The organism is Streptomyces sp. NPDC005878, from assembly GCF_040629815.1.
Taxonomy (GTDB): Bacteria; Actinomycetota; Actinomycetes; order Streptomycetales; family Streptomycetaceae; genus Streptomyces.
On sequence record NZ_JBEXWK010000001.1, the window covers coordinates 561985 to 617718 of the forward strand.

General features: G+C 63.1%; 62 protein-coding genes, 1 tRNA gene and 3 pseudogenes (1 of these 66 only partly in view). 35 read left to right on the plus strand and 31 right to left on the minus strand.

All coding sequences use genetic code 11. From position 1 onward, the window contains the following. From nrdJ to ABZ404_RS02690, 12 genes and pseudogenes are all read right to left on the minus strand, one after another. Positions 1–1337 carry the 5' portion of a ribonucleoside-triphosphate reductase, adenosylcobalamin-dependent gene (nrdJ, locus tag ABZ404_RS02635; protein WP_358831774.1) on the minus strand. 670 nt of this gene lie to the left of the window's left edge, so the window shows 1337 of its 2007 coding nt (coding positions 1–1337); its start codon is at positions 1335–1337; the stop codon falls past the left edge of the window. An 8-nt stretch (positions 1338–1345) separates the two neighbouring features. Beyond that, positions 1346–1534: a hypothetical protein gene (locus ABZ404_RS02640; RefSeq protein WP_358829504.1), complete on the minus strand. Its 189-nt coding sequence runs from the start codon at positions 1532–1534 to the stop codon at positions 1346–1348. After that, on the minus strand, positions 1531–2097 hold the full coding sequence (locus ABZ404_RS02645) for a hypothetical protein (RefSeq protein WP_358829503.1): 567 nt from the start codon (positions 2095–2097) through the stop codon (positions 1531–1533). The genes ABZ404_RS02640 and ABZ404_RS02645 overlap by 4 nt, the downstream gene beginning before the upstream one ends. Further along, positions 2094–2876, minus strand: a complete 783-nt coding sequence (locus ABZ404_RS02650) for a metallophosphoesterase (RefSeq protein ID WP_358829502.1) — start codon at positions 2874–2876, stop codon at positions 2094–2096. The genes ABZ404_RS02645 and ABZ404_RS02650 overlap by 4 nt, the downstream gene beginning before the upstream one ends. 208 nt (positions 2877–3084) lie before the next feature. Next, positions 3085–3345 carry a DUF3310 domain-containing protein gene (locus ABZ404_RS02655; RefSeq protein ID WP_358831775.1) on the minus strand — a complete coding sequence of 87 codons (261 nt, stop codon included), beginning with the start codon at positions 3343–3345 and terminating at the stop codon, positions 3085–3087. Then, positions 3342–4037: a toprim domain-containing protein gene (locus tag ABZ404_RS02660; protein ID WP_358829524.1), complete on the minus strand. Its 696-nt coding sequence runs from the start codon at positions 4035–4037 to the stop codon at positions 3342–3344. Before ABZ404_RS02660 ends, ABZ404_RS02655 begins: the two co-directional genes overlap by 4 nt. Positions 4038–4080: 43 nt before the next feature. Next, positions 4081–4245: pseudogene (locus ABZ404_RS02665) on the minus strand (CHC2 zinc finger domain-containing protein); the annotation flags it as partial. Between the two features lies 1 nt (position 4246). Further along, complete coding sequence (locus ABZ404_RS02670) at positions 4247–4495, minus strand: hypothetical protein (protein WP_358829500.1); 249 nt, start codon at positions 4493–4495, stop codon at positions 4247–4249. After that, complete coding sequence (locus ABZ404_RS02675; RefSeq protein ID WP_358831785.1) at positions 4492–4836, minus strand: endonuclease VII domain-containing protein; 345 nt, start codon at positions 4834–4836, stop codon at positions 4492–4494. The genes ABZ404_RS02670 and ABZ404_RS02675 overlap by 4 nt, the downstream gene beginning before the upstream one ends. 152 nt (positions 4837–4988) lie before the next feature. After that, complete coding sequence (locus ABZ404_RS02680) at positions 4989–5813, minus strand: AAA family ATPase (RefSeq protein WP_358829498.1); 825 nt, start codon at positions 5811–5813, stop codon at positions 4989–4991. Between the two features lie 16 nt (positions 5814–5829). Continuing rightward, entirely contained in the window at positions 5830–6633 is an 804-nt protein-coding gene (locus tag ABZ404_RS02685) for a PD-(D/E)XK nuclease family protein (protein WP_358831776.1), read from the minus strand. Then, positions 6630–6974 (minus strand): hypothetical protein, encoded by a 345-nt coding sequence (locus ABZ404_RS02690; RefSeq protein ID WP_358829496.1) that lies wholly within the window; start codon positions 6972–6974, stop codon positions 6630–6632. The genes ABZ404_RS02685 and ABZ404_RS02690 overlap by 4 nt, the downstream gene beginning before the upstream one ends. Before the next feature lie 477 nt (positions 6975–7451). Between ABZ404_RS02690 and ABZ404_RS02695 the strand changes: the two genes are divergently transcribed. Together ABZ404_RS02695 and ABZ404_RS02700 are read left to right on the plus strand one after the other, a co-directional pair. Further along, positions 7452–8294: an XRE family transcriptional regulator gene (locus tag ABZ404_RS02695; RefSeq protein WP_358831777.1), complete on the plus strand. Its 843-nt coding sequence runs from the start codon at positions 7452–7454 to the stop codon at positions 8292–8294. Then, positions 8294–8698 (plus strand): thioesterase family protein, encoded by a 405-nt coding sequence (locus ABZ404_RS02700; protein WP_358829494.1) that lies wholly within the window; start codon positions 8294–8296, stop codon positions 8696–8698. The genes ABZ404_RS02695 and ABZ404_RS02700 overlap by 1 nt, the downstream gene beginning before the upstream one ends. 66 nt (positions 8699–8764) lie before the next feature. On the opposite strand, the gene ABZ404_RS02705 is transcribed toward ABZ404_RS02700, so the two are convergent. Continuing rightward, positions 8765–9262, minus strand: coding sequence for a hypothetical protein (locus tag ABZ404_RS02705; RefSeq protein WP_358829493.1), 498 nt, complete (start codon positions 9260–9262; stop codon positions 8765–8767). 432 nt (positions 9263–9694) lie between these two features. On the opposite strand from ABZ404_RS02705, the gene ABZ404_RS02710 reads away from it, so the two are divergent. The 28 genes from ABZ404_RS02710 (at position 9695) to ABZ404_RS02845 (ending at position 34089) form a co-directional block, all read left to right on the plus strand. After that, positions 9695–9779 (plus strand) — tRNA-Thr (locus ABZ404_RS02710). A 105-nt stretch (positions 9780–9884) separates the two neighbouring features. Beyond that, on the plus strand, positions 9885–10211 hold the full coding sequence (locus ABZ404_RS02715) for an HNH endonuclease signature motif containing protein (protein ID WP_358829492.1): 327 nt from the start codon (positions 9885–9887) through the stop codon (positions 10209–10211). A 25-nt stretch (positions 10212–10236) separates the two neighbouring features. Continuing rightward, on the plus strand, positions 10237–10425 hold the full coding sequence (locus tag ABZ404_RS02720) for a hypothetical protein (protein WP_358829491.1): 189 nt from the start codon (positions 10237–10239) through the stop codon (positions 10423–10425). Next, complete coding sequence (locus tag ABZ404_RS02725) at positions 10425–10574, plus strand: hypothetical protein (RefSeq protein WP_358829490.1); 150 nt, start codon at positions 10425–10427, stop codon at positions 10572–10574. The genes ABZ404_RS02720 and ABZ404_RS02725 overlap by 1 nt, the downstream gene beginning before the upstream one ends. Beyond that, entirely contained in the window at positions 10574–11008 is a 435-nt protein-coding gene (locus ABZ404_RS02730) for a hypothetical protein (protein ID WP_358829489.1), read from the plus strand. The genes ABZ404_RS02725 and ABZ404_RS02730 overlap by 1 nt, the downstream gene beginning before the upstream one ends. A 35-nt stretch (positions 11009–11043) precedes the next feature. Beyond that, positions 11044–11625 carry a hypothetical protein gene (locus ABZ404_RS02735; RefSeq protein WP_358829488.1) on the plus strand — a complete coding sequence of 194 codons (582 nt, stop codon included), beginning with the start codon at positions 11044–11046 and terminating at the stop codon, positions 11623–11625. Between the two features lie 16 nt (positions 11626–11641). Next, entirely contained in the window at positions 11642–12661 is a 1020-nt protein-coding gene (locus ABZ404_RS02740; RefSeq protein ID WP_358829487.1) for a hypothetical protein, read from the plus strand. Positions 12662–12683: 22 nt separating this feature from the next. Next, positions 12684–14183 (plus strand): phage portal protein, encoded by a 1500-nt coding sequence (locus ABZ404_RS02745; protein ID WP_358829486.1) that lies wholly within the window; start codon positions 12684–12686, stop codon positions 14181–14183. 67 nt (positions 14184–14250) lie between these two features. Beyond that, positions 14251–14814 (plus strand): hypothetical protein, encoded by a 564-nt coding sequence (locus tag ABZ404_RS02750; RefSeq protein WP_358829485.1) that lies wholly within the window; start codon positions 14251–14253, stop codon positions 14812–14814. Between the two features lie 75 nt (positions 14815–14889). Further along, a complete protein-coding gene (locus ABZ404_RS02755; RefSeq protein ID WP_358829484.1) occupies positions 14890–16002 on the plus strand; it encodes a hypothetical protein in 1113 nt (370 codons plus the stop codon). 40 nt (positions 16003–16042) lie between these two features. Continuing rightward, positions 16043–16426, plus strand: coding sequence for a hypothetical protein (locus tag ABZ404_RS02760; RefSeq protein WP_358829483.1), 384 nt, complete (start codon positions 16043–16045; stop codon positions 16424–16426). Further along, entirely contained in the window at positions 16404–16736 is a 333-nt protein-coding gene (locus ABZ404_RS02765; RefSeq protein ID WP_358829482.1) for a hypothetical protein, read from the plus strand. Before ABZ404_RS02760 ends, ABZ404_RS02765 begins: the two co-directional genes overlap by 23 nt. After that, positions 16736–17065: a hypothetical protein gene (locus tag ABZ404_RS02770; protein ID WP_358829481.1), complete on the plus strand. Its 330-nt coding sequence runs from the start codon at positions 16736–16738 to the stop codon at positions 17063–17065. The genes ABZ404_RS02765 and ABZ404_RS02770 overlap by 1 nt, the downstream gene beginning before the upstream one ends. Next, on the plus strand, positions 17062–17445 hold the full coding sequence (locus ABZ404_RS02775; RefSeq protein WP_358829480.1) for a hypothetical protein: 384 nt from the start codon (positions 17062–17064) through the stop codon (positions 17443–17445). Before ABZ404_RS02770 ends, ABZ404_RS02775 begins: the two co-directional genes overlap by 4 nt. Positions 17446–17556: 111 nt before the next feature. Further along, on the plus strand, positions 17557–18483 hold the full coding sequence (locus ABZ404_RS02780) for a hypothetical protein (RefSeq protein WP_358829479.1): 927 nt from the start codon (positions 17557–17559) through the stop codon (positions 18481–18483). Between the two features lie 75 nt (positions 18484–18558). Further along, complete coding sequence (locus ABZ404_RS02785; RefSeq protein ID WP_358829478.1) at positions 18559–18843, plus strand: hypothetical protein; 285 nt, start codon at positions 18559–18561, stop codon at positions 18841–18843. A gap of 173 nt (positions 18844–19016) precedes the next feature. Further along, entirely contained in the window at positions 19017–19250 is a 234-nt protein-coding gene (locus tag ABZ404_RS02790; RefSeq protein ID WP_358829477.1) for a hypothetical protein, read from the plus strand. Between the two features lie 8 nt (positions 19251–19258). Beyond that, complete coding sequence (locus ABZ404_RS02795; protein ID WP_358831778.1) at positions 19259–25045, plus strand: transglycosylase SLT domain-containing protein; 5787 nt, start codon at positions 19259–19261, stop codon at positions 25043–25045. A gap of 69 nt (positions 25046–25114) precedes the next feature. Continuing rightward, positions 25115–26113 (plus strand): phage tail family protein, encoded by a 999-nt coding sequence (locus tag ABZ404_RS02800; protein ID WP_358831779.1) that lies wholly within the window; start codon positions 25115–25117, stop codon positions 26111–26113. 56 nt (positions 26114–26169) lie between these two features. After that, positions 26170–27624: a hypothetical protein gene (locus ABZ404_RS02805; RefSeq protein ID WP_358829474.1), complete on the plus strand. Its 1455-nt coding sequence runs from the start codon at positions 26170–26172 to the stop codon at positions 27622–27624. Then, positions 27624–28718, plus strand: a complete 1095-nt coding sequence (locus ABZ404_RS02810; RefSeq protein WP_358829473.1) for a hypothetical protein — start codon at positions 27624–27626, stop codon at positions 28716–28718. Before ABZ404_RS02805 ends, ABZ404_RS02810 begins: the two co-directional genes overlap by 1 nt. Before the next feature lie 12 nt (positions 28719–28730). Then, positions 28731–29540 (plus strand): hypothetical protein, encoded by an 810-nt coding sequence (locus tag ABZ404_RS02815; protein WP_358829472.1) that lies wholly within the window; start codon positions 28731–28733, stop codon positions 29538–29540. A 118-nt stretch (positions 29541–29658) separates the two neighbouring features. Further along, complete coding sequence (locus ABZ404_RS02820) at positions 29659–30378, plus strand: hypothetical protein (protein ID WP_358829471.1); 720 nt, start codon at positions 29659–29661, stop codon at positions 30376–30378. Positions 30379–30385: 7 nt separating this feature from the next. After that, positions 30386–31564, plus strand: coding sequence for a hypothetical protein (locus ABZ404_RS02825; RefSeq protein WP_358831780.1), 1179 nt, complete (start codon positions 30386–30388; stop codon positions 31562–31564). A gap of 124 nt (positions 31565–31688) precedes the next feature. Continuing rightward, positions 31689–32123, plus strand: a complete 435-nt coding sequence (locus ABZ404_RS02830; protein ID WP_358829469.1) for a hypothetical protein — start codon at positions 31689–31691, stop codon at positions 32121–32123. 9 nt (positions 32124–32132) lie between these two features. Then, positions 32133–32411 carry a hypothetical protein gene (locus ABZ404_RS02835; RefSeq protein ID WP_358829468.1) on the plus strand — a complete coding sequence of 93 codons (279 nt, stop codon included), beginning with the start codon at positions 32133–32135 and terminating at the stop codon, positions 32409–32411. Positions 32412–32495: 84 nt separating this feature from the next. Next, positions 32496–33827, plus strand: a complete 1332-nt coding sequence (locus ABZ404_RS02840; RefSeq protein ID WP_358829467.1) for a LysM peptidoglycan-binding domain-containing protein — start codon at positions 32496–32498, stop codon at positions 33825–33827. Beyond that, positions 33817–34089 carry a hypothetical protein gene (locus tag ABZ404_RS02845; RefSeq protein WP_358829466.1) on the plus strand — a complete coding sequence of 91 codons (273 nt, stop codon included), beginning with the start codon at positions 33817–33819 and terminating at the stop codon, positions 34087–34089. The genes ABZ404_RS02840 and ABZ404_RS02845 overlap by 11 nt, the downstream gene beginning before the upstream one ends. A gap of 110 nt (positions 34090–34199) precedes the next feature. Here the strand turns inward: ABZ404_RS02845 and ABZ404_RS02850 are convergent, their stop codons facing one another. From ABZ404_RS02850 to ABZ404_RS02925, 16 genes and pseudogenes are all read right to left on the minus strand, one after another. Further along, on the minus strand, positions 34200–34604 hold the full coding sequence (locus ABZ404_RS02850; RefSeq protein WP_358829465.1) for a hypothetical protein: 405 nt from the start codon (positions 34602–34604) through the stop codon (positions 34200–34202). Positions 34605–34704: 100 nt separating this feature from the next. After that, positions 34705–35013: a hypothetical protein gene (locus tag ABZ404_RS02855; protein WP_358829464.1), complete on the minus strand. Its 309-nt coding sequence runs from the start codon at positions 35011–35013 to the stop codon at positions 34705–34707. A gap of 142 nt (positions 35014–35155) precedes the next feature. Continuing rightward, on the minus strand, positions 35156–36598 hold the full coding sequence (locus tag ABZ404_RS02860) for a hypothetical protein (protein WP_358831781.1): 1443 nt from the start codon (positions 36596–36598) through the stop codon (positions 35156–35158). A gap of 21 nt (positions 36599–36619) precedes the next feature. After that, entirely contained in the window at positions 36620–36823 is a 204-nt protein-coding gene (locus tag ABZ404_RS02865) for a hypothetical protein (protein WP_358831782.1), read from the minus strand. 460 nt (positions 36824–37283) lie between these two features. Continuing rightward, positions 37284–37616 (minus strand): annotated as a pseudogene (locus ABZ404_RS02870) (Lsr2 family protein); the annotation flags it as partial. Between the two features lie 92 nt (positions 37617–37708). Beyond that, on the minus strand, positions 37709–37978 hold the full coding sequence (locus ABZ404_RS02875) for a hypothetical protein (RefSeq protein WP_358830218.1): 270 nt from the start codon (positions 37976–37978) through the stop codon (positions 37709–37711). A gap of 187 nt (positions 37979–38165) precedes the next feature. Next, complete coding sequence (locus ABZ404_RS02880; protein WP_358830217.1) at positions 38166–38369, minus strand: hypothetical protein; 204 nt, start codon at positions 38367–38369, stop codon at positions 38166–38168. Continuing rightward, entirely contained in the window at positions 38366–38809 is a 444-nt protein-coding gene (locus tag ABZ404_RS02885; protein WP_358830216.1) for a hypothetical protein, read from the minus strand. The genes ABZ404_RS02880 and ABZ404_RS02885 overlap by 4 nt, the downstream gene beginning before the upstream one ends. After that, positions 38806–38949: a hypothetical protein gene (locus tag ABZ404_RS02890; RefSeq protein WP_358831783.1), complete on the minus strand. Its 144-nt coding sequence runs from the start codon at positions 38947–38949 to the stop codon at positions 38806–38808. Before ABZ404_RS02890 ends, ABZ404_RS02885 begins: the two co-directional genes overlap by 4 nt. A gap of 334 nt (positions 38950–39283) precedes the next feature. Further along, entirely contained in the window at positions 39284–39817 is a 534-nt protein-coding gene (locus ABZ404_RS02895) for an antirestriction protein ArdA (RefSeq protein ID WP_358990053.1), read from the minus strand. A 237-nt stretch (positions 39818–40054) separates the two neighbouring features. Beyond that, positions 40055–40372 carry a hypothetical protein gene (locus ABZ404_RS02900; protein ID WP_358830213.1) on the minus strand — a complete coding sequence of 106 codons (318 nt, stop codon included), beginning with the start codon at positions 40370–40372 and terminating at the stop codon, positions 40055–40057. 5 nt (positions 40373–40377) lie between these two features. Beyond that, on the minus strand, positions 40378–40794 hold the full coding sequence (locus tag ABZ404_RS02905; protein ID WP_358830212.1) for a hypothetical protein: 417 nt from the start codon (positions 40792–40794) through the stop codon (positions 40378–40380). A 336-nt stretch (positions 40795–41130) separates the two neighbouring features. Beyond that, positions 41131–41484 (minus strand): hypothetical protein, encoded by a 354-nt coding sequence (locus tag ABZ404_RS02910; protein WP_358830211.1) that lies wholly within the window; start codon positions 41482–41484, stop codon positions 41131–41133. A 1-nt stretch (position 41485) separates the two neighbouring features. Next, on the minus strand, positions 41486–42265 hold the full coding sequence (locus ABZ404_RS02915) for a hypothetical protein (RefSeq protein ID WP_358830210.1): 780 nt from the start codon (positions 42263–42265) through the stop codon (positions 41486–41488). 194 nt (positions 42266–42459) lie between these two features. Continuing rightward, positions 42460–42738, minus strand: coding sequence for a hypothetical protein (locus tag ABZ404_RS02920; RefSeq protein WP_358831784.1), 279 nt, complete (start codon positions 42736–42738; stop codon positions 42460–42462). A 1534-nt stretch (positions 42739–44272) separates the two neighbouring features. Further along, positions 44273–45922 (minus strand): recombinase family protein, encoded by a 1650-nt coding sequence (locus tag ABZ404_RS02925; protein ID WP_358830426.1) that lies wholly within the window; start codon positions 45920–45922, stop codon positions 44273–44275. 107 nt (positions 45923–46029) lie between these two features. On the opposite strand from ABZ404_RS02925, the pseudogene ABZ404_RS02930 reads away from it, so the two are divergent. Both ABZ404_RS02930 and ABZ404_RS02935 read left to right on the plus strand, forming a co-directional pair. Continuing rightward, positions 46030–47562 (plus strand): annotated as a pseudogene (locus ABZ404_RS02930) (ABC transporter ATP-binding protein); the annotation flags it as partial. Further along, positions 47559–49340, plus strand: coding sequence for an ABC transporter ATP-binding protein (locus tag ABZ404_RS02935; RefSeq protein WP_358836413.1), 1782 nt, complete (start codon positions 47559–47561; stop codon positions 49338–49340). The pseudogene ABZ404_RS02930 and the gene ABZ404_RS02935, both read left to right, overlap by 4 nt. Before the next feature lie 51 nt (positions 49341–49391). Here ABZ404_RS02935 and ABZ404_RS02940 read toward each other — a convergent pair whose 3' ends face one another. Continuing rightward, positions 49392–50183 carry a metal-dependent hydrolase gene (locus ABZ404_RS02940; RefSeq protein ID WP_358836414.1) on the minus strand — a complete coding sequence of 264 codons (792 nt, stop codon included), beginning with the start codon at positions 50181–50183 and terminating at the stop codon, positions 49392–49394. A gap of 123 nt (positions 50184–50306) precedes the next feature. On the opposite strand from ABZ404_RS02940, the gene ABZ404_RS02945 reads away from it, so the two are divergent. The 3 genes from ABZ404_RS02945 to ABZ404_RS02955 are packed head-to-tail and all read left to right on the plus strand — an operon-like array spanning position 50307 to position 54245. Further along, positions 50307–52820: a DUF3516 domain-containing protein gene (locus ABZ404_RS02945; RefSeq protein WP_358836415.1), complete on the plus strand. Its 2514-nt coding sequence runs from the start codon at positions 50307–50309 to the stop codon at positions 52818–52820. A 30-nt stretch (positions 52821–52850) separates the two neighbouring features. After that, entirely contained in the window at positions 52851–53729 is an 879-nt protein-coding gene (locus ABZ404_RS02950) for an acyl-CoA thioesterase II (protein WP_358836416.1), read from the plus strand. 27 nt (positions 53730–53756) lie between these two features. Next, a complete protein-coding gene (locus ABZ404_RS02955) occupies positions 53757–54245 on the plus strand; it encodes a glutathione peroxidase (protein WP_358836417.1) in 489 nt (162 codons plus the stop codon). A gap of 81 nt (positions 54246–54326) precedes the next feature. Here the strand turns inward: ABZ404_RS02955 and ABZ404_RS02960 are convergent, their stop codons facing one another. Beyond that, complete coding sequence (locus ABZ404_RS02960) at positions 54327–55556, minus strand: acyl-CoA dehydrogenase family protein (protein ID WP_358836418.1); 1230 nt, start codon at positions 55554–55556, stop codon at positions 54327–54329. Between the last annotated feature and the right edge of the window lie 178 nt (positions 55557–55734).

Genomic DNA, 55734 nt, shown 5'->3' on the forward strand with positions numbered 1-55734 from the left:
TCGTGGTTGTACGGGGCCCGGCTGTACTTGATGCCCTGCTTCACCAGGTAGTCAGCGAAGCCCAGGTGGCCTAGCCCGATGCGCCGGTACTTCTGGATGGCTTCGTACGACTTCGGGTCAGCGACCTTGGCGAACGTCGCCCTGATCAGGTACCGGGTAGCCAGGCGGTGTGCCTCCTCCAGGCCCTCGAAGTCAGGCTCCCCGTCGGTCACGAACTGGCCGAGGTTCAACGACCCCAGATTGCACGGCTCCCAGGGGGTCAACGTGGCCTCGCCGCAAGGGTTCGTGGTGAAGGTCCCGTCCACCTCCCCGACAGCAGTCAGGGAGCTGTTCCAGAAGCCGGGCTCGCCTGAGCCAAGGGCACCCTCCGCAAGCCTCAGCATGACGCTCCGCGCATGGGGGTTCTCGTCGTGCAGTGCCCGGATGAACGAGTCATCGATCTCTACCGAAATGTTCGTCGTCCACATCGCGGTCTGGTCGCTGCTCTTGCACTTCAAGAACTCCTCGATCAGTGAGTCATTCCAGTGCATGATGCTCATTCGAGCCGACCTGCGGACACCGCCGGCCACGATCGCCATTGCGATCTGATGGTCAATGGCCATGGCGTCCATGCCGGTCATTGGCCAACCGGCAGCGTCCGTGAGGACCTTGCCGACCTCGATCATCATGCGCGCGAAAGGCTCTGGCCCGGACGCCGTACCACCGAAGCTCCGCAGGGGAGCCCCCTTGGCCCGGACGCGGCTCACGTCGTAGACCCGGTTCTCGTGCTTGGTGGTGGGGTCGTGGGCGGTTCGGATGAGGTCGCCCAGGGCGCCAGCCCATCCTTCGCGGCTGTCTTCCGTGGAGTAGGCCCCGGCCCACTCGTAGTCGTACTCGGTGCTGATCAGCCCGGCCTGGGCCAGATCCGCGTAGTCCGGGTGCTGCGGGTCGCAGACGATGTGCACGCGCACGCGGTTCTGGATGACGGGGAAGTCGTGGAGGTAGCGGGAGCTGTAGTTGGAGCCGACTCCGCCGCCTTCGGCCAGGCGCAGGAGCGCGAAGGTGAAGTGCTCCTCCGGCTTGTCAGCTGTCCATCCGGCGGCCCAGCAGTTGTTCAGCGCAAAGTCGTTGACGCCCGAACTCTTGAGGTGCCGGCCTGCGGGCAGGAAGCGGAAGTTCTCGATGAGGTAGGTAAGCCGCTCTCGCTCGTCCTCCTCGATGTAGCGGTCCTGGACCAGGGCGAGGTTGCCGTCTACGACTCGCTGTACGGTCTCGGGCCAGGTTTCCATCTCGCCGTTGGGCTTCTTGCGGGAGTAGGTTCGCCGGTAGACGGTCTCTGCGGTTTCGGTCTTGAACAAGTGGGCTCCTAGGGGTTGGTCTTGAATGCGTCGTTGAGCATGTCAAGCAGAGCGGGGTAGTCCTGGCGGTCGATGTTGACTTCGAAGGACTCGCCCTTGGTGTGGATTCCGAGGTAGACGGAAGTGGTTACGCCGCTGTCGTAGACCACCTCAATTGCTACGTCTTCTCGGTGGTATTGGTGGCGGGTCTCGATCATGCGATCTGGGCCTCTCGTCGCAGGTTTCGGTTCATCTCGTAGGAGAGAGCGACCACGGCTCGGGAGAGTGCGATCTCATCGGCGTGGTTCTCCATAGACAGGCCGTAGACGAAGCGCTTGAGGAGGAGCTTGCGGTATCGCTCGTTGACCTTCTTCAGTCCGGCCTTGGCGTCCTGACGCGCCACGAACAGGTTGTCGGTCACCTTGCAAGAAGTTAGGTCGTCTTTCTTCCCGATCAGCTCACCGAACTCCTCATCGGTGTAGAGGAACGTCCTCAACGCCGTCTTGGCGTCGTCCGGGGTGTAGTAGTACTCGCCGTCCATGAGGTCTCGATAGTTCCGTTCCCTGGCCGCGTATCGCTGGCCGGCCTTCCAGAAAATCTTGCGAAGGAAGTCCTCGTCGGTGTAATGCTCCGCGATGATGTGGCGCTCGTTTAGCGCGTGCATCATGATTTCCTGCTTCACGTCGTCGGGCTCAACGATCTGCCAGCGCTCGGCAATGGCGTAGGCGATTCGGCCCGCCAGATTCGCGAGGTAACCCCAGTCCATCTCGTCCTTGTTCATGCTGCCGCCCCCGGCGAGTATCGGTAACCGCCGAAGTCGAATTCGTTGGCCCGGTTCATGTAGACCACTTCGGGCTTGAAGTGGCCGCTCTTGCTGTACTGGAGGACACCGAATGCCTTTTGCCAGTCCCCTGGTGTGCCCTTGAGGTAGTCCGCGCAGGACTCGTCCATGACGTGGCCGACCTCCACTCCCCAGATGGTCTGGGGCTCTCCGATTCCGAGTGTGTGTGGGATCGCCGCGGCTCGGTGGGTGTGTCCCATGACGATCGACTTCGTGAAGCGCTTCGCCGCGTTGAGTGCGGTCATGCCGGCGACCTGCGTGAGCCGGATACGTCCGAGGTGGCCGTGAGTAGTGACGACGTTCGGGAAGACCTCATAGAAGTCGGGGAGTCGCTTCACGCCGAAGTCCTCGAACCGGCACAGGTTCTCCAGGTGGAAGAACTTGGAGTCGGCTAGGGCCGGGGCGTACTTCTCCAGGTACTGACGGGGGCGAAGGTCGTGGTTGCCCTCATGGATTCCGAAGAATCCATCGTGCACCTCACGGACGGGATCTATGAACTCCTTGATGAAGTCTTCGGCTTCTTGCTCGACGTTGCCCGCGTATTCCTTGCGGGTGTCCTTGGTCCAGCGGGCCGGCCCTTCGAAGTCGAGCGCGTCACCGATGTGAATCACGCCGTCAGGCTGGATGTCGGAAATGAAGTCAACAACCTGCTTCAAAGCCTGTGGGTCGTGCTTCGGATTCTGTGAGTCCGGGCAGACGACTACGATCTGATCCTTCATGCACTTCCACCCTTGTAACCGTTGATTTTGGTTAGAAACTTGTGAGCAGCGACCCATCTGAGATAGTGGGCTCGGGTGCGTTCCTCTGAGGTCACTCGCTTGCATTGCTCGCCCCGCGTGGCCTTACAGGTGGGGCACCCCACGACCGCGACGACTCGCCCTCTATTCAGCGTCTCGGGAAACCCCTGCGCCGACTTCCAGGTATCTTTCACGTAACACTGCTTCGCTTCTCGATGTACTTGTTGGCGTACCAGACGAGTTTCTTGAGGTCCTGAACCCCGCCGTCCTCGTGCTTGTGTTGGCATCGGAGGAGGTACTTGGTCGCATTTCCGAGGAGGTATCCGAGGAACGCCTCCTCGGTCAGGGAGTCCTCGATGATCTCGATGACCTCGAACTGTCCTTGTGTGTAGTGACTTGGGCTGTTCACCAAGTCTGCCTCACACTCCAACTTCGGAACCTGACTTGTCATGCGATTCCGCACTTCTCTCTGAGGGCTTTGGGGCCGTTGTCGTTCACGAACTTGTTCACGTCGCATTTCTTGCCGAAGCCGATTGGCACGACGTTGGGCAGGCGCTCTGCCAGCTTCTCTACGAATTGCTCGCCGGGTCCGTCGCCGTCGGTGAAGGCGAACACGGCCTCGAACCCGAGGAAGGCCGGGTCGAAGTGATCACGCCAGGCGGAGACTCCGGGGACACCTACGGTGGGGATGCCGGCCAGCTCGGCACTCGCAGCGTCGAACTCCCCCTCACTCAGGCCGACGTAGGGCGAGGCCGTGATGAGGGCCTGGGTGTTGTACAGCATGGGCCTGGAGCCGGTAAGACTTTGGTACTTGCCGTGGCCTTCGTGCCACTCGTCCTCGCGCCAGGCCCCGTCCGGATTCTTGACGCACGCCTCGTTGATGCACCTGAAGCGCACGGTCGCTACGGCGTATTCACCCGCCGCTGGCCGAAGGTAGGGGATGGCGAGGCGGCCTAGGTGCTTCTCATGTCCCGTAGCGGGGGAAGCGACGTACCCCAGCCCCAGACGAGTCGCCAAGCCGTCCAAACCGCGGTGCTTGATGTACTCCTCCGCGGGGCTCCCCCGGAAGTCCAGGCTGTACCCCTGGGCTACCTCCACCAGAGAAGCGGCCTTCGGCGAACGATTGAGCAGCGCGGAAACCACAGTTTTCCTTCCTCATGATCAGGTCCCACGAGTCCTCGTGGATGTCGCAGGCGAAGCACGTCCACCGGTTCTTGAATGAACTAACTGACGCACTCGGGTTGGACTCGACGTGTTCGGGGCAGTGGATCTTCTGCCAGCCGTCCCGCGCCGTCAGCCCCACCTCGGGGTAGTAGTGCCGGAAAACCTCGGTGATGTCCGGCTTCGACATCTCACACTCCAACCTTGAGCGCCGCCTCAAGAAGGAGGTTCCGACGGTTGCCCTCCTCGATCTTGACCAGCTCGGCCAGCTCGGTCACGGGCATGGCCCTCCGGTAAGTGCCCCGGCGGTTCTTGTACGTCACGTTGGCCGTCTCGTGCAGACCCAAGGCGGCCTCGGCCTCCAGGAGGCGGAGGAGCTTAGCCAGGCCGGTCTTACGGGTCAGGGTGACGTAGATCTGGCCGCCGTCATGGGTGATCACTTCTTGCCGTCCTCTCGGTGGTACCGCTTGCCCAGGATTCGGATCGCTGGGGGGTTCTCTAGATAGTCAGCCGCACTGCGGAGGATGGTCGGATTGTCCCTCGCACCCTTCGCCAACAGATGGTTGTTGCAGCGGCGGCATAGCAGGCCCCGACAGAGGCCAGTCTTGTGGTCGTGATCGACGCTCAGTCGTTGCTGTCGGGGTTGCCGGCAGATGGCGCACTTTCCGTCCTGTTGACGGAAGAGTTCGCTGTACTCGCCTGGCCCGAGCCCATAGGTCAATTGCACTCGCGTCTCGTGCGAACTCGCGCTCCTGGTCTTCTTCCGACAGGAGGCACACACCCGACCACGAGTGGATGTGTAGAACTTCTCTGCGCGGTTCCTCTGGCACTTGGTGCACTTCCGGAACCCCTTCTTTGGAGGGTTCAACCCTCCCCCCTTCTGCCTCTATAGTCTCACACTCCAACTTGGGGACCAAATTGAATCGACGTGATTCAGAACACTTCTTCTTCTACGTCGGTGATGTGGAGGTTGGATGTGTTGACTTCATAGGAGGAGTACGTTTCTCCGCTCGGGTCCGTGAAGCCCTCACGATTCTTGACGGGGCTGATGTGCAGCGTCCTCCCGTCCATTCCATCCACTTCGGCGTGGATGGTCAGAACGAGGCTCGGAACGCGCCCAATCTTGCCCTTCATACCCGAGAGAGGGATGGGCTTGTTCCCCGACGAGAACTCACCGACCACGTGATGCATGGCCATAACGTGAGCATGAGTCTCCCGCGCCATCTCGTTGAAGTAATCGCACAACCCTTCCAGGCCGAAGGTGTATTCCTCGGCGGTGCCGGCGCCTCCCCCGTCAACGTTGGTGATGTTGTCGATCACCACCAGATGAGGGTAGATCCCGAACACCTCTCGGTAGCACTCAAGGTGCGTTTCGATCTCTTTCGGGTTCGGGCGGGCCGAGTAGTTGAAGCGGAGCCACCAGCGCTTCATGAGGGCATCGGTGTACTCCTCGAAGTCGTCGCTTTCGGAGACGAGCTTCTTCTTGATGTCCTTGGCGGAGTCCCCGGTGATCATGGCCGTGGCTCGGCTGAGCTGTGTGGCAGCGGTGCTGTCGGCCGAGAAGTACAGGGTGGGCACGTTGGATGACACGGCCAGCCAGAGGGCTGTCAGCGACTTGCCCGTGCCACCCCCAGCGCAGACGACGGAGAAGTCTCCTCGCCTGAACTCCACATCGAGCTTGCGGAGGCCCCTGAACGGGCTGGGAATGGGCTCGCCGGCCGCGCCCCGCATTCGTACGGACTGATTGAGACTGAACAACTCTCACACTCCAACTTCACGAGCGAAAAAAAGGGCACGCGTAGGACACATCACAGAAGCGACAGAGGAAGCCTGGACGGGCGGGGAAGTCGCCGCCCTTCACGGCCTCGTCCATGCTTACGATCCGCTGAGTGATCTCGTCCTGGTTGGCGTCGCCCAGCTTGACCGGCCGGGTAGGTCGGTGCTCCTTGGCCAGGTACCAGTCGCCGTTGGTGGTCTCCTGGTCGGGGTAGAGCTGGTTGAGTGCCATCTCGTACACCCAGAGCTGGAACTTGCTCTTGGTGCTGCCCGTCTTGAGGTCGCGGACCCGGTTGGTGTCGTCCTTGTTCTTGAGGACCTGGTCGATGTAACCGCGCACCTTCACGCCTCCGAAGTCGGCCATGAAGTACAGCTCGATTGCAGGCTGGCCGTCCACGTACCACAGGACGGGGGCCTGGTCCTGTACGTACTCGACGTACCGTCGCGTCTGTTCAGTGCCCTTATGGAACCGCTCCTCGATGTCGTCGGCCCCATCTCCGCGGTTGGCCCGCATCCACTGATCGGGGTCGTTGACCTCGCCCAGGTCGCGGTTGATGCCCTTGCTGTACTCGTCCTGGAAAACCTCTACGGCCTGCTCGGCTGTCATGGCGCGGCCGGACTTCTCGAAGGCTTCGGCTGCGCTGTGGAAGGCAGTTCCGTGGGTGGACCAGGCGGCCGGCCTGGGCACGACTCGCTTCACGCGCTTGAGGAACGCCTTATAGGGGCAGTCCTCGAACTCGGTGACCTGGGAAACCGATCGGGGCATCGTGGCCCAGCGGCTGTAGTGATCACTGTCACTCATGCCGTGACACCCTCCGAGTAGATCTCTACCTGAACAAACCCGGTGGACCCGTCCATGTGCGGGTGGGGCTCCTCGATCCAGTCATGGAAGACGATCGATCCGTCAGCCAACTCGTAGCCCATCTCTTTCTCCAAGTCCTTGAGGGATTCGACTTCTTCTTCTGCCATGGTGTTTCCGATCACGATGTGGGTGTAGAAACCTTTCCCCTCGCTGGGGATGACAGCGATCGACATGGCCCCCGTGACGACGCGCCTGATGCACTTCGATCCGGGAACTGCCGCCTTCAGAATCTCGCTTGCACGCTCATTGACGACCAGATCCTTGAAGGCTTCAAACAACACGATTCCAACTCTTTCGGTCGTGCCACTCGTACCTTGAATGACCCTACCGGACGAGTGAGGCAAACTCTCACACTCCAACTGCGACGCTCGCCACACTTCGCTGTCGCCAACTGTGGCCACTGACCGAATCCCATCCCCCACAAGCCCCCGGGCGCTCGCCGCGCCCGCGCCTGCTTTGACCCCCACTACGGCCACCCTCGTTCATCCCCTTTGTCATGCGCATGCTCAATGACGGGGGGCTCCGCAACCCAAGCTCCCCCGCCTGGCGTGATGCCTGCTTCTGCGGACATCGATCTTGTCACTCAGACATGGGCAGGTATAGCAAGATTTCGCCGGTACTTTCTTACCGGTAAGTAGGGACGGGTCTTTAGTCCCCCACGCTAGGGACTAAAGTCCCTGAACGTGCGTTCGATTGCGCGCGTCAATGTAGGTAGCAGCCGTTATGGTTCCGCTAAGCAAACGAAGGGAAGGTGCCGGGTGAACGAGGGTCAGGTCTCCCGCTATGACGTGTCAGATCTCGTGGCAGCATCCAATCTGACGCGATACCTCAAGTCGTGGCGTGCGGCACGAGGGCAAGAGCTGGGGCTGAATGGCCCGCTCCCCCAGGCCAAGGTCCAGCAGGCAAGCGGTAAGAGCGACAAGTGGTATCGGATGTTCGAGTCAGGCTTGCCCGTCAAGTACGATGCGGATGTTCTCCAACGCATCGCAGACTGCCTGGGACTTGATCACTCGGAACGGATGACGCTGTTCCTGATGACGATGGGGGTCCCATCGCCCATCGGCGTTACTTCGCATCGGGATGATCCCGAACTGCTGCCCATCTCTTGGGTACTTGACCAGCAAGGCCGGCGACCCGCCTACGTCTCCGACGAGGACTGGGGAATCGTGGCGTTCAATGAGGCCATGGGAAAGTGGTTCCCGTGGGTCGCAGAACCGAATGCCAACCTCATGCGCTGGACGCTCCTCTACCCCGATGCTCGGGTGCAGCTTGAGAGCTGGGAGAAGCACTGTCGGGTCTATCTCGGCATGATTCGCCTGGAGATTGCCCGCCGCGGAACCGACACCGCCATTGCGCGTATCCTGCTCGCTGCCCTGGAGGACCCACTGATCAGTGGCTTCTGGGAGGAAGAGACCACGGTCGTCTCCAACCGGGATGGTCATCATTTTCGCGTTCGCGTCCCGTACAACGACAACAAGCCCACTGATGTGATCAGCCAGGTGTGCACGCCTGCCAAGTTCCCGGGCCTTCGGCTTGTGTTCCTCACGTGGGGAGACGGCATGGACGACTTCGAAATTCTCGGAACGACTGAAGGACAGTAGTGCCTCGCTACACACACTTGTGTCCACTGCGGTGGGCCGACATGGATGCTAACGGCCACATGAACAATGCCGTCTACGCGACCTACCTGGAAGACACCCGCTTCCGGATGTTCTCGGACCTCGTTCCGAACGACCCGGCTGAACGTCTCGCCTCGAACTTCGTTGTCCACGAGCAAACACTTAAGTTCGTTCGCCCCCTTGTGTACCGGGACGAGCCAGTCACGGTAGAGGCGTGGGTCGAGGACGTGAAGGGCGTCTCCTTCACGATCTGCTGTGAGATCAAGGACGGCCAGGACGTCTACGTCTCTTCTCGCTCAGTGCTGGTCGGCTACGACTCGACCGCTAACCGGCCTCGCCGCTTCTCCGAGCGCGAGCGGACCGTCATCTCCTCTTTCGCTGCCTGAGCACACAACTAGGCCCCCTGCGCTTCATCAAGCGCGGGGGGCCTTTTTGCGTCCCGTGACCTTTGCTCAGCCGAGGTCGTCCAGGCTGACGGCACGGAGGTGCGTCTCGTCCTCCGGCAGCGGCACGTCAGCCGGCCACCGAAGGGCGAGGTTGCCGTCCTTCGGGGTGCGTGGCACATAAGAGAACCCCTTCTCGCGGTCATAGTCGAGGACTACGTTCTCACGCCTTAGCCGCCCCGCGAAGCGGTCCGCGTCCGTGATGTTGGCCTTGGTGATCGTCTCGTCCCCCAAGCGGGTGCGCATGTAGGCACGGAGGAGCTTGCACGGATAGGTGTTGTGGTGACTGGTCTCCCCGGCCTGGGCCACACCCTTGGTCGTCTTCACATCCCACGGGATCAGTTCATTCACGAGCTTGACCGTGGTCGTCCTGCGGTAACCACCGAGGACGAGAGCCTTGTTCACCGCCTGACCGGTGGTGCCGTACTCCTTCCCGATAGCGTCGTCTGATAGCCCTCTCTGCGACAGACGGACCAGGGTGTTGAAGTCTGGCAGACGCTTTTCCACCGGGTCATCCCCTCTCGTGAGGCTCTGGAGTTCTTGATCACACGGTACCAGCGCTAGACACTCGAACCCAGCGCAAGGTTGTATCGCACCCCAACTTGAGGGGCATGTCACACTCCAACCCTACCACGTATGTCCTCGGTCACACTTTGGAGTGTGACCGAGAGGAACTGGGCCCACTCTCACCGACGCATAGAGTGAAGAGTTAAAGAGCTAAGAGTTCTTAACTTTCTACATTCTTGTAGAAGTTTGAATCTAGATTAGAAAGCTACTCCATGACCTCTTTTGACGGTCATGGATTGATTCCTTCTTGTTGATCTCCTGTTGATTCATTCCAGTAGAGGTCCAGGAAGGCAACGGCCCCGGAGCCAGATCAGAATCCTCCGGGGCCTTCATTCGACCGGCCAGGGCTGATCACCCATGTCCGGTGAAGGCGAGGTAGCTCCTCGCTGGAGTCGCGGTGTAGGCGTGCACTCCCCCGGTGAGGGGGCAGAGCAGGGTTCGATTCCCTGCCGACTCACTATCCCGCTCGTGAAGCAGCGCATCACACACATTCGATCCGCACCGCGGAAACCCCGGGTGGACAGGACTTCACGGCGGGATTCAATCTCATGGAGGTGTACGTATGCCCAGGGCCAAATCAATCTGCCTGGTGAACGGATGCACCTCTGTAACTGTCCTCAACGGACGCTGCGAATCACACAAGATCGTCCGCAAGGGCTGGGACAGGCAGTCCGCTAGGAATCGCAGCCGTCCCGGCGATTGGTCGTCACGCAGAGCCAAAGTTCTGACGCGGGATCGCTTCACCTGTCAGAAGTGCGGAACCCGAGAGAACCTGCAAGTCGATCACATCGTCCCGGTGAGCCGTGGCGGCTCCTGGGATCTCGACAACTTGTGGGTGCTGTGCGGCACGTGCCACGCCCTCAAGACCTACTACGAAGACCGTCCTTGAGGGCGGTTAGTTCATTCATGGAGTGATGATGCGCGACCCCGACGAGTGGGCTGCCTGGGCTGACGAGTACGACCAGGTCCAAGACCTCAAGCGCCAACTGCGCCCGACGAAGGCCGCTATGAAGCGCGACTGGCACAGGTCCGCGGTGGTCGAGCTGGAGGAGCTTGGCGAGCTGTACGGCGTCTCCCCCGAGGTGCTGAGGGGGGCGATCTGATGCTCCGCCACCTGGAAGGCAAGCGCTACCAGGAGATTCAGCAGGTCTGGTGGGACCTGGTCCGGCACCGCCGCGATCCCGAAGCGGTCATGACCATCGTCCGTAACGCTTCGGTCGTCCCCTGGGAGAGCACGAGGGGGGATTCGTGATGGCGACTCGACGCGGGCCGGCCCCGAATCCCAACGCCGTCCGTCGCAACACCTCTCACGCCCTGGGGGAGAAGAAGCTCACCGGGCAGGCCGGGGCTGGCAGGGAGCTGCCGAAGGCCCTCGGGATCGAGACCACCGCAGCCAAGCGCTTTTGGAAGACGTGGAGTCACGCTCCCCAGACCGAGGACTGGATGGAGACTGACTGGTCCGAGCTGGAGGTCACCACGAAGTTGGTGGACGCCTTCTACCAGGGCGACACCAAGTTGGCCGGCGAGATCCGACAGCGCGTCGGTAAATGGGGTGCCACAACGGAGGACAGAGCGAGGCTCCGAATGTCCTTCGACAAGCAGGCTGATGAGGCCGAGAAGGATGACAAACCCGCTTCTGAATCAGACATCGATACGGAGCTTTACAGGCTCTTGAGCGAGGGTTGAGAGCGCTTCTCCCCTACACCTAGGAGGTGTTGCCGATGCAGACCGGCAACCTCCCGAAGGGTGTTCCCGCTCCGAACGAAACGCTTGGCTACGGCATTATTCGCTGGGCTCAGAAGTACATTGTGCAGCCCGACGGCGATGACGCCGGCGAGCCCTGGAAGTTCACTCCTGAACAGCTCAGGTTCGTCTTGTGGTTTTATGCCATCAATCCGGATGGATCTTGGAAGTACTCAGCCGGCACCCTCCGTCGTGCAAAAGGCTGGGGAAAGACTCCGCTGTTGGCTGCGTTGGCAATTGTCGAATTCATTGGACCTTGCCGGTTCTCCCACTGGGATGAGAACGGAATGCCTGTCGGCAAACGGGTCCCGCTTCCTGTTGTGCAGCTCGGCGCCACTGCGTTGGATCAGACACAGCAGACACTTGACATGATCCGTGGAATGCTCTCCGAGTCTGCGGCCGAGAAGGAATACGGCCTTGAGATCTCGAAGTCCATGGTCCAGTTCAAGTCAGGTAAGCCCGGCTCGATCTCTCCGAAGGCGACTAGCGGTCGTACCAACGAGGGGAATCGCCCAACCTTTGTCCGGGCCCCGGCAGATTATCTGCTGGGGCCCGGATGATGACTGATTCATTGTCATGGACGAGGTCCACCACTGGGTGGGCTCGAATGGCGGACCTGACTTCTATCAGGTATTGAAGCGCAACGTCGAGAAGACGACGAAGGCCGGCTCCCGGTGGGTGACCACCACAAACGCCTTCAATCCCAACGAAGACTCTGTCGCTCAGATCATTTTCGAATCGGACATGGTGGCTCAGGGCTACTGGCTCTATGACTGCCTTGAGGGTTCGATCGAGGTCGAGGACATCCGGGACGAGGCGAAGGTCCGGGCCGCGCTCATCGAGGCGTACGGCGACGCTCACTGGGCGGACATCGACGGCCTGACCAAGACCATCCTGTACGACCGCACGACTCCGGATTCAACGTACTGCCGGTTCTTCTTCAACCAGATCGCTGAATCCAGCGACGGTTGGATGAGCAAGGCCGAGTGGGACGCCTGCGAGACCGACCCGGCGGACGACCCGATCAAGCCCGGCGAACAGATCGCAATCGGATTCGATGGCAGCGTCCGAGGAGACGGCACAGCTTTGGTGGGCATCAGATTGCGTGATGCCAAGCTCTTCGTTCTCGGCAAGTGGCTGCGTCCCGAGCATGCTCGTGATGACTGGGAAGTCGATGTTTTGAGCGTCGAGGCCGCAGTGAAGCGAGCTTTCGAAACATACCGCGTGGAATGGATGTACGCCGATCCCCCGTGGTGGCAAGAGAACATCGGCCGCTGGGCGGTCGAATGGGGCGATGACTACGTATTCGAGTACTGGACGAACAAACCAACTCGAATGGTTCAGGCCGTGGAGAGATTCCGCACGGCCGTGCTCGTTGGGGATCTCTCCCACGTCGGTGACGCCGAGCTGACTCGCCACGTCATGAACGCCGTTGTCAAGGAAGTTCCTCAAGGCGATCTCATCACTAAGGACTCGCCACGATCCAAACGAAAGATTGACCTCGCGGTGGCTGCCGTACTTGCACTTGAAGCACGCGCTGACGCGATTGCGGATGGACGCCTCCAGATCAAACGGAGGCGAGTAGTCGGTTTCTGAGCCCCGCTCGAAAGGGGCTTTGATGGTTGCTGCTCTGGATAAGGCGATAGGCCAGGAAGGCGTCATGTCGCCTCCGTCCACTCCGCAGATGTGGATGGACTATCTGTCTTCGAAGCTCGCTTCCCGGTCTGGTCGATACAAGCGCTTCGGTGAGTACTACGACGGCAAGCACCAGAAGATGCTGTTCTCCCAGTCGAAATATCGAACAGAGTTTGCCCACGTCTTCGATCGATGGAACGACAACTTCTGCGGGTTGATCATCGACTCGGTGAACGAGCGCATGTTCATCGACGGATTCCGTCTCTCGAAGGAACCAACCGAAGACGAGCTTGCTCGTGAGATCTGGCAGCGGAACCGGATGGATTCGGAATCCAACTCGGCTCACTTGGATGCGATGATCCAGGGTGCGGCGTACGCCGTCGTATGGGGCTCCGAGGACGGGAAGGCCGTCATCTCCGTGGAGTCTGCCGAACATGTGGTGGTGCAGTACAAGCCCGGATCTCGTCATGAGATCGAGGCCGCGGCGAAGTTCTACGTGGATGACTGGGGACGGCAGTTCTGTACGTTGTGGATGGCCGACGCCGTCTACGTCGGAAACTGGAAGATCGGCGGCTACACGATCGACGGGCCGGCCCAGCGGAATCCGTTGGGCGTGGTGCCTGTCGTACCGATCCAGAATCGGACTCGGCTCGTCGGTGACCCGATGTCCGACCTCGCCACTGTGATCCCCATCCAGGACGCGATCAATAAGACGGTCGCGGATTCTCTCGTGGCAAGTGAGTATGCGGCGTGGCCGCAAAGGTATGTCACAGGTTTGGAGATTCAGGAGGATGAGAACGGCAATCCGATTGAGCCGTTCAAGGTCGCTGTAGACAAGCTCCTCCAGGCCGAAGACCCGGCTGCAACGTTCGGCCAGTTCGAGGCCGCGAATCTCTCGAATTATGTCGATCTTGTGGACATGCTGACCATGCACATGGCCAGTATCGCGAGGGTCCCCTTCCATTACATGCTCAAGGGCGGTCAGCCTCCGAGTGGCGACGCGATCACTTCGGCGGAGGCCGGATTGGTTTCTAAGACACGGGAACGAATGCTCCACTTTGGAGAATCTTGGGAGCGGGTCATTCGGCTCGCTATCGCTGTCGAAAATGGCGGTCAGCTCCAGGAGGAGTACGAGGCCGCAGAGGTCATCTGGCGCGATCCGGAGAATCGTACGGAAGCGCAACACATTGATGCCCTGTTGAAGCTCCAGCAGCTCAACGTTCCGAAGCAGCAGCTCTGGCAGGACGCCGGGTACACACCTTCGCAGATCGCTCGCTTCGATCAGCTCCTTGAAGAGGAGGCTCGCACCGAAATGGAGCGCGCCGACAAGTATCAGACCGAGGCCCAGAAGCAGGAGCTTGCCCTCGCTCAGCAGGGCGCCGACGACCAGTCGGCCATGACCGCAGCGAAGGCCAAGAAGGATGCGGTGAAGCCTCCGCCGGGCAACTCGGGCAATGCCAATCGGCAGCGGTTCGAGAAGTAGCAGAAACGTTTTCCCCATGGTTCCCGAAACGGGAACCCTCTCATGCGATCCGAAATGGATGATTCACATGGACGAGAACCAGAGCACCCCCGCCGAAGGCAACCAGTCGGGCACCGAGGGTGTCACGCCAGACGTGACCGCCCTTCAGGCAGAGATCGACAAGTGGAAGTCGCTTTCTCGCAAGAACGAGGAGCGCTTCAAGTCGGCCTCACAGGAGCTTGAAGGCTTTCGGCAGGGGCAGATGACCGACACCGAGAAGGCTATCGAGGCCGCCAAGGTGGAGGCGCGGAATGCGGCCCTCTCCGAGGTCGGAACTCGGCTAGTTGATGCCGAGCTTCGTGCCGCTTCCTCTGCGGCCGGCGTGACTATTCCTGGTGCCGAGTACCTGAACCTGAACTCCTTCCTCGGTGAGGACGGCAACCCAGACTCTGCTCGTATCGAGGCTTTCGTCTCGTCCCTCCCTAAGCCGGGTTCTGAGCCGACGTATGCACAGAATCTCGGCCTCGGTCGTCAGGGGAGCCCGGCTGCCGGCCAGCTCACTCGTGAGGACCTTTCCCGCATGTCTCCGAGGGAGATCAACGAAGCCCGCAAGGCGGGCAAGTGTGACGCCCTTATGCGAGGCGAAATCTAAGTAGACTCCCTTTTTTTGGCCTCCAAGTTGGAGTGTGAGACAAGGGCGGATCTACGATCTCACTAAGGAAACTATATGGCTGGTAATGACTTCACCACGCAGGCCGCTTCGGGCCTTCTGACTGGCGGCCCTGCCGGGCAGGACCCGACCCTCAAGGGTAAGGGCGTCTTTGTCCCGGAGCTTTGGACTGCTCAGCTCCTCCAGGACCTTGAGGACAATCTCATTCTCGGTTCTGCGGAGATCACCAACCGGAACTACGAGGGCGAGTTCCGGCGCGAGGGCGACCGTATTCGCATTCCGCACTTCATCGACACGGTGGAGGATCGTGGTCTGATCAAGGCTTACGGCGAGATCGGCGACAAGGACCATGCGGCCCTTGAGTACATTCCGATGACCGTAGGGAAGGGGTCCTCGTTCCACATCGAGATCGACGCCCTTCACCAGCTCCAGACCAAGAGCGGCATCGACCTCATGTCGGAGCTGGTCCGGCAGCGAGGCCGCCAGGCGGCCGTGTCCATTGACCGGATGCTGGCCCAGACCCTGACCGCGGCCGTCGCCGGCAAGGACCTCAACGGCACCGAGACCATGCCCAGTGACGTGTCTACCCTGCCTGCACTGCACGGCAAGATCGACACGGTAGCCCCCACTGCTCTGGAGTCCGAGGTCATCGGCGTCTATGACTACGTGGTCGCGATGCTTGAGAACCTGGACCTCAAGAACGCCCCTGACTCGCGGTACCTCTTCATCTCTCCGCGCCTGCGGAGCCTGCTCCTGCGTGACCCTAAGTTCATCGACGCCAGTCACTTCGGCGGCGGTGCGGTCATGCCGTCCGGCGTTCTCGGCACCATCCTGGGCATCCCGGTCCGCGTCTCGAACACGCTGGGCGCCGCTCGGGCCGAGGCCGGCAAGCTGGTCAAGGGCCGTCGCCACGACGAGTTCAAGGGCATCGACATGTTCATGGGTTCGACCTCCGCGACCTCGCTCGTGATCCCCTTCGCGCAGATGGAGGCGTACAAGCCCGAGAAGTCTTTCACCGACGCCATCAAGTCCCGCGTCATCTACGACGCCAAGGTCATCCGCCCCGAGCAGCTGCTTGTCGCGACCGGCGTCGAGAAGGCGATCCAGGATCACAACACGATCGCGATGGAGAAGAACCGCACCGTCGCGGTTCAGACCGCATCGAAGTAACAAGCCTCCTTTTTTTGTGCCCGAAGTTGGAGTGTGAGAAATGAGCATTGCGACATCGGACATCGAAGTTCGCCTCGGGCGCAAGATCGAGGATGTCGAAAGACCGAGAGTGGAGGCGTTCATCGAGGACGCCTCCGCCCTCGTGGCCGACTACTGCGGCTCCGGGTTCCGAGAGACGCCCGGCATCAAGGCCGTCATCTGTGCCGAGGTCATTCGGTGGCTCGCGGTACAACCGGGGATCGTCTCCGAAAAGGTCGGAGACATCCAGGTGGAGTTCGGCTCTTCCGCTACGACTCAGTCCCTGTCGCCCGCCGCAAGGTCCTCACTCAAGCGATACCGAAGGAAGCTCGCTTCCGTTCCGCTGGTAGTGGATCAACCGACGTGGGACGAGGTGAGCATCCTTGATACAGACCCTCTTCGTTGATCTGGTGCAGGTGTGGCGAGCCGAGATCATCGAGTCCGCGTACACGAGGAAGCGTGACTGGACGAACAAGCGGCTCATGTTCGAAGGGTTGGCGAACGCGCAACCTGACAGGGCCTTCGAAGTCCGCTCCCCCGAGCGCGAGACGGCGCAGGAACGCATCCTGATCTACCTCCCCCACGGCACCGACGTGGACTCCGCGGACCGCGTCTTCTTCGACGGCATGTGGTTTGAGGTGGACGGTGATCCCATGGAGTGGAACCACGGTTCGCTCCGCCACGTCCGCATCCGAGCATGGAGGGTGGAGCACTGATGGCAGCACGAGTACGGCTCGACCTCAACGAGCAAGCCATGGAACGGGTCATGTCGTCCGCCGAGACGGCGAAGCTCTTGTCCCAGAAGGCGTCCAAGGTCGCTGCCGCAGCCCGCGACGACGCCCCGAAGAACAAGCGGGGGTCGTGGAACATGTACTCCCGTTCCCTATCGGTCACTGCCGGGGAGGTCGCCGGGATAGTTCATTCATTCGTGCAGGCGGACCGTCACGCACTCCTGGTTGAGTACGGCTGGCGGGACAAGGGGGGCACGCGGCACCCCGGTAACCACACGCTCAAGAACGCCCTGATGAAGGAGCGTGAGCAGTGAGGATCGATCCGGTAGCCGTCGTCTTTGACTTCCTCAAGGCCCAGAAAGAACTAACTGACTCGGTGACAGGTGACCTCGTCGGCCGTGAGCCGGGGCAGACCACGGTCTACATCGAGCACGCTGGAGGGCATCGGGTCGTCCGGGCCTGCATGGATCGGGCCGACATCACGTACCAGGTGTACGCCAGGGACCGCCAGGAGGCGGCCGAGCTGGCGTACGCGGTGCGTGAGTTTCTGCTTGAGGCCCTGCCCGGCCGGCAGGTCGGTGACGCCCTGCTCCTCGATGTGACCGAGGGGGTCAGCCCCCGTTACTTCCCCGACCCAACATCTCGTGAGCACACCTACCAGGGAGAAGCGACGCTTTTCCTGACTGAGGCGTGACACGACCCCTTCTCTTTTTTTTGCCCGCGACGTTGGAGTGTGAGACATCGCGGCTCTCCAGCCCCCCATCGCAGGGGGCTTTTTTCATGCCTAAATCCAGGAGGCCCCCCTATGGCTGATCCGACCAGCAACTCCGGTAACGCGCGGAAGATTCGCTTCGCCCCGCAGGGCGAGATTTACGTAGCTGACGCGGACAAGGTTTCCGCGCTTCCTCGTGACTGCACTCCGATGGCATCGAACTCTGAGTTCAAGGCCCTCGGTTACGTAGACGAGGGTGGCGTCACCATCACTCCGTCTATTGAGACGGACCCGGTGAATGTGTGGCAGAGCGCGGTTCCTGTGCTCTACAACGTGAAGTCGGCCTCGTTCCAGATCAAGGCCACGCTCATGGAGACCAATGAGCTGACCACTCAGCTCTTCTTCGGTGCCAAGTGGGTGCCGGCCACGGAGGAGGACGGCGTTACGCCGATCCCTGGAACGTGGCGTCTGGATCTCAAGTCCACCCCCGAACTCAGCGAGATTGCAATCGTCGTGGACTGGTCTCAGACCGTTGACAGTAAGCCGGTCCGGTACCGCTGCGTCATCGGTCGCGCCATGATTTCGGACCGTGGTGCAATCCAGCTCCAGCGCGCCGAGAATGGCAAGTTTGAACTCACAATCGATGCCCTTGATCACTCCGGTTCCCTTGGTTACGTCCTCACCGACGACAAGGTGAAGGACGACGCTCCGATCATTCGGACCGAGGTCACCCTTCAGCCGGCCGAGGTCGAGCAGGGCGGCCACTTCGATGTGGTTGGCGTCGGCTTCAAGGAAGGCGACACCGTCACTGTCACGGTCAGTCCGAATGGCGACAAGTTCACTTCCGTAGCCCGGCAGGCCGACGCACTTGGCAAGGTCCAGATCCCAGTCACGGTCGCCATTGATGCCCCGATCGACAGCACGTACGAGGTGAAGGCGAAGGCCGACAAGCGCGAGCCGATCACCGCGAAGGATGCCCTGTCCGTGAAGGCCAAGGCTCAGCCTTCCGTCTCGAAGTAAACCCATTCCCCGTGGCGGGGAGGGACAAATCCCCGCCCTCTCATCTACCCCACCCCAAAGTTTCTGGAGTCCCCCATGGCTGCTGCTAAGAACACCACCGCTAAGGCTGCTGAGGCGAAGGCCAAGGCCACCGAATTCGAGTTCAAGGGCGCGAAGTTCGTGATCCCGGCCCCGATGGATCTCTCTGACGACGTACTCGACGTGATCGAGGAGGGTGGCGGCGAGCGAGCGATTGCCCGCGCGATCGTCGGCCCGGAGCAGTGGGCAACGTACAAGGATCTCCGTTGCACGATCGGTGAGTTCAATAACTTCCTGGATCTGGTCAGCGAGGCTGCTGGCTTCGGTGAGTCGGGAAACTGATTCAAACCGTCCGCATCCTCCAGGACCGCAGCGACCCGCTTGAGGCAGACCTTCTGACTCACTTCGGGGTTGACCTACTGGACCTGTGGCGCGGGCGGATGTCCTTGAGGCGCCTCCACGTCCTCATTCAGGGACTGTTCAAAAAGCCTGGTGAATCTCTCCTCCTCATCGACATGGACGAGGCGACGTCTTGGACTGAGACCAATCACATCCTTGCCCGGATCAGCGATGGTCTGGAGCTTTCGAACTACCTCTTCATCAAGGCCAACTCCACGTCGGACGACGACCTTGATCCTCCGAAGCCACTTCCCCGGCCGGGTCACGTTGCTGAGGAGCCGAAACCCCAACTCGCCCTCGCCTCCGGCGAAGAGGTGGCTGATTTCTTCACCCACTTCGGCAATCTCTAGGAGGCTGTATGGCTACGCGAGGAAGGGCACCGGTCAAGGTCGGGTCGGGTTACATCGAAATCTTTCCGGAGCTGTCTAAGACAGCTCTGAACAAGATGAAGACCGACCTGACCCGTCACATGAAGGCAGCGGGCGAGGCCGCTGGCCGGTCGTTCACCAAGGGGCTCGCCGGCATCGCCTCAGCCACCTCCAAGGAGGCGAAGAAGGCCGGGAAGGCGACGGAGAAGGAAGCCGTCGATACCTCCAACAAGCTCCGCCAGATCGAACGCTCCCTCACCCGCTTCCACGGCGAGGAGGCTGGCAGGCAGTTCCGTACCTATCGGAACCTGGCCAAGCAGCGTGAGCAGCTTGAGGAGGGGACCTCCAGGGCGACGAGGAAGGCCATCAACGAGACGCTTCAAGCGAATCGTCAGGCCACCCAGGAGACCCTTCGGGAAGCACGCCAGCAGGAGCAGGAGAAGTCGCGTCTCCGACGGGAATCCATGGCGGAGAACCGTCGCCGCATCCAGGCCGAGAAGACCGAGGAACGCGCCCTGGCCGCAGAGGTCCTGCAAGTGAAGCGGGAGGTGGCTGCGGCTGCCCGCCAGTCTGCTGCTGAGCAGAAGGCCGCGGAACAGGAGCTGGTCGCTGCCAGGCGTCGGCACCTGGCCGAAGAGCGCGCCGCCCATCTGACTCGTCAGGGCTTCCTTCGAGACGAGCTGCGCGGGCTCCAACAGCAGCGCTCGGAGTTCGCCTCCGCCATCTCCGCCAACCGCCGTCAGATCGCCACGTGGGACCGGGATCACCGGACCGCAACGCGGTCGGCCGGTGAGCAATGGAAGTCCCTCGGACAGGCCACGGAGACCTACGGTCAGAACCTTGAACAGGTCGGTCGGAGTATCACTCAGAACCTCGTGATGCCGCTCGCTGCGGCTGCGGGAATCATGACCAAGATCGGCGCTACCTCTGCCGACATGCAGTTCTATTCCTCGGAAGGTCTGAACCGGGCCGGCTTCAATCAGAAGGAAGTCGCCAAGGGGATTCAGTCCATCCAGGACTTCGCCGTCAAGACGCCCTTCTCTCTTGAGGACATGACCGACAAGTTCTCGCAGGTTGCTCGCAACTTCGAAAGCTACGGAAACTCGACTTCCAAGTCTCTTAAGAAGTCTGAACTTCTGATCAAGGGCATCGCGGACTACGCCGCTTCCTTCGGTGTGACGAGCCCGGAGAAGGTCAAGGGCGGCATGATGGCCGCGGACATGATGATGGACCAGGGCAAGTTGTCCACCCGTTATCTTCGTCAGTTCGTTCGCGGCACCGGCATTCCGATGAATGAGATCGGAAAGATTGCCGGGTACAAGGGTGGCCCGGACTTCCTGAAGGAAGTGCAGGACCCCAAGGGCGGCGTGAACTCGCGAGATTTCTTTGACAAGTTCATCAAGGCATACCAGACAGCTCCGGGCGTCAAGGGCTCCGCAGAAGCCCTAGGAACCGGCTCCATCGGTGGACACTTCACGGCCGTCAAGGAGCAGGCTCAGTTGAATCTGGGCAAGCTCTTCGGCAAGTTCAACGAGGACACCGGGAAGTTCGAGTGGACCGAGCTGGGTCAGAACACTCACAAGCTCGCGGATCGTCTGGGAGACCTGGTCGAGGACCCTGACTTCCAGAAGCTTTCTGGCAGCCTTTCGGGCAACCTCGTCCGAGCCATCAACCTGTTGATCACTGGCTTCGAGAAGATACAGGGGTTCCTCAACGACCATCCGGCCATCAAGGATCTTGTGGCCAAGGTCGTGAAGCTCGCCGTGGTTCTGGGCCCGTTGGCCATTGCGGCCGGTCTGATGACGAAGACCTTCGGCAAGATCGTCAAGTCCTTCACGCCTCTGGTGAAGATCGGTGGCGGTATCGCTAAGGGGGCCCGCGGCGCTTTCCGGACGACCAACCAGTTCCTGTCCGGCGTTCAGGCCGGCCGGGGCAACTTCCGTGAGACCTACCGGCAACGCCGCGCCGAGTACCACGACGGCGACGACCGTTCAGTCGCTCGACGGGGCCTGGACCGCGTGCGCGGTCAGGACAGCCGCTCGACGCAGCTCAACGTACAAACCAGCGAGGCCGAGGCCGCGCTTCGGCAGGTGGATCAAAAGATCCAGGAAATTCAGAACCGCATCCGCAACCTGAACCGGGAGCGGTTGACGCAGATCGCGTCCGAGCTGGGTGGCGAAGGTGGTGTTCGTGGCCGGGCCAACAGTGCTGACCGCGAGATCGACCAGACCCGCCTTTCCGTGGGTGAGCTGAACCAGGCACAGGTTGGGGAGCTTGGCCAGCGGCTGACCGCCCTCAAGGAGAAGGCGGGCTCGGCCGAGGCCGGAATCAAGCAGGTCCACCAGGCCGTGAATGCCCTCAACGACGGCAAGCTCGGGATGGTCCGTCAGCAGGTCCAGTACCTCACGGACAAGGCAGACACGGCCAAGCGTCGCGTCGCTCAGGTGTCGTCGGAGGTCGCAGATCTCAACGGCAGGAGCCTTGCTTCGATCCGGGAGAAGTTCTCCGGCTCTCTGACCCCCGCGATCAAGGGGTCCTACTCGCAGGCCAAGGACCTCAACGACAAGATCAAGGATGTTAACGGACGGGGACTCGGCTCGGTGACGGGCAAGGTCCGCACACTGGCCGATGCCTTGGAGAAGGCCGAAGGCAAAGCCGGCGGTCTGGAAGGCAAACTCATCGCGGTCAACGGTTTGACCGGCTTTGGTGGGGGTGGCGACGGCAAGGGGAAGAGCAAGGGCGGCAAGAAGCACGCCCTCGGTGGCGTCATCCCTGGCTACGCGCCAGGAGTGGACAGCTACCACGCCATCCTGTCCCCCGGCGAAGCGGTCCTACGACCCGAGGTTGCCAACGCTCTCGGCTCCGACACCATCAACTCCTGGAACTCGGCTGCGGCCCGAGGTCATATCACCCGCCATGCCAAGGGCAAGGCGGGCAAGGGGTCGTCCAAGTCAGGTACGTGGCCTCTCTCCGTCCTGGAGGAGCTGTACGACATCGTGAACATCGGCCCCGGGATTGGGGCGTTCACGGGTGGCATCGGTATGGCAGGCGCAGGCCAGGCCATCGGGGGGCCGACGGGTTCTAACGTCCGCCACTGGGGCGCTCAGGCGGGTGGCGATGGCGCCGGCCGCCTTGTGAACGATCGCTTCGGCAAGATGAAGGACTTCGTCCTTGAGCGGGTTCCTTCCTTCCTGACGAAGGCTCCCACAGGAATCGGAAATCTCATCGGAATAGCCGCGGGCGGAATCGCACCGACCGCCGGTCAACTTTTCTGGGATGACGTCTGGAAGGGTGACGGAAACATCCTTCAGCGCGGCGGTCAGTTTACGACCGACCTAGTGAAGTCGATACCCAAGATCCTGAAGGATCTCGTATCGAATCTCTGGGATTCTGGTGCCGAAATCCTCGGTGCCCTGAAGGACGCGATCTCCGATCCAGCCGGGTTTCTCGATGGCGCCCTGTCGTCGGTGAAGGAAATGTTCCAGGGCATGGTCGATCAGGTCCGCGAGATGGTTCGCCTACTTGACACGATCTGGTCAAATCCCTCCGAATATGCCGAAGAGGTCTTCGACCAATTCATCGTCCGCGTACGGGACTTGATGCCCAACACCAAGGGCCTCTTCGCCTTCGCGGACGGTGGGGTTGTCCCTGGCTACTCGCCGGGCAACGATCGCGTTCACGCGATGCTGTCCCCTGGCGAGGCAGTTCTCCGTCCCGAGGCAGCTCGGTTCCTCGGGCACTCGACGATCCGACAGCTCAACTCTGGCGCAAAGAAGGGCTCTCTTTCTGCGGACTCAAAGTTGGAGTGTGACACTCCAGTGCCGGATGCAGAAGCGTTCGAGGAGGCGGCATCCAAGATCCGGGCCGCGCTCGACTCTCTGACCAAGGCCGTGCAGGCTCACCGCGCGTCGGCTACAGCTGACTGGGACCAGGTCACGGCCAATGTCCGTTCGGCCGTGGACAGCGGCATCAAGCCTGCGCAGCAGCGCTGGATTCAGCACATGCAGGGGCCGCTCTCACAGACCGAGCGAGGCTTCCAGAGCACCAACCGAACCGTCTGGACGGATGTTCAGTCCCAGGTCGGCACGTCGGTCTCTCATGCGTCCAGTTCCTTCGCGCGCCTGCGGTCGAACCTGGACGACACGCGCGCGTTCTTCGAGTCGGCCTCGGGCCGAATCCGGGACGTGTGGCGCTCTGCCATGTCCTACGTGGACTCATCCACCAGGAGCACGGTGAGCGGTCCGTACAACCGGGGTGCGGTCTCAATGATGTCGGGAATGGCGAAGCTCGCCGGCACGGGGGCGCCTTTGGCCCCAGTGCACTTCGCCACCGGTGGTGTCGTGCCGGGTTACCAGCCCGGCGTCGATACGGTCCCCGCGATGCTCTCCAAGGGCGAAGGCATTCTTCGTCCGGAGGTCGTTCGCGCCCTCGGCGCAGAAACGATCGTTCGCTGGAACGACCAGGCCCGCAAGGGTGGCCACGTCTACGCCAACGGCGGAGTCGTCGGCCAGCGAAACTGGTCTGGCCAGACCGGCGGGGACTGGGTCACCAAGCACAAGGACGACGACTACGAGGGGTACACCGCCGCCTTCAAGGCGGGTTGGAAGGCCGTCGTCAAGCCGATGCTCGACACTGTTTCCCGCTCCTTCGGTGTCTCGGGTGACCTCGACCAGCGGGGCTTCGAGAAGGCCCAGCCGTGGGCCGAGAAGTGGACGAGGTGGGTTGATGACCACACCTCTGGCGGCGGCCAGGTCGTCAAGGTCGCTCTGGACGAGTTCCGCGGCGAGGCCCCGATGGTGGGCGGCGCCAAGTACAACCTCGGCAACGGGGAGAGCTGGTGCGCTGATTTCGTCTCGTACGTCGTAGACAAGGCCGGGGCCAACGCGTCCTACGGGAACTCCCCGAAGGGGGCACCGCAGAACCGCTGGCCGGCCGTCGCGACTTGGAACGCGGCCATGCGTCACGTTCCGGTCAGCGAGTCGCAGCCCGGTGACCTGCTGACGTACCGAGGCAACGGTCACATCAACATCAAGACTGGTGCCGACGACACGGTAGGCGGCAACGAGTCCAACTCGCTGAAGCACAGCCGCGGTTACTGGCGAAATGCTACGGCGGCCCTCCGCCCGACTGGTGGCAATAGCGCGACTGACGGTCCCATCCTGAAGGCTTGGCCGGGCAGCATCCCGAAGTTCTCGGGAACGCTCGGTGGCGGAGTCGATAGCGATATCGCTCAAGCCATCGCGAAGGCCATGAGTCTCACGGGAGTGAGTGGTTCCAAGTGGGCCGACGGCATCGCGACGATCATTCGCCGCGAGTCCGGGGGCAACGCGCGAGCCGTGAACAACTGGGACTCGAATGCGAAGGCCGGCAACGCTTCTCGCGGGTTGATGCAGGTGATTCCTTCGACGTTCAAGGCGTATCACCAGTCGGGTACGTCGTGGGACATCTTTGACCCGGTCGCGAACATCGCTGCCGCGATCAACTACATCAAGTCCCGCTACAAGGACATCTCGAATGTCCAGCAGGCAGACCCCAGCAAGCCTGCGAAGGGGTATTGGACAGGGACCAACTATGCGTCTCCTGGGCTTGCCCTCGTGGGCGAGAAGGGGCCTGAGTTGATCAATTTCCGTGGCGGTGAGCGGGTCTACAACAACGGGGAAACCCGAGACCTTCTCGGTTCCCGTTACGAGATTCACATCCATGAGGCCAAAAGCGAAGACACCGCTCAGGCGGTGATTCGCGGCCTGAAGTACGTGGAGACCATGTACGGCATGTAAGCGGTAGCAGCGGAGGCCCCGGCCGGTTGGTCGGGGCCTTTCTGCTGCCTGAAACAGACGAGGTGTTCTATGCCTATTCCGGGATATAGGTTGCCCAGTTGGGAAGACAACGCCCCCATCGTCGGGATTCCACCTACCCCGGACCATTGGGGGCATACGCGGGTCACGATCACGGGAGGCAACGGCCGCGGGGAGGAGATTCCCCTGACCGACTTCTCGGGCCGGGCCTGGCCCGCCATCTTCCTCCAGGACGGCGCCTCGGGCCTCGACATGCCCCCGATGGAAGTCTTCTCGGACACCAGCCCCAACCTAGACGGCGGCTGGTTCCGCTCGACCAGCGCGAGCGAGCGCCCCATCATGCTCCCGCTGTACCTGTACGGCGTTGACCGCCGCACTCTCCTCAAGCTGAAGCGGAAGCTATCCCGCGCCCTCAACCCGAAGAACGGCTTTTGCCTGCTCCGGTTCACGGAGGGGGACGGCACGTCCCGGTACATCACCGCCTACTACAAGGGCGGGATGGAGGGGAACGAGGGCGTTGACAGCGCAGGATTCACCTGGTGCCGGTACGGCATTCAACTCATAGCCTTCGACCCTTGGTTCTACGGAGACCGAGACGTGATGGCCGAGTGGAAGACCGGCGTCGGCAAGGTTTTCCTCAAGGGGGCCGGCAGTCCCTTCCTCCCTCTCGATGTCAGCAAGGGAACCATCTCCTCGCGAGGGGTTCCCGTCTTCAATCCGGGCGACATTGAGGCTTGGCCGATCTGGGAGATCGAGGGGCCAGTGCGGTCTTTCACGATCTCCAACCAGGCCAAGCAGAAGTTTGGCATTACTCCGGAGAACCCTTCCGCGGACCTCATCGCATCCGGCGAGACCCTGACGGTTGACACACGCCCCGGATACAAGACGATTCGCAAGAACAATGGCGAGAACTTCTGGCCCAAACTCGACGTGAACCCGTCTCTCTTTCATATCCCTGCTGGTGAGTCCAAGGTCAACGTTCAGATGAATCCGGGGGCTTCTTCTGCGGTCCTTCGCTTGAAGTTGTCCCCGCGATACGAGACCTACTAGGAGTCGCCATGGGTTACAGAGTTTTCGTTCGGGACCGTCCCGGACAGGATGGGTCCATGCCGATCCTGGGCGAGATCGATACTTGGATCAAGCTCGACTTCACGATGCGATTCAATGCGCCAGGAGCCTGGCAGATGCTCGTGAAGGTGGGCACCCCACACGAGGGCCTTCTGACGGAAGGTCGAGGAATCGTCATCTATCAGGATGGCGTCCCTTCCCCTATCTTCAGTGGCCCCATAGATGCTTTCGAGAAGTACTGGACGGTCGAGCAGCACACAGGCGAGGGTTCGGTCTACGTGGGCGGGAAGTGTGACAACCAAATCCCGTTCAACTTCCTCGCCTTCCCCAGCGTGACCGGCGAGGGCACGGACGCCATGACACTCAGGCCCATCTCGGGCCAGTGGGAGGGTATCGACCGCAGGCCGGCTGCTGGGCCGGTCGGCCAGGCCGTCTGGGTCGAGTTCGACCTGGCCTTCGGCGCACGCGCCCTCCCTGATCGAAAGATGCCAGGCGTCGTGGTGGGTGCCAACCCGAAGATCGGTCCGGACATCAAGGACACCCTTCGCTACGACAACTTGGGCACCAAGATCACGGAATGGCTCAAGGATCAGATGTACGGCTACCGGTTCCTCTACAACCCTTCGTCTCAGAAGGTCGAGCTGAAGGTCTACGCCTGCAAGGACCTCGGCAGGCTCGTCCGCTTCGCGCCCGAGCTGGGCAACATCAAGCAGTACACGTGGCAGCTCAAGGCGCCGACCGTGACACGAGCCATCGTGGCCTGTCAGGGCGAGGGCAAGGACCGCTACATCTACCAGGCCACCGACGAGGCCGGCGAGAAGCAGTGGGGCGTGGTGGTCGAGCAGTTCATCGACCGCCGTGACATCCCTCTGAAGACCGTTGAGGGCAGGCCCGAGCTGGTCACCAAGACGGACTCCTCCACGGGGTTCGAGGACATCGGCCTCGACCCGGAGGGCAAGGAGTGGACTGCCGAACTCGCTGCGAGAAAGGCCACCCTCTCCGCGGCCGAGGCCCAGGTCTCCGCAGCAGAGAAGGCCGTGGCCGACGCCAAGACGGACGCCGATAAGAAGGCCGCGGAAGCTCGACTCGCGAGCGTGAAGGCGGCGCTTGTCTCGGCCCAGTTCGCGGTGAAGCTAGCGATCGTGGCGGCCAAGCCGGTGGTCATCGAGCACTACCTGAAGGCCGTCCAAGACGCGGCGAAGGCGGCGCTCAAGGAGGGCGAGCGGACGGGCCACTTTCAGGTGTATCCGATCGACACTCCCCAGGTGCAGTTCGGGCGCGATTACTACGTAGGCGACATCGTGAGCGTGGAAGCTGATGGCCAGACAATCACGGATGCCGTGAAGGAAGTAACCATCACCGTGGACGACGGAGGTCGAGTCAACACGGTCACTCCGAAGGTTGGCGACCAGGGAACTGGTGAGCCATTGAACCTCTATAAGCAGGTCTTCGAAATGCGGGAGAAGCTGCGGAAGTTGGAAGCGAGGATGTAATGGCTGAGATCAGTTACCCGTTCGAGAAGGACACCGATATCTCCTCCAAGCCGGAAGACGGTGGTGGTCGTACGGCGGTCACCCAGAACGACTGGCAAAACATGGCGACCATGTGGTCCGGCGACCGAATCAATCATGTGATCACCAAGGGCAACATGGTCACGGAGACTATGCCGTTCTACGCCCGTGTGACCGACGTGAACACTGTCACCGTCGGCAAGGGTGAAGCCTACGTCGGAGGTTTTTACTACAAGTTGGACGCACCTACGAGTGTGCGGGTCGATACGAACCTCAACACCAGGTACGACCGCAAGGATCTCCTCGTGATCCGCGCTGACCTCGCCAAGGGATACGCCAAGCTGGCTGTCTCGCGTGGGGTCGAGACATCGAATCCGCAGATCCCGAAGCCTGCCAGGCAGCCGGGCGGCATGTGGGAACTTCCGCTGTACGTCATTACGGTCCCGAAGAACAGCGGCCGGCCTGTCCCGGATGCGGTCCACCCCTACGCAACCCCGGACGACGTTGCCACGGTGGCCTCCGCTCAGTCGGTGGCCTACCACCAGCCCGAGGGCACCTTCATCCGCTGCCTGTCTCCTGGGGGCCAGTACGAGGCGTTCGCGGGTGCTGATGGCTTCACCATCACCCGAGACCTCGGGGCGACCAAGACCTACACGCCGCAGATCCTCTACACCCGCGTCACGAATCCTCCGGGGCTGGTTGCTCTAGGACGGTATCGCCGCATCGCCCCGAACCTGGTTTGGTTCTCGATCGACATCAACAACCCGACCAACAACGACTACTGGAACGACAAGAACGACAACTGCATGAGTTTCACTCTGCCAGAGGACGCCAAGCTGAACGGCAACACAGGGCAGGTATTCTCTGGCCTTCTGACGAATGGCGGGTACGACGCCGGCCTTCCGAACTTCGTGGATCTCCGCGGATACGCCTGGGGCGGCCACAAGGGTGATTACGTGCGGATGCTGCACCAGAACCCGAAGTACCTTCACGAGGGCCTTGATTACATGCGCGTGTTCCCTCGCAAATCCTACATCCTCTTCTCTGGCGTCTACGAGACGCAGGGGCTCAAGTAATCGGGAGGCACGATGGCACGCAACTTTTTTGGTGGCACGGCTGCTGACGCTGCCGAGAATGAATCCGGTGGCCGACTCCCTAACCTCAAGGGCCGGGTGTACGCCTCGGAGGACTCGCCAGACGTGGTGAAGGATCTTCTCGACGCCTCCGGAAACCCGCTGAAGGATGGGCTCCTCACTGACGAGCGAGGCATGATCCCGGCCTTCCAGGGACCTGACGGGGTCGAGCAACTTTGGGTGGACTTCAACTCTGGCCGGGTGATGCTGACGCCGAATGATGTGGGCAAGCGCCTGGCGTCGCACCTCACCGACCTCGACCCTCACGGGTCGAAGGCGTACACCAATGACAGGCTGGCGGGCTACGTCGCTCTGACCGGCCCCAACGCCATTCCGCTCGAAACCGGACGCAGGTGGCTGGAGATCCAGGGCCACGAAATCACTCCGAGCGGTGACACTCTCGTACAGCGACAGGCAGGCGACGATAAGTACAACTTCGCCCTCCGCCAAAACGGCAGTGTCATTCACGTTTCTCACTCAGACAATAACGTTCCGCTGGAGATTCAGGCAGGCGACAAGCCTCACAAGTACGCCATGGTCATCAACGATGGAAAGAAGGGCGGGGCCGACTCCGCCTTCAAGGTGGACTTCGCCGGAAACATCGACAGCGACGGCCACGCAACAGTTGGTGGAGATATCACGGTCGGTGGCACTGTGACGGCATCAAACATTGGCACAGCGCGAGTCTTCTCCGGGACGGTTGATCCCGCCACTCAGGGGGTTGTCCTCAAGCCCGGCGACATTTGGGTTCAGTATGGCAGCTAATTACAACAAGGTAGTTCTATGGAATGGCACGCGATGGACTGAGCTGCCGAAGAAGATGTGGGACGGGCAACAGTGGACCGCCAAGCCCCGATTCCGAGTCTGGGACGGTGCCGAGTGGATGACCAAGTATCCCGACCCGGTGATGTATCCGACCTATGCGACCGGCAATGGCGGAGCCTTGACCGCGGAGTACCGCACGTACAAACTCCCAGCCGATACCAGGCTCGGGGATTTCGTTGTGTCCATCTGCGCGGCCCGCAGCACCATGCCGGAGCTGCTTAACCCTGCTGGGAACCTCACGGCCACCAAGCAACTCGCATCGGGCTCCTGGGTGTCCTGCGTCATGTGGAGGTACGACGGGGAATCGGGTCTACGTAGTGGGGATTCGGTCAGGTGGAGAATTCCTGGTGGCGGCGATTCCACGGTAGCGAACTACGTGTACCGAAACGCCGACGCCTTGCATATTCCAATCACACCCTTTCACGAGATCCGCGAGTACAAGGACGCCTACGAGGTCCCTCTAAATTCTCCTGCGGGCAATACGTCACTGTTCGTCGTACTGACCGAGGCAAAGAATCTCACGAACATCAAGTTCCCCGACGGTGTGATCTCCCGCAAGAAGATCGACGGAGCGTTCGGAGAGCATCAGATCCTCTTCCATGCCGGCGATACTCCCGGATCAGGTTCCGAAGCCTTCGGCAAGGTTCTCTTTGATACGACCGTCCCCGCAGCCGCAGTTATCACGATCAAGATTCCTGGCGCAGATGACGGTAAGCCCGTCTGGATTCTAGGTGACCGCACTGCCTCTGTTCTCGGCACCACGACCTACCTTCAGTGAGGTGAATATGGCTAAGCCAACGCTGACGGAGTGGTCAGTACGCGAGATCCCGACACCTGCTCTCATGGAGGAGCGGGTGTCAGGGCCGCAGAAGTATTTCGCGAAGATGCCTTACTTGTCGTGCCGTGGGGTGACCGCCAACACCAACATGGGTGGGGCCCGTACAGGCCAGCGACTCACTCCGGGTTCGACCCTGGAGGTTCAGTTCGACGCCGACCGTGCCCGCCTCTCCGGGTTCTCCAGCTCGAACTTCAAGAGCTTCGTCATCCCCGAGGATGGCATCTACCACGTTCATTTCCAGGCAAGCGTCTGGGCCAAGAACGCCCGAGACATTGGCGACAACGTGAACGCCTACATCAATCTGACGGGAGCCGGAGCCGATGGCAATATTGCCGCTGTCACTCAGCAATACGTCCGCTCTGGCTGGTATCAGACAGTTCAGGTGAGCGTCACGGAGTTTTTCGTCAGCGGTCAGAGGATTCAACCGACCGTCTACCTCGACAGCGGGGCAACCGGGGATTGGTGCGTGGCTGACGGGGATGTGGACACAGGCTTCTATGCCTTCATGATCTCCCCCAACACGGGAGGCTGGCTCGAACGGTCTCCGGGGCCGGCGGCGGACCTGATCACGTGGGCGGACGACGAGTACGTCTCCGTACAGACCATGAACGAACAGACCGTGGGACAGCTCAAAGCGAAGTGGAATCCCCCTCGGATCACATGCCGCGGCACGACGTTCAACATGCAGGGCAACCCACCCGACAAGAACGCCATCTCGTGGCAGTACATGTATGCCAACGATCAGTTTGAGAAGATCACTATCGGCCCCGGGTGGGGCTCCAACACTGGATTCACAATTCCACACGACGGCGTCTACCTCGTGTCCGTAATCGGCAACGCCAGAATGATGACACCGCCAGTAGAGAACTCTCAGTTCGCGTTTCAGGTCGCGATTTACAAGAATTTCAACGACAAGCCATACGTCCTGTTGCAGAGCGGAAACACTCGAAAAGAGCACGAATCCGGACTACTCATCAGCGATGTCGTGCGCTTCGCCAAGGGCGACAAGGTAAACATCCGCTTCTTCGGATACACCTCCACCAGCAGGTGGGATTCGGGACGCTCCGACGGACGCTGGTGGACTATGGCGTTTACTCATCTTGGACGGGGCACCTATGGCACTTAGCTATCCACAGTGGGGGCCTCGCCAGAAGGTTTCCGCTGCCGAACTGAATACAGCTTCCGACAACTACAAGACTCTGGTGGACCCGCCCTACATGAGGGCTACGGGAATATCTTCCATCACCGACGTGACCAGTACGACGATCCTCAAGTGGGACGCCATGGACACGGCTGGTGGCTTCACCACCAAGGACATGAAGCAATTCGTAGCTCCGATCGACGGCATCTATTGGGTTGCCTGCACTGCCACCATGCACACCCCTTCCACCATGACCGGCTATAGCTCGGCCGGCCTGAGTCTGATCTCAGGATGGACGTACAACGGTATCGACGGTCAGACCGGCGACGTGAATTACATCAAGGGCATGGTGGGGTCGAAAATCAACAAGGGCTACCACAGCGCTTCGACCTCGGGCCTGATGTTCCTCAAGAAGGGTTACGGCATTTGGGCTTCCGTTCAGGGCGTAGGAGGAGCGTGGCGTAAGGCCGACACCGGCAACCCGGCCACGTCGCTCTCATACCTGTCCGCGGTACTCCTCTATCCGGACGCCGGGCAGTTGTAAGGACCGCCTATGAATAACACAACTCTGATACTCGACATCTTCGGACTCGTCGGCATTGCAGCCACCATCGTTGGTGGCTTTGTTGTTGTGCGGGCCGCGAAGGAGGCCAAGACAGCCGAGGTGTGGAAGGCAGAGGCCGAAGCCCAGAAGGCTCGCGCTGACCGCCTCCAGGAGGACTTGACCGAGATCAAGGACCGCCTTGGCCGCATCGAGGAGGAGAACAAGCGCTTGGTGCAACTGGTTTCCACCATCGACCCCGAGCGACTGATCATCTTCCGTCCCAACTGAATGAACAAACCAACCGCGAGCGGTTAGTTCACGCAGGGGCCGTCCCATTGGACGGCCCCTTTTCCATGCCCGAAGGGGGGCAGCATGAGTCAAGTTTCCAAGGTTCTGGCCGTTGCGAAGGGTGAGGTCGGCTACCAGGCGGAGCGTGCGCCCGGCGAGCGTCCAAGCGGCCACCAGAAGTACAGCCCGGAGGTCCCCGGTCTGGAGTGGAGTAACTTCCAGCCCTGGTGCGCCACTTGGGTCTCCTGGGTGGCCATGAAGGCCGGCGTCGCCAGCCTCTACCCCCGAACCGCCTCCGTGTGGACCGCGATGCAGTGGTTCAAGCAGCGGTCGAGGTGGAGCGAGTACCCCGCCGTCGGGGCCCAGGTGATCTACGGAGAGAGCGGCAGCACGCACACCGGCATCTGCTACGCGTACGACGAGACGTGGATCTACACCTACGAGGGCAACACGAGCCTCGAAAACAGTGCCAATGGCAACAAGGTGATGGCACGGCAGCGTCGCCGCCGCGACGCCTATGTACACGGCTACGGCCTGCCCGAATTTGCCGAGGGGATCATCACCGCGGACCCCTCCAAGAAGGGTCAGGCGGGATACACCTACGCGGCGAAGGCCGCGGGTTCAACCAGCGGCACGGGAGGCTCCTCGGGGACGAGCACGAGCCGGTACAAGGTCAAGAAGGGGCAGACACTCGGCGGAATCGCCGCCCTGCTCGGTGTCTCCCTGGCCGCGCTCCTGGCCGCTAACCCCGGCATCAAGGACCCGAACACGATCCACCCTGACCAGGAGATCAACGTCCCGGCTAAGCCCTCCCACCCGGACAAGCCGGTTGAGAAGCCGAAGCCTCCGACCGAGAAGCCGACGAAGCCAGAGCCGTCAACGCCGCCGTCCAGCGGGGGCACATACACGGTCAGCAAGGGGGACTCGCTCTCCTCGATCGCCACCCGCTTCGGGTTGAGTCTGAACCAGATCGTGAGCTGGAACCCCGGCCTGGCCGCCAATCCCCACCTGATCTACCCCGGCCAGAAGGTGAAGGTGCGAGGCGGGAAGCACGCCGCCGTCACGCCGTCAGTCGCGAAGGAGCCGAAGCCTCGTGAGCAGTCCCGCCCCTCCACTCCCGTCTCGAAGCCTGTTGCGCCTGCGGTTCAGAAGCCCTCACAGGATGACCGTCTGGCCCGGATCGAGAAGGAGCTACGCGAGGTCAAGAGCAAGCTCGATGAGGTCTCCGGGAAGCTCGACAAGCTGACCCCGAAGCCCGGCCGAAAGCCGATCGACAAGCCGAACCCGGACGCGAGCGAGAAGCCCAAGCCCGTGAAGCCGGCCGTACCGGTCCAGCCCGAGGTCTCGAAGCCGACACAGGTCCCCGTTGTCCCCCAGCTCATCATCCCGGCCCCGGAGGTCGCTCATGTTCCGTAAGCACATCGTGCGCCTTCTCGGCGCCCTGGCCGCGCTGACTCCCTGGCTGGTTGCGCAGTTCCCGGACATCCCCTGGGAGGCGCTGATCCCGTTCTCGCTCGCTCTGCTGGGTGGTGCTGAGGTCGCACAGCGGGTCGAGGACCAGAAGACCGGCACCGCTCTCTCCGAGCCCTCCCCGGACGAAGCCGCAGCAGCAGCACACCTCCGCCTGGCCCTCCTGGAGATGGAACACGCTTCCAAGGGTGGGACCTTGGAGGAGTAGATGAGAACACCCATGAATGATTGAACTAACCGCATTACAATGGTTGGTACAAAATGGGTACAAAAAAAGAGCCGGGGCCCCTCATGGGGCCCCGGCCTTTCGTGTATCCGCTACTCCTTGACGTGCTTCACAGCCTTGTCCAGGATCGGCAACTTTCCCGGACAGTGCTTCTTATAGATGGCCCGGTAGGCGTCCTCCGCGGCCTTGTCCGCTCTGGCCTCTGGAACCCCGCTATCGGCTGCGAGGTTGGCGATGGTGATCAGCCCGCCACTGACACCCCCAACTGCTACGCCTTCATCCTCGGGCTTCGAGCAGAGGTCCTTGACGGACAGGTCCCTCACCTTGTTCTCGCTGATCCAGCCCCCGTTGTCCTTCACGGCCTGGACGACGTACGCCTTCGGAGAGTCGGCCGGCGCGCTGGCCTTGTCATCACTGCCGCTGCTCCCGCAAGCGGAGAGCCCAGCCGTCAGCCCGAGGGTGAGGGTGACGGCGAGGACGGTCTTCCTTATGTGCATATGGTCAAACTATCGACATATGGCACACATCAGCGAACAGTAGGTCACCCTAGGCATCGGCTCTTGCCCCTGGCCTCAGCGGCGGATCACCCTGAGCGCTTCAGTCATCGAGCCCGAGCTGGCGTCGGGCACCTTCCCAATCAGCTCGGACGGCATCACCTGCAATCTGCATTCCGGCCTTGTCCATCGCGAAGTACAGCCCGTGCTTCCGGGTGATGAACGCGGGAGAAACCCCAGGCGCGTCGCGAGGCGCCAGTCGATAGCCAGGCGGCAGCGGATCATCACTGGCTGGCTGTTCGACCAACCACAAGCGCCAACTGACACCGTGCGGGTCCTCAGCCTCGTAGGTACCGCTGCCGTAATCGCCCACCAGGGTCCACTGCGGCAATGGACCATCGGCATAGCTCACGGGCCGTCCCTCTCCTGTTTGTCTTCCGCTTGTGCCAAGCAGTTCAGGTCGTTCCAGTCGCCAACTGCCCAACGCTGGACCAGTGCCGCGTACCTCCCTTGGATAATCCTAGCGGGACGCCTCCTAGGCATCTGGCTAGGCTTCACAGCAGCTCAGCCAGTGGGTTGCTCGACTTCTTTTCCTTACCAACCCCCATCTGGGCGGACTTCTTGGCGGGGGCCTTCTTCGCAACCGTCTTCTTGGTGCTCGTGCCGGCCGCGCGCTTCCGCGGTCCTGACCGCTCCGCCTGAGAGGGGACGACGGCGAGCTTCGGCCGCTCCTCGGGCTGCGCCTGGTCCTCGTCTTCGCCCTCCCGCTTGGCGTCTGTGAAGCGGAGGTACACGGGCTTCGGACCGCCCTTGGCCGAACCCTGCCGGGTCTCCATCACCACGTCGGGCATCCTCTCCACGGCCGCACTCAGCGCGTCTGCGTTGCCCCGAGTGCCGAGCGCGCGAAGGATCAGGGTCCGGGTGGCTTCCCCGCCGTAACGGTGAAGGGCTTCCCTGACGATCTGCTCGACCGACTTCATCTGTCGGCCGGTTCCTTGCTGGGCCTCGTTGATGAGCTTTTCGGTGCAGTCCATCGAGTACTCAATCATCGCATGGGCCGCCTTCCACGCTTTGGCCGAGATCACGGTCTTCCGTTCCGCGGCCACCAGGAGGCAGGCGACGCGAAGAAGGTTCTCGTCTCCTCGCTCGATGAAGCATGAGACGTTCTCCGGAAGTGATGCCATTCGGTCATCAAATTCGCGGCGGTATGAATCATGCAGGGTCGCCGCTTCCGGGGACAGCTCCATTTCTCGGGCTTTCTCACGAGCCCATCGGTAGGCGCGAGTAAGTGCCGGCGTCTCCTTCACCGCGTCGAGAGGCTTCTTAATGTTCGACGGCAGGGACTTGGACTGGTTGACCAGAAAGTGAGGGATGCGGTTGAACGCGCCACCAAGGGCGAACTCGGGCTTAACGAGGGGCGCCCACCGTCCCGGCTGGATGTGGACGTGGTAGCCGAGGAGCGGCACATCGATTCGCTGCTCCTCTCGCTTGCCACCCTTCCCCTTGGTCGTGTTCACCACGGACTCGCCGTCCCAGGCGTTGATGAGCTGATCGTGGTACGTGGCGTCTCGGTTGGCCCGCTTGAGGACCGACGCCCACTCTCCTTCCGCGATCATCACGCGGCCGTCTCGTCCGTCCTCTGAGGTCAACGACTCCTGCTCGACCTCGAACAGAGTGGTCACCAGCGACGGGCCGCTGGCGATTCCCTTCCGCATCCGTGTGGCCAGGAAGCCGCCGATGGACGGGTCCACGATGGCCCGAGCGGTCGCCAGGGCGAAGCCCTTCCGTCCCACCCTCGACCTTCCGACGAGTGCCGTCCAGAACACAGTCGGCCGGCCGCTGGGCTGAAACACCTTGCCGGCCAGCGCCGCGGACCACAGGGACAGGGTGGCCGCGTACACGCCGACCGGGTCAGCCTCCGTGTGAGGCATGGCGACTGCTACGGCCTTACCCAGGGGGCCGTACTGCATCTTCTTGAACTGCTGCTCACTGCTCATAGTTGCTGTGTCTCCTTGCTGCTAGGCCGCAACGGCGTCAGTGGTGGTCTCGCCGAACAGGTTTGCGAAATAGGCGGCGAAGCGGTCTGCATGTTCCTGGCACAGGTCATAGCTGTCTGACCCTACCGATAGCGTGGTAACTCCCGCTCGATCCTTGCCCTTTGTGCGACATCCGTCGCAAATGATCTCTTCGATCACTCGTCGCGCCATTTCCTTCTCCTCCATCCCGAGAGGCCATAGCCAGGGGGCCAGATTTACCGGCCCCCGACTAAAGCCCTTCGGGTCACTTCTGGGCGTGGACCTGATAGGCGTATCGACCGAACGGGGTGATGTCGCCGCTCTCATCGATGAACTCGAAGTTCAGGAGCCGCTTGGCGGACACGGCGAAGCCCGTCACCTTCCCGCCCTTGCCTCGCGGGAGGTCACCAACGAGCTGCCCGAGGATCTTGAGGTTGCTGTCCTGGAGTGCGTTGACCCGCTCCAGAAGGGTCATGTCCTCGATGCGCGCGGTGCGCTCGCAGCCGTACCCCTCGCGCTTGTGCCAGTTCTTCTCTCGCCCCGAAGGCACAGGAAGCGCCTGGTAGTGCTTGGTGGCTTCCTCTTCGCTGACGATGACGGAACTTGGCGAAGTTGAGGCAGGGGTGACAGCAGGGGCGACCGCGGAACCAGTGCTGCCCGCGTGACGGTATGCCTCCTGGACGGCCTCCGGGATGCGGCCACGGTCGTTGACCTCGTAACCGTTCTCCCTGGCCCAAGCTCGTACGGCCTTGGTGTCGAGAGTGTTCTTGGCCTTGCCTGCGAGTTGCCGGACGGGTCGGCCGGCCTCGCCCTGGGCCCTCCTGCCGACAGCGATGTACGGGGCCAGGACCGCGCGGAGCTGGTCCGCGTTGACGTCGGTCAGGTCAATCTCGAACAGAGCCCCATCTATGCCGAACTCAACCGTCCGGATGATGCCGGGTTCCGTGACCTTGGTGCCGTCGAGGTCGTCAATGTACGTGGTGACGAGCTTCTGAGCCATGACTCTCTCCTTGGTGGTGCCTGATCGCTGTTCGATCAGCCATGACGAAGGGCCCGGCCGAAGCCGGGCCCTTCACCAAAGCTGTTCGACCGTTAGCCGTACTGCTCCTCGTACATCGCGGTCTCCGCCGTATTCAGCCGCTCCAACACTTGATTGATCAGGATCTCTGGGAAGTCTGTGAAACCGTGCGCCCCTTCGGCTCCGCACGTGAAGTGCGTTGGCGTACCGTTCCCGGCAATCGTGAAGTGGGCGGCTCCGTCGTCGTCCGTCCAGATGTCGAGCCACATCGGAACGGTCATCTCAAGGAAGCTGTCGCAGTCTTCAACAGGGCACGGGTATCGGGTGAGGTCCAGATCTGTCACTTGGTGACCTTTCGTATGTGGGTTATCTCGATGTCCGCTGCTCGACCAGCCGTGCCGTAGTGCCGGATGGTCAGCATGAGAGGGAACGCTTCGAGCGGGTTGTCTCCGTCAGTGAGGACACACGGACGTATCCACGAGAACCCTTCGGCATCCGTGAACTCGACTTCCCAATGGGTGATTCCTTCGCTCACTGCTGGCCCCCCTTGATCTGTCCCCACTCGTTCTGCGGATGCTCTTCAAGGCGTCCTGGAGCCACGGTGACCACCTGGTTCGATCCGGCCTTGCGCACCTTGTATCGGCCGTCGGGGCGGCGCCGTTGGACGCGCCCGGCCGTCAACACCGACCCGTCCCCCCGCTTGATGAAGACGTAGGCGCCTCTCGTGTAGGTCACAGCCCTACCTCTTCAGGCTCGGCCTGGAAGAAGGCCATGTGGAGGGGCTTGAGTGCAGCCCTTCGCGCTTGCCGGTCCGGGCGGTTCAGCGTTCCCGGAAGGACAGCGACCGCCCGATCCATCAACAGGTGGGGCGAGCGGTTTCGTACATGGACCGCGCAGCGCTCACATGCGTTCCAGGGCTCCGCGTAAACGTGCGTCTGCCCTCCTACCTTCTCCACGATCGCTTTGCGGGTCAGGAAGGCGGTCACAGGCTGATCGGCTGAGCAGAAGTCACAGACCCCCCGCAGCCGGCTTGGGTCCTGGGGTACCGGTTCGGCGGGGTGATCCCACTCCTTCCCGACCCAGGCCGGGTGGACGTACCGGCCGCCGAAGGCATCGATCCGGTGCGTCAGTGGTGTGCAGCAGGTGTCGCACATCATGGGTTCGACCAGCATCACGCGTCAGCCTCCACAGGGGTAAGGGTGATCTCCTGGCCGTTGTCGAGCACGTACACCAGCTCGTTGCCCGCGTTCAGCTCTCGCTGGATTTCTGCAATGTCCTCTGCGCTCAGAGGCAGGCGGGGAAGTCGACTACGCACGCTCGTACGCTCCGATGCTGGCGAGAGTGGTTCGGCTGTCCATGTAAGCCATGACCGCTTCCTTGACGAGCATCGCGGCCACAGCCGGGGGGTTGTGGTAGCTCTGCGCGGCATCCGCGCACCCTTCCCAGACACTGTCCATTGCTTCCTTTCGTTCTTTTGTCGCGGACAGGGAGGCCGCTCCTATCGCGGCCTTTCGGATGTGCGCACGATCCGTCTCGTACGCCTTCATGGCTCCCATGACGGGCCCTTCTATGCGTTGGTGTCGAGTCTTAGCGACTCTCCCCCAGACCCTCACACTCCAACGTGAGGGCCTGAGAGACAGGCGTTAAGGTCAGCAGGTGCTTACGAAGTGCCAGGTACCGGCGCCCTCGTAGAGGGCAACCTCACCGCAGAGCAAACGGTCTTGAGCCTCACTAATCGCGATAGCTCGCATGTGGCCGTGGTATTCCTTCGGTAGGTTTTCCCAGTAGTGGTCTTCCTGCTCGATGATGTACGCGGCGTACGCGTTCTCCTCCGGGCCCAACTCCTCTGCGACAGAGCCGATGTAGCAGTCTTGGCACGTCTCGTAGAGGTCTTCCGTCGGAACCTGTCCGTGGAAGTGGTCCACCACCACGGCGGGGAAGTCATCGAGCGCGAGCGCAATCAAGTGGAGATCATCGATCGACTCGTACTCCCCGAGCCGGATACCGCCGAAGTCCTCGTAATCATGAATCGCGAACTCCTCGGCATCGGGCATCGGGGAGGATTCCAACATGAGCTGGATCTCATGGCGGATCGAATCCGGGTCCTGTGTGGCATCTATCCATTCGCCGTGAAGGATGCCGTTGTTGTAGGACGCGAGGCATGCGGCATAGATCTGGTGCATGGGTTCAACTCCGAGGCTTTCGAGCGTCGTCAAGAGGGATGATGTCGGGGCCCGTGATCTCGTGCGGCGGCTGCCCTCTGTCAGCCGAGTACCAGTCCTGAATGACTAGGTGCGTGATGTTGTCGCGCTTCATCTTGGGCTCGCCATACACAACCCCGATGACCCTTCCGCGCGACCAGCGCCGTACGTGGCGAGTCCTGTACTCAACCCACATGCCAATGCGGATAGTTGCGCGGCTTACCACCCTGACCACCACGATCGAACCTCTTCGGGCTCCTCGTCGTAGCACTCGGTTATGACCTCGTCCAAGGTGTAGTGCGGATTTTCCAGAAGGGTCATGACCGAGTTAACGACCATGTTCATCAGGTCTGTATCCCGCTCGCTCCCGAGTTCATCGAGCACCAGGTCCACGCCGTTGTTGACCGCATTGGATATGTCCTCGCGGGTCCAGACGTAGACAGGTTCGTGAATATCACCGGCCAGCTCTGCCGCACGCTCACCCATCTTCACCACGTCGGAACCGATCACGCGGATGATCTCTTGAGACATCGTCACTGGGTTCACTCTCCATCTCGCACGAGGGGGGCATGTCCGTGAAGAACCGCGACATGCCCGAGGTATTCGGCCGCTTCCTTAAAAACGGCTTCCGCTTTGTCGCGTGCTACGTCGCTCGCATCGCACGCATTCGGCGCCCACACGTGAAACGTCACGGGTTCGTCTTGGCCGTAGTCGCGTACGTCGTCCGCACCCTTCTCCCACCAGTCCGATTCCCAGTCCATGACGACCGTGTAAGGCCGATCACACCCCCGGCCGGCCTGAGTCTGGGCCTGGAACTCCCCCAGTAGCGACCGCAGTAGCTCTCGGTGGTCCGGGCCCGTGCCCTTGAGGCGCCACTGACACTCGTGCCACTTGATCTGGTCGATAGCGTCGCGGAGAACCTTGGAGGCAACCGATTCGTTAATCGCGTTCGTCTGCATGATCAGCGGCCCTCAATCCATACGCCTTGGGCATCGAGACGCGCGGCGCCGGTAAGGAATCCGTTGGCCTCGCCGTGACCCTTGAGGGGCACCCAAATACCCACGTGGTCACCCTTCACGTACTCGATGGCTCCTCGGTAGATCCCGGCACTCCATCCCATGTAGGGGTCATGGGAAAGTTGCACTCGGACGCGCTTCCCTACGGTCAAGTCGTTACGGTCCATCTGGTCAAGGTGTGTCGTTGCCACTGCCTTACCTTTCCTGATTCGCTCTCTCGCCTGTCTGAGAGCCCATAGCCAGCCTCACACTCCAACTTGTGAGCCTGACTAAAGGCGTTCAGCCTTTCTCTTCTTCAATCGGCCAAACCGTTCCGACCTTGAACGATGCGCCGCTAGGAGCGACGATCCGGACATGCCCGCACAACGACCACGGGGAACGGTTCACACGCCACTGCGCGGCCCTCTTGGCCGCCTCAAAGGTCCAGTAGGTCATGCCGTATTCCTGCACATTGAAGACCCCTTCAGAGTCCCGCGTGTTCACCGTGATCACATAGGTGGAGCCAGGATTGTCTACGGCCCTAACGGCTTCGATCATCTGGCCCACTTCTGCATCGGAATACCCATACCCAGAGTTATAGGTGTTGTGGTTCACGATGATGTCGCGGATTGCATGGTGCGCCATGTGGTCCATGTCAGATCCCCAACTTTGCGCCGCCGTGCGGCCAGCGGACCGGATAGCAATCCTCACAACCGCGCTGAATCTCTCGGAGATCAGATACGGTCGGGTACAGGCCCATGTGTCGAAGGGCGTCCACATAGGCTGGGACACACTGGCAATCGCCCTCTTGTTCACGCTCCGCACAGTCGTAACAGACATGCTCAGACGGATCTACGCAGGTCTTAACCCACGCTGAACAGTCCATGCATTGGCCGTATCCAAGGGAGGCCAACGCCTCATCCACGTCACACCTTGAACAGTTGGAACAGGACGGAACCTCCGGCATCTGTCGGATCACGTCATCCGGTTCGATACCTTCAGGCAGGCTGTAGAGGTCCGCGATCATTGCGCAAGCGTTGTCCCATTCGAGTTCGGACAGTCGCTCATCATCCAAGATGGGATAGTCGGCCAACGCTGCACTGATCTTCCGCGCTATCTCGTGCCCAGCACGGCTGGCCGCGTCCCACACAATCCACCCCTTGTGGCTGTAAGTATCCACACCAGCGGCCTTGAACGCGGCGAGCGCACTTTCACAGTTGACCCTGATCCGATTCTCGGAACAGTCGCAGTCGTAGTAGTTGTGGACATCCCACACGGTTAGGGGCTCACCCGTACCGTCATCCACCATTCCGAAGCCTCGCCACCCAAAGTCAATGGCAAGTTGCGCCATGTCATACAGGTCCGGGGCGTACCGCGAACTGTCGGCATACTCCCGCGCGAACTCATTGAATTTGACGTCAAGGATCACATTCATTTCGTATCCCCTCTCCTTACTCGCCTACGCCTAGCGAGACACAGCAACGCTCACACTCCAACTTGTGAACGTCGCTGAATCGCTCTAGAGCGTTTCAAGAATGAGCAGTACCTCGCAGAGAGCACATACGTACCCTCGCTCTTCGTTCCACCACAGGAACCGTGTCGCCTTGCAGTGAAGACAGGTTCCCAGGGTCACCGCTTCCCGCCCTCTTCACACACATTGCCTGCACCGTCCTCGTAGCCCTTTGACTCACCCTCGTGAGTTTCCTGACAGAGTGCATCCGTGAAACCATCGTTATAGGTGGTTACGGCATCCACTTTGCCTTGATTCGCTTCCGAGTAGAGGTATCCACTCGTGAACGCCAGGGCTACAGCAAACAACCCGAGCGCGAGCCGCAACTTAGATATCCTGCGCGCCACTTGCCAGCCTTTCTCTTGCGGTATCAGTCCATCACTGACACTCACCCCCACGCACTCATTCTCAGACGCTTAGAGACGTACTGTGCCCCGTTGCTCATGGCTTTGTGGCTGCACGCTGGACACGTCGTGTTGATTGGGTGCGTGAGAGTCAATCTCAGATGGTTACGGGGGTAGCTTCCCCGCTAGCTTGAGTGTCTGACCTATCCATACGGGCCGGTCCATGCTTCCCGCTATCCGCTCACGTAGCGCGCCGCTCATCGCAGGATTCACCCCGCTCCGGTACGCGCTCACTCCAGGGTTATTCGCTTCGCCCTGTGTGGCTCATGGTTTATTCCTAGCGCTGTAGTCCCCCGAACCCTCCTGAGAGGGTCTTACCGGTGAGTCATTCACTAGTGCCTGTTTGGTTTGGGAGCCGCCCTAGAGCGCTCCTGTCGCGGTTCCTGATACCGGATTCAGATCCAGGCCCCGTATCCGCATCCCCGCTTGGCGGGTGGGTCTCGGTTGCCTTTCCGGTCGGTGTCTCGCTGACAGAAAGAACACTCTCACACTCCAACCTGAGTGTCTATAGCGTGTACACATCAAGGCGCTTTGTATCACTATTTGTATTGCGCATTCGAACCCATGAGTTCAAAGGAGACGCGCGCGAAAGCACATGATCCGATCGCGGTCAATACCGAATCACGTGATTAGGGCCACAATCTATGACCCCACACGGGGCTTCGATGCATACCGGATGCATTTCGTCAACGAGTAACGACATGCATTCTTGGTGATCATGCACACATTCGGATGTCACGTTTCGTTGTCTATTCGTGACGTTTCCTGAACCACTAGCGCTACCGTTCGTGCGCTAGCAATCACTCGCAGGCAAGGCATCCGCTACGCGATTCGAATGCAGCATCGAACGCATATGGATACGTTTCCGCGAATGCTCATACCGTCACACTCCGAGCGCACTTCAATACGCACCGAATACAGTTAGTTCATGCATCCACGGAAGGTATTCAGCGCTAGTCGCAATGCCACCACGGATACCTAGGTCAATGCGTGCGCGCATGATGAATGAACTATCCCTACTACAATGCGTGGTACATAGACGGGGGTAATGCCTCTGCATTCATTCAAAGGACCCACCAGGGGTGCCTTCCTTCGATCATGTACGGGTATGAACTAACTGACCGGCCTCGTGCCGGCCTACCGGCCCCCAACCCTTCCAGGGTCCCCCGAGGGCTCTCTAAGGCGCTCAGAACGCCGTTCAGGGCCTCCATTGGGTCAATTGCGCGATCACGGCCGCCTCATGTCGCGCTCCAACTCCACCCTGGCGTGATCTGCGTCTCTCTTCGGCGGATCACCGAGAGGGTTCAGGCTCGTTCTCACCGACGCTTTAGTTGTAAGCGGGGGTTATGCGCCCCCGCCAGTGGCCAGCGAGCTGCCCGAGGGGCAGGGCGGCGAGCCGGCCTCCCAGCCCCCGCCCTCCGGAGGGCGGGGGTTGTATCAACAGCGATGAATGAATGAACTAACTGTAGTACAGACCATGCTACAAAACAGGGGAACCCCCCGCCCGAGACGGGGGTTCCCTCGATGGTTAGCCCGTGAATGAACTAACCGCCACGTGTTCCCGGAGCCGTTCCTTCATGTCGTCCGGGAAGTGGAGCAGCACTCGCGGAGGATCGCTTTTCTTCGGTGTCGGCCAGCAGAGAGCTTTCACGCCACACTTCCTCAGAAGGTTCCCACGCTCTTTCCAGTCCATACCGGCCCAGGCTTCGGCGTAAGTCTTGCCCATCGATTTCCATTCATAGTGGGGCTTCACCGATTCCTCGGTCTCGATTTTTTTCAACCGGTCCATGAGATTCTTTTTGCGGCTCAGGTAGTCTTGCCTGCCCCCTTCGTAGTCATACAGCTCCATGTCCCACTCTTCAGAGAGTTCCTTGAGGGCGGTTTCGTAGCGTTCCCTTTCGGCCGCTACGTCGTTTCCAGGGACAAACACTCGAATCTGTGCTTCCTCCGAGCCCACTTCGTTGAGGAAGTACTTCTCGATGAGGTTCTTCACCTCGTGGCCGTTCATGCTGCCGGCGTCCTCGTGGCACTTCGCACCCGGAGTGTTGTTCGTGGAGCACCGAAGGTAGTTGTAATGCTGTGTCTTGCCATTGCGGGTCCTTGATGACTTGGATTCGTAAAGGACTGCGAGACAGTTCATGCAGTACCCGACCTCGCGAAGGTCTGTAGCGTTCTTGGTAACGGCTTCCGGGGCGCGGTTTCGCTTCTTGAAACGCTGCTGCATGGCCTCGAAGGCGGTTTTCGTCATGAGGGCCTGTGCTCGCTGCACCGGTAGGCCGTCCTTGCCTCGGATAGGCTTCCCGTCCTTCCACGATTCGCCGGTGAGGACTCGATTCGTGAGGATGGAGTGCACCGAGGACTGATTCCATCGTCCGTAGGGTCGCTCTGCCGCCTCGGCCGGTGTGATCTCGCCTCGTGCGATCAGCTTGTTGCGCCGACGCCACTCACTTGGGCTGACAATCTGCTTCTCGTTCAGGTAGGCGGTGATGTCCTTCATCGAGTGGTCCTCGGAGAGGTTGATCATCGTCTGTACGTGCCGGATCGTGTCGTCTTCGAAGACCAGGTACCAGCCTTCGTCGTGGATTGGGCTCGGCACGGCCCTGTAGCCGTACGGGACGACGCCGCCCTTCCAGCGCCCGAGCTGCCGCATCTTCTCCGCGGCACCCTCGTTCCGCTCCTGAATGGCTTCCCACTCCCAGGAGGCGACCATGGCCATCATTTCCGCCATCTGCCTGCCGGCCTTGGTCGTGGTGTTCACGCCGTCGGAGGTGATGATGGCCTTGCCGTACTTCTTCATCCACTCCATGAGGGTGTGGAAGTGCAGGGCCCGACGGGTGATCCGGTCCATCTTCCAGGCCACCAGGGCATCCCATTGCCCCATGCAGGGCTCGGCGGGGGTATGAGAGCACTCCGAGGTGGCGCAGGACGGGTCCAGGGCCCTGAACCAGAGCCCGAGCTTGGGCCGGTGCGCGGGGTAGACCCTGCCGGACACATCGAGGTCGTCGCAGACGTGGATCAGCTCGCCCAGGACCATCCGCCGGATGCCGTCGATGGACTCGTTCTGCCGCTCGGGGCTCGTGCTCGTCTCAGTCTCACGGGACAGCCGGATTTCCCCCAGGAGCCGGAGCGTGTCGCTGTCAGGCTTGGGGCGAGGTTGGAGTGTGAGACTTTTGCGCATGGGTGCAGGTTGGGGTGTGAGACTGCGGTCTGTCAACTTGACTCCCCGGTGTCACCTCCCTGACCTGGGAGGATGACTCAGAGCTATGTTGCAAACTCGCCCACTTCGCGGTCACCAACTGGATCACGGCCGCCGCGCGCGTGCAGCAACTGCTCGCGCGCAAGACCGCGGAGCTCGGCTCGCTGCTCACCCGCAGGGTCGCGGCGGGCGAGGTCGTCGCGGTCTCCACCGGCGACGTCGAGAAGATCGGCTGGTTCGTGGAGGCCCTGTCGCGGTTCGCCGCCGCGGCGGCCGCCCTGGTGATCATCTGCGTCGGTCTGGTGCTCTACCAGCCGGTGCTCGGCGTGCTCGTCGCCGTCGGCGTTCCCGTACTGGCCCTGGCCGTCCTGCCGTTGCTGCCGCCCGCCACCCGGCGGGCCGACGTCCAGCGCGAGAAGGCGGGCCGGGCGACCGAGCTGGCCTCGGACACCGTGGCCGGGCTGCGGGTGCTGCGCGGCATCGGCGGCGAGGAGCTCTTCCTCACCCGCTACCGCGAGGCCTCCCAGGAGGTGCGCGCAGCCGCCGTGCGCAGCGCGCGGATGTGGTCGCTGATCTCGGCGGTCCAGGTGCTGCTGCCGGGCCTGCTGCTGATCGCGGTGGTCTGGTACGGGGCGGCGCTGGCCCGCGACGGCCGGATCGAGGTCGGTGAACTGGTCACCGTGTACAGCGCGGTGACGCTGATGCTGTATCCGCTGCGCCACTTCGAGGAGATCGCCATGGCGTACTCCTTCTCCCGGCCCTCGGCCGTGCGCGCGGCCCGCGTGCTCGCCCTGAGCCGGGCCACCGACCCGTCCGGGACGGACACGGGGGTGCCGTCCCGGACGGACGGGCCGTCGCGCGGGGCCGAGGCCCCCGCCGGCGACCTGTACGACCCGGCGAGCGGACTGCTCGCGCCCGAGGGCCGGTTCACGGCCGTGGTGTGCGGCGATCCGGACGCGGCCGGACGGCTGGCCGAGCGCCTGGGCGGGCACGCCGCCGAGGCGGACGGACTGCCGTCCGCGCTGCTCGGCGGGGTCGCGCTGGACGGGCTCCCGCTGGACACGGCACGCGCCGCCGTCCTGGTCCAGGACAAGGACCCGGTGCTGCTCTCCGGCACGCTCCACGAGCTCCTGGACGTGCCCGCGTCCGGGAAGGTCGCGCCGGACGAGGCGCTGGCCGCCGCCCAGTGCGCGGACGTCCTCGACGCGCTGGCGCAGGCGTCGGCGGACAGCGACGGCGACCCGACGCGCACCCGGATCACCGAGCGCGGCCGGTCGCTCTCCGGCGGCCAGCGCCAACGCCTGGCGCTGGCGCGGTCCTTGGTGACCGACCCGGAGGTGCTCGTCCTGGACGAGCCGACCTCGGCGGTCGACTCGCACACCGAGTCACGGGTCGCGGGCGGCGTCAGACGGCTGCGGGCGGGCCGCACCACGGTCGTGTTCTCGTCGTCACCGCTGCTGCTCGACCTCGCGGACCGGGTGGTACTGGTGCACGACGGCGAGGTCGCCTCGGTCGGCCTCCACCGCGAACTGCTGCGCACCGACGCCCGCTACCGCGCGGTGGTCACCCGGGAGACGGACGAGGAGACGCACGGACAGGACACCTGGGAGGAGACGGCATGATCGGCGTGAGGGCACCCGAGTACGACCCGGCGGCCCCGGAGTCGGCCACCACCCTGCCCGTCGGCACCCCGGCGACCGTCCGGGCGTACGTGCGCCATCTGCTGCGGCGCCACCGCGCGGCGTTCGCCCTGCTGGTGGGCGTCAACGCGGTCGCGGTGATCGCCTCGATGGTCGGCCCGTATCTGCTCGGCGGGGTCGTCGAGGACCTGTCCGACGACGTCCCGGACCTCCATCTGGGACGCACGGCGGCGCTGTTCGCCGTCGCGCTCGTGGTGCAGACGGTGTTCGTCCGGCTGGTGCGGCTGCGCGGCGGGATGCTCGGCGAGGAGATGCTGGCCGATCTGCGCGAGGACTTCCTGGTGCGGTCGGTGGGGCTGCCGCCGGGCGTCCTGGAGCGCGCGGGCACCGGCGACCTGCTCTCGCGGATCACCACGGACATCGACCGGCTGGCCAACGCGATGCGCGAGGCCGTGCCGCAGCTGGCCATCGGCGTGGTGTGGGCGCTGCTGCTCCTCGGCGCGCTCGGCGTCACCGCGCCGCCGCTGGCGCTGGCGGTGCTGCTCGCGGCCCCGCTGCTGGTGGTCGGGTGCCGCTGGTACTTCAGGCGGGCGCCCTCGGCGTACCGCTCGGAGGCCGCCGGGTACGCGGCGGTCGCCGCCGTGCTCGCCGAGACCGTGGACGCGGGCCGGACGGTGGAGGCGCACCGCCTGGGCGAGCGCCGGATCGCGCTGTCCGAGCGGCGGATCAGCGAGTGGACGGCCTGGGAGCGGTACACGCTGTGGCTGCGGTCGGTGCTCTTCCCGGTCGTCAGCGCCACCCACATGACGATCATGCTGGCGGTGCTGATGATCGGCGGCTCGTTCGTGCTCCACGGCCGGCTCACGGTGGGACAGCTGACCACGGGCGCGCTCCTCGCCCAGATGCTGGTCGAGCCCGTCGGCCTCATCCTGCGCTGGTACGACGAGCTCCAGGTGGCCCAGGTCTCCCTGGCCCGGCTCGTCGGCGTCCGGGACATCGAGCCGGACGCGGGCGACACCGCGCTGCGCCCGCGGGGCCGCGACGTCGAGGCGGAGGAGGTGCGCTTCGGCTACCGCGAGGGCGTGGACGTCCTGCACCGGGTGTCCCTGTCGGTCGCCCCGGGCACCCGGGTGGCGCTCGTGGGCCCTTCCGGCGCGGGCAAGTCCACGCTCGGACGGCTGCTCGCGGGCATCTACGCGCCGCGCGAGGGCCGGATCACGCTCGGCGAGGCCGAGCTGTCGCGGATGTTGGCCGAGCGGGTGCGCGAGCACGTGGCCCTGGTCAACCAGGAGCACCATGTGTTCGTGGGCTCGCTGCGGGACAACCTGCTGCTGGCCAGGGCCGGGGCCGAGGACGCCGAGCTGTGGGCGGCCCTGGGCGCGGTCGACGCGGACGGCTGGGCGCGGGGGCTGGAGGACGGCCTGGCGACGGAGGTCGGCTCGGGCGGACACGCCCTCACCCCCGCGCAGGCCCAGCAGATCGCGCTGGCCCGGCTCGTCCTGGCGGATCCGCACACCCTGGTCCTGGACGAGGCGACCTCGCTCCTGGACCCGCGCGCGGCACGCCACCTGGAGCGGTCGCTCGCCCGGGTGCTCGACGGCCGCACCGTCGTGGCGATCGCCCACCGGCTGCACACCGCGCACGACGCGGACGTCATCGCGGTGGTCGAGAACGGCCGCATCAGCGAGCTGGGCAGCCATGACGCCCTGGTGGAGGCGGACGGGGCGTACGCGGCGCTGTGGCGCTCCTGGCACGGGTGAGGCTCCGGCCCGGGGAGGCGGGCCGGGGCGTGCGGGGCGGTGGTGGCGGGCTCAGATGACGTTGAGCGCCCCCGCCGCCCCTATCCCGCCGAGCACCATGAACGCGGGCATCAGCACTTTCAGCTCGACCCAGCTCCCGGCCCGGAACCGCAGCATCTTGGGCGGGCCGACGGGGTACCAGCGCTTGCGGCCCACCGGGATCGGCCACAGGACCGGGCAGCCGGAGACGGTCAGCGCGTCCCCGATGTCGTGGACGAGGGCGCCGAGCACGATCGGCAGGCCGAGCCACAGGTACTCCTGGCCGGAGCCGGTGAAGAGCCAGCCGGAGCCGTTGCCGGGCTTGTCCAGGACCCCGGCCATGATCCAGGCGCCGGCCGCGCCCAGCAGCCACACCAGGACGTCGCTGGACATCCGGGCGGCCCGCCACAGCAGGCCCTCGACGGCGAGCACCACATGGACGAAGAGGATGCCGAGCACCGCCCAGCGCCCGCCGAAGACGGCCGCGGCCGACGCGCCCGCCCCGATCAGGACGGCCCACAGCCAGGTGTGGGTGAGCGTGCGGTGGCCGCCGTTGCGACGCGGGTCGCCGGGGCCCCGGGTCGCCTGGTAGACGGCGTGCGAGAGGTCGTCGACGATGCCGCACAGGGCCCGGGAGACCGGTCCGAAGGCGCGCGAGATGGTCGCGGACTTGTGGTCGAGGTCGGGCGCGAGCGCCGCCCCGGCGCTGATCAGCGCGCCGGCGACGAGGACCGGCCAGGGCATGGTGTGTCCCGTGGCCGCCGCGGCGGCCCCCACCCCCAGCCAGGCTGCCGCTCCTGACAGTGAGTGCGCAGGTCCCATCATGACCGTGCCCCGCCCCATTTCCTGTTGTCCCGTGGCCCAGTTGACCCGTCAGCCTATCGTTCATGATCTTCTCGCCTCGCCTCCGGTTCCCTCTCTTGGGGGGAAGCCAGGCAAGATGGGGGCGTGACCCTTATCGATCAGCTGCCGCCGAGTGCCGACCCCGACGCCCTCTTCGAGGCCTTCTCCACCTGGGCCGAGGAGCGGGGCATCTCCCTGTACCCGGCCCAGGAGGAGGCGCTGATCGAGGTGGTCTCGGGCGCGAACGTGATCCTTTCCACCCCGACCGGCTCCGGAAAGAGCCTGGTGGCGGCGGGTGCGCACTTCGCGGCGCTGGCCCGGGACGAGGTGACGTTCTACACCGCGCCGATCAAGGCGCTGGTCTCGGAGAAGTTCTTCGACCTGTGCAAGCTCTTCGGCACCGAGAACGTCGGCATGCTGACCGGCGACGCGTCCGTGAACGCCGACGCCCCGGTCATCTGCTGCACCGCCGAGGTCCTGGCCTCCATCGCGCTGCGTGACGGCAGGCACGCCGACATCGGCCAGGTCGTGATGGACGAGTTCCACTTCTACGCCGAGGCGGACCGCGGCTGGGCCTGGCAGATCCCGATCCTGGAACTGCCCCAGGCCCAGTTCGTCCTGATGTCGGCGACGCTCGGCGACGTCTCGATGTTCGAGAAGGACCTCACCCGGCGCACCGGCCGCCCCACCGCGGTGGTCCGCTCGGCGACCCGCCCGGTGCCGCTCTCGTACGAGTACGTGACCACGCCGATCACCGAGACGCTGACCGAGCTCCTGGAGACGAAGCAGTCGCCGGTCTACATCGTGCACTTCACCCAGGCCCAGGCGGTGGAGCGGGCGCAGTCGCTGATGAGCATCAACATGTGCTCGCGCGAGGAGAAGGACGCGATCGCGGAGCTGATCGGCAACTTCCGCTTCACCACCAAGTTCGGCCAGAACCTCTCCCGCTATGTGCGCCACGGCATCGGGGTGCACCACGCGGGCATGCTGCCCAAGTACCGCCGGCTGGTCGAGAAGCTGGCGCAGGCCGGTCTGCTGAAGGTGATCTGCGGGACGGACACCCTCGGCGTCGGCGTCAACGTGCCCATCCGCACGGTGCTGTTCACCGCACTCACCAAGTACGACGGCAACCGGGTGCGCACCCTGCGCGCCCGTGAGTTCCACCAGATCGCGGGCCGGGCCGGGCGGGCCGGGTTCGACACCGCCGGGTTCGTGGTCGCCCAGGCACCCGAGCACGTCATCGAGAACGAGAAGGCCCTCGCCAAGGCGGGCGACGACCCGAAGAAGCGCCGCAAGGTGGTCCGCAAGAAGGCTCCCGAGGGCTTCGTGGCCTGGTCGGACGCCACCTTCGAGAAGCTGATCGCCGCCGAGCCCGAGCCGCTGACCTCGCGCTTCCGGGTCACCAACATCATGCTGCTCTCGGTGATCGCCCGGCCGGGCAACGCCTTCGAGGCGATGCGCCACCTGCTGGAGGACAACCACGAGCCGCGCAAGGCCCAGCTGCGGCACATCCGCCGTGCCATCGCGATCTACCGCTCGCTGCTCGACGGCGGTGTGGTGGAGCAGCTGGACATCCCGGACGCCGAGGGCCGCACCATCCGGCTCACCGTCGACCTCCAGCAGGACTTCGCGCTCAACCAGCCGCTGTCCACGTTCGCCCTCGCGGCCTTCGACCTGCTGGACCCGGAGTCGCCCTCGTACGCGCTGGACATGGTCTCGGTCGTCGAGTCGACGCTGGACGACCCGCGCCAGATCCTCGCCGCCATGCAGAACAAGGCGCGCGGCGAGGCCGTCGGGCAGATGAAGGCGGACGGGATCGAGTACGAGGAGCGCATGGAGCGGCTCCAGGACATCTCGTACCCGAAGCCGCTGGAAGAGCTGCTGTGGCACGCGTACAACGTCTACAAGAAGTCGCACCCGTGGGTGGGCGACCACCCCGTCTCGCCGAAGTCCGTCATCCGTGACATGTACGAACGGGCGCTGACCTTCACCGAGTTCACCTCCTGGTACGAGCTGGCGCGCACCGAGGGGATCGTCCTGCGCTATCTGGCGAGCGCGTACAAGGCGCTCGACCACACCATCCCGGACGACCTGAAGACCGAGGACCTGGAAGACCTGATCGCCTGGCTCGGCGAGATGGTCCGCCAGGTCGACTCCAGCCTGCTCGACGAGTGGGAGCAGCTGGCCAACCCGGAGATCGAGACGGCGGAGCAGGCCCAGGAGAAGGCCGACGAGGTCAAGCCGGTCACCGCCAACGCCCGCGCCTTCCGCGTCCTGGTGCGCAACGCGATGTTCCGCCGGGTGGAGCTGGCCGCGCTCGACAACGTGGACGCGCTCGGCGAGATGGACGCGGAGTCCGGCTGGGACGCGGACGCCTGGGGCGAGGCGATGGACAAGTACTGGGACGAGTACGAGGACCTGGGCACCGGCCCCGACGCACGCGGCCCCAAGCTGCTGCTCATCGAGGAGGACCCGGCGCACGGCCTGTGGCGCGTCCGGCAGACCTTCGCCGACCCCAACGGCGACCATGGCTGGGGCATCAGCGCGGAGGTCGATCTGGCGGCGTCCGACGAAGAGGGCCGCGCGGTGGTGCGCGTCACCGACGTCGGCGAGCTCTGACCCCCTGGCTCCCGAAAGGACCGCGACGACATGACCAACCCCGCCGAGAGACTCGTCGACCTGCTCGACCTGGAGCAGATCGAGGTCGACATCTTCCGCGGCCGCAGCCCCGAGGAGTCCCTGCAACGGGTCTTCGGCGGGCAGGTGGCCGGCCAGGCGCTGGTGGCGGCCGGGCGCACCACGGACGGCGAGCGCCCGGTGCACTCGCTGCACGCCTACTTCCTGCGCCCCGGCCGCCCCGGGGTGCCGATCGTCTATCAGGTCGAGCGGGTGCGGGACGGCCGGTCGTTCACCACCCGCCGGGTCACCGCGGTCCAGCAGGGTCGCACGATCTTCAATCTGACGGCCTCCTTCCACCAGCCGGAGCGGGGCAGCATCGAGCACCAGCTGCCGCCGCGCCTGGACTTCCCCGAGCCGGAGTCGCTGCCGACCGTCGCCGACGAGATCCGCGAACACCTGGGCGCGCTGCCGGAGGCCCTGGAGCGCATGGCGCGCCGCCAGCCCTTCGACATCCGGTACGTGGACCGGCTGCGCTGGACGGCCCAGGAGATCAAGGACGCGGATCCGCGCAGCGCGGTGTGGATGCGCGCGGTCGGCCCGCTGGGCGACGACCCGCTGGTGCACACCTGCGCGCTCACCTACGCGTCCGACATGACGCTGCTCGACGCGGTCCGCATCCCGGTGGAGCCGCTGTGGGGCCCGCGGGGCTTCGACATGGCCTCGCTGGACCACGCCATGTGGTTCCACCGCCCGTTCCGGGCCGACGAGTGGTTCCTGTACGACCAGGAGTCCCCCATCGCGACCGGCGGCCGGGGACTGGCCCGCGGCCGCATCTACGACCGCGAGGGCCGGCTGCTGGTGTCGGTGGTCCAGGAGGGCCTGTTCCGCCCGCTGCCGGCCCGCGACTGACCCATCCCTGTTACGAGGAGTTGGCTGATGAGCCTGTACGACATCCCGCTGCGCACCCTGACCGGTGAGCCCACTTCGCTGGCCGACTACAAGGGCAAGGCGGTGCTGGTCGTGAACGTGGCGTCCCGGTGCGGTCTGACCCCGCAGTACGCCGGTCTGGAGCGCCTCCAGGCGCGGTACGGCGAGCGTGGCTTCACCGTGCTGGGCGTGCCCTGCAACCAGTTCGGCGCCCAGGAGCCCGGCAGCGCGCAGGAGATCCGGACGTTCTGCTCGGCGACGTACGGGGTGACGTTCCCGCTGCTTGAGAAGACCGACGTCAACGGCGACGGCCGCCACCCGCTGTACCAGCGCCTCACCGAGGTCGCGGACGCGGAGGGCGAGGCCGGGGATGTCCGGTGGAACTTCGAGAAGTTCCTGATCTCCCCGGCCGGCGAGGTGGTCGCCCGGATCCGTCCCGCCACCGAGCCGGAGGCCCCGGAGGTCGTGGCGGCGATCGAGGCGCAGCTGGCGGTCTGAGCGACCGTACGGCTACCGGAGAGACGACGCGGCTCCGTTCCCGCCACACGGGAACGGAGCCGGCTTCGCAGCGCAAGCACGTTAGCGGATCGGCATGCCCGACAGGGTGCGGGCGATGACCAGGCGCTGGATCTCGCTGGTGCCTTCGAAGATCGTGTAGATGGCGGCGTCCCGGTGCATACGCTCCACCGGGTACTCCCGGGTGTAGCCGTTGCCGCCGAGGATCTGGATCGCCTGCGCGGTGACCTTCTTGGCGGTCTCGCTGGCGAACAGCTTGGACATCGAGCCCTCGGCGGAGGTGAAGGGCCGGCCCGCCGTCGCCATCCAGGAGGCGCGCCACACCAGGAGGCGGGCCGCGTCGATCTGCGTCCGCATGTCGGCGAGCTGGAACGCGACGCCCTGGTTGTCGATGATCGGGCGGCCGAACTGCTCGCGGTCCTTGGCGTATTCCAGCGCGTAGTCGTACGCGGCGCGGGCGGTGCCGACCGCCATGGCGCCGACGGCCGGGCGGGAGGCCTCGAAGGTGGCCATCGCGGCGTTCTTCACGCGCTCGCCCCCGCCCGCCTTCGCCTTCTCGCGGGCCCGGGCCAGGCGCTCGTCCAGCTTCTCCTTGCCGCCGAGCAGGCAGTGCCCGGGGACGCGCACGTTCTCCAGGACGACCTCGGCGGTGTGCGAGGCGCGGATGCCGTGCTTCTTGAACTTCTGGCCCTGGGACAGGCCGGGGGTGTTCGGCGGCACGATGAAGGAGGCGTGCCCCTTGGACCCGAGCTCGGGGTCGACGACGGCCACGACCACGTGCACGTTGGCGATGCCGCCGTTGGTGGCCCAGGTCTTGGTGCCGTTGAGGACCCACTCGTCCTTGGCCTCGTCGTAGACGGCCTTCGTCCGCATCGAGGCGACGTCGGAGCCCGCGTCCGGCTCGGAGGAGCAGAAGGCGGCGACCTTCACGTCGTCCACGTCGCCGTACATCTGCGGGATCCAGGTGCCGATCTGCTCCTCGGTGCCGTTGGCGAGGACACCGACGGCGGCCAGGCCCGTCCCGACGATCGACAGGGCGATGCCCGCGTCACCCCAGAACAGCTCCTCCATGGCGACCGGGATGCCGAGACCGGTCGGGTCGAAGAACTGTTGGGCATAGAAGTCCAGGGAGTAGATTCCGACCTTGGCGGCTTCCTGGATCACCGGCCAGGGGGTCTCCTCGCGCTCGTCCCACTCCGCGGCGGCGGGGCGGACGACGTCCTTCGCGAACCCGTGCAACCAGTCCCTGACCTGCTTCTGGTCGTCGTTGAGTTCCATCGTGAACTCAGCCATGTCCCCTCCACCACTTCCCGTGCCACAGACAAGCGTTACTTGCGGTAACGGCAGTATGTTACTCGTCGGTAGCGCATGTCAACCGGCGAACCACCGCTCAGCGCGGGACCTGGCCGGAGTGTTACGTTGCGCAGACATTCCGGATGGCGGAACACGCCGGCGGAACCAGGAAAGACGC

Coding starts and splice junctions, on each gene's coding strand:
- ABZ404_RS02640 (WP_358829504.1), bottom strand. CDS start 1,534: ATGATCGAGACCCGCCACCAATACCACCGAGAAGACGTAGCAATTGAG.
- ABZ404_RS02645 (WP_358829503.1), bottom strand. CDS start 2,097: ATGAACAAGGACGAGATGGACTGGGGTTACCTCGCGAATCTGGCGGGC.
- ABZ404_RS02650 (WP_358829502.1), bottom strand. CDS start 2,876: ATGAAGGATCAGATCGTAGTCGTCTGCCCGGACTCACAGAATCCGAAG.
- ABZ404_RS02655 (WP_358831775.1), bottom strand. CDS start 3,345: ATGACAAGTCAGGTTCCGAAGTTGGAGTGTGAGGCAGACTTGGTGAAC.
- ABZ404_RS02685 (WP_358831776.1), bottom strand. CDS start 6,633: ATGAGTGACAGTGATCACTACAGCCGCTGGGCCACGATGCCCCGATCG.
- ABZ404_RS02715 (WP_358829492.1), top strand. CDS start 9,885: ATGCCCAGGGCCAAATCAATCTGCCTGGTGAACGGATGCACCTCTGTA.
- ABZ404_RS02720 (WP_358829491.1), top strand. CDS start 10,237: ATGATGCGCGACCCCGACGAGTGGGCTGCCTGGGCTGACGAGTACGAC.
- ABZ404_RS02725 (WP_358829490.1), top strand. CDS start 10,425: ATGCTCCGCCACCTGGAAGGCAAGCGCTACCAGGAGATTCAGCAGGTC.
- ABZ404_RS02730 (WP_358829489.1), top strand. CDS start 10,574: ATGGCGACTCGACGCGGGCCGGCCCCGAATCCCAACGCCGTCCGTCGC.
- ABZ404_RS02735 (WP_358829488.1), top strand. CDS start 11,044: ATGCAGACCGGCAACCTCCCGAAGGGTGTTCCCGCTCCGAACGAAACG.
- ABZ404_RS02740 (WP_358829487.1), top strand. CDS start 11,642: ATGGACGAGGTCCACCACTGGGTGGGCTCGAATGGCGGACCTGACTTC.
- ABZ404_RS02745 (WP_358829486.1), top strand. CDS start 12,684: ATGGTTGCTGCTCTGGATAAGGCGATAGGCCAGGAAGGCGTCATGTCG.
- ABZ404_RS02750 (WP_358829485.1), top strand. CDS start 14,251: ATGGACGAGAACCAGAGCACCCCCGCCGAAGGCAACCAGTCGGGCACC.
- ABZ404_RS02755 (WP_358829484.1), top strand. CDS start 14,890: ATGGCTGGTAATGACTTCACCACGCAGGCCGCTTCGGGCCTTCTGACT.
- ABZ404_RS02760 (WP_358829483.1), top strand. CDS start 16,043: ATGAGCATTGCGACATCGGACATCGAAGTTCGCCTCGGGCGCAAGATC.
- ABZ404_RS02770 (WP_358829481.1), top strand. CDS start 16,736: ATGGCAGCACGAGTACGGCTCGACCTCAACGAGCAAGCCATGGAACGG.
- ABZ404_RS02780 (WP_358829479.1), top strand. CDS start 17,557: ATGGCTGATCCGACCAGCAACTCCGGTAACGCGCGGAAGATTCGCTTC.
- ABZ404_RS02785 (WP_358829478.1), top strand. CDS start 18,559: ATGGCTGCTGCTAAGAACACCACCGCTAAGGCTGCTGAGGCGAAGGCC.
- ABZ404_RS02790 (WP_358829477.1), top strand. CDS start 19,017: ATGGACGAGGCGACGTCTTGGACTGAGACCAATCACATCCTTGCCCGG.
- ABZ404_RS02795 (WP_358831778.1), top strand. CDS start 19,259: ATGGCTACGCGAGGAAGGGCACCGGTCAAGGTCGGGTCGGGTTACATC.
- ABZ404_RS02800 (WP_358831779.1), top strand. CDS start 25,115: ATGCCTATTCCGGGATATAGGTTGCCCAGTTGGGAAGACAACGCCCCC.
- ABZ404_RS02805 (WP_358829474.1), top strand. CDS start 26,170: ATGCCGATCCTGGGCGAGATCGATACTTGGATCAAGCTCGACTTCACG.
- ABZ404_RS02810 (WP_358829473.1), top strand. CDS start 27,624: ATGGCTGAGATCAGTTACCCGTTCGAGAAGGACACCGATATCTCCTCC.
- ABZ404_RS02815 (WP_358829472.1), top strand. CDS start 28,731: ATGGCACGCAACTTTTTTGGTGGCACGGCTGCTGACGCTGCCGAGAAT.
- ABZ404_RS02820 (WP_358829471.1), top strand. CDS start 29,659: ATGACCAAGTATCCCGACCCGGTGATGTATCCGACCTATGCGACCGGC.
- ABZ404_RS02825 (WP_358831780.1), top strand. CDS start 30,386: ATGGCTAAGCCAACGCTGACGGAGTGGTCAGTACGCGAGATCCCGACA.
- ABZ404_RS02835 (WP_358829468.1), top strand. CDS start 32,133: ATGAATAACACAACTCTGATACTCGACATCTTCGGACTCGTCGGCATT.
- ABZ404_RS02840 (WP_358829467.1), top strand. CDS start 32,496: ATGAGTCAAGTTTCCAAGGTTCTGGCCGTTGCGAAGGGTGAGGTCGGC.
- ABZ404_RS02845 (WP_358829466.1), top strand. CDS start 33,817: ATGTTCCGTAAGCACATCGTGCGCCTTCTCGGCGCCCTGGCCGCGCTG.
- ABZ404_RS02850 (WP_358829465.1), bottom strand. CDS start 34,604: ATGCACATAAGGAAGACCGTCCTCGCCGTCACCCTCACCCTCGGGCTG.
- ABZ404_RS02860 (WP_358831781.1), bottom strand. CDS start 36,598: ATGAGCAGTGAGCAGCAGTTCAAGAAGATGCAGTACGGCCCCCTGGGT.
- ABZ404_RS02865 (WP_358831782.1), bottom strand. CDS start 36,823: ATGGAGGAGAAGGAAATGGCGCGACGAGTGATCGAAGAGATCATTTGC.
- ABZ404_RS02895 (WP_358990053.1), bottom strand. CDS start 39,817: ATGCACCAGATCTATGCCGCATGCCTCGCGTCCTACAACAACGGCATC.
- ABZ404_RS02905 (WP_358830212.1), bottom strand. CDS start 40,794: ATGCAGACGAACGCGATTAACGAATCGGTTGCCTCCAAGGTTCTCCGC.
- ABZ404_RS02910 (WP_358830211.1), bottom strand. CDS start 41,484: ATGGACCACATGGCGCACCATGCAATCCGCGACATCATCGTGAACCAC.
- ABZ404_RS02915 (WP_358830210.1), bottom strand. CDS start 42,265: ATGAATGTGATCCTTGACGTCAAATTCAATGAGTTCGCGCGGGAGTAT.
- ABZ404_RS02925 (WP_358830426.1), bottom strand. CDS start 45,922: ATGCGCAAAAGTCTCACACTCCAACCTCGCCCCAAGCCTGACAGCGAC.
- ABZ404_RS02935 (WP_358836413.1), top strand. CDS start 47,559: ATGATCGGCGTGAGGGCACCCGAGTACGACCCGGCGGCCCCGGAGTCG.
- ABZ404_RS02940 (WP_358836414.1), bottom strand. CDS start 50,183: ATGATGGGACCTGCGCACTCACTGTCAGGAGCGGCAGCCTGGCTGGGG.
- ABZ404_RS02950 (WP_358836416.1), top strand. CDS start 52,851: ATGACCAACCCCGCCGAGAGACTCGTCGACCTGCTCGACCTGGAGCAG.
- ABZ404_RS02955 (WP_358836417.1), top strand. CDS start 53,757: ATGAGCCTGTACGACATCCCGCTGCGCACCCTGACCGGTGAGCCCACT.
- ABZ404_RS02960 (WP_358836418.1), bottom strand. CDS start 55,556: ATGGCTGAGTTCACGATGGAACTCAACGACGACCAGAAGCAGGTCAGG.